Origin of the sequence: Ramlibacter sp. (assembly GCF_050250995.1) — a bacterium.
GTDB lineage: Bacteria > Pseudomonadota > Gammaproteobacteria > Burkholderiales > Burkholderiaceae_C > Ramlibacter.
Map to the genome: position 1 here is coordinate 53,706 of NZ_JBFWNP010000014.1, position 45,382 is coordinate 99,087.

General features: G+C 69.9%; 46 protein-coding genes (1 of these 46 running past the window's edge). 24 read left to right on the plus strand and 22 right to left on the minus strand.

From position 1 onward, the window contains the following. Window positions 1-161, plus strand: partial view of a tripartite tricarboxylate transporter permease gene (locus AB7E83_RS11920; RefSeq protein ID WP_428569537.1) — the end only. Its footprint begins 1,354 nt before the window's first position; the window shows 161 of its 1,515 coding nt (coding positions 1,355-1,515); the start codon falls outside the window, past its left edge; its stop codon occupies window positions 159-161. A 64-nt stretch (window positions 162-225) separates the two neighbouring features. Here the strand turns inward: AB7E83_RS11920 and AB7E83_RS11925 are convergent, their stop codons facing one another. Beyond that, window positions 226-987, minus strand: a complete 762-nt coding sequence (locus AB7E83_RS11925) for an SDR family oxidoreductase (RefSeq protein WP_428569540.1) — start codon at window positions 985-987, stop codon at window positions 226-228. 154 nt (window positions 988-1,141) lie between these two features. On the opposite strand from AB7E83_RS11925, the gene AB7E83_RS11930 reads away from it, so the two are divergent. Beyond that, window positions 1,142-1,936, plus strand: coding sequence for an SDR family oxidoreductase (locus AB7E83_RS11930; RefSeq protein ID WP_428569542.1), 795 nt, complete (start codon window positions 1,142-1,144; stop codon window positions 1,934-1,936). 20 nt (window positions 1,937-1,956) lie between these two features. Here AB7E83_RS11930 and AB7E83_RS11935 read toward each other — a convergent pair whose 3' ends face one another. Next, window positions 1,957-2,862, minus strand: coding sequence for a DMT family transporter (locus AB7E83_RS11935; RefSeq protein ID WP_428569545.1), 906 nt, complete (start codon window positions 2,860-2,862; stop codon window positions 1,957-1,959). Between the two features lie 99 nt (window positions 2,863-2,961). Here AB7E83_RS11935 and AB7E83_RS11940 point away from each other — a divergent pair, with 99 nt between their 5' ends. Both AB7E83_RS11940 and AB7E83_RS11945 read left to right on the plus strand, forming a co-directional pair. Beyond that, window positions 2,962-3,942 carry a quinone oxidoreductase family protein gene (locus AB7E83_RS11940; protein ID WP_428569547.1) on the plus strand — a complete coding sequence of 327 codons (981 nt, stop codon included), beginning with the start codon at window positions 2,962-2,964 and terminating at the stop codon, window positions 3,940-3,942. A gap of 133 nt (window positions 3,943-4,075) precedes the next feature. Next, window positions 4,076-4,489, plus strand: coding sequence for a response regulator (locus AB7E83_RS11945; RefSeq protein ID WP_428569549.1), 414 nt, complete (start codon window positions 4,076-4,078; stop codon window positions 4,487-4,489). Here AB7E83_RS11945 and AB7E83_RS11950 read toward each other — a convergent pair. From AB7E83_RS11950 to AB7E83_RS11965, 4 genes are all read right to left on the minus strand, one after another. After that, entirely contained in the window at window positions 4,437-6,116 is a 1,680-nt protein-coding gene (locus AB7E83_RS11950; protein ID WP_428569552.1) for a Na/Pi cotransporter family protein, read from the minus strand. The two genes, AB7E83_RS11945 and AB7E83_RS11950, sit on opposite strands and share 53 nt — an antisense overlap. 139 nt (window positions 6,117-6,255) lie before the next feature. Continuing rightward, on the minus strand, window positions 6,256-6,759 hold the full coding sequence (gene lspA, locus AB7E83_RS11955; RefSeq protein ID WP_428569555.1) for a signal peptidase II: 504 nt from the start codon (window positions 6,757-6,759) through the stop codon (window positions 6,256-6,258). Beyond that, window positions 6,759-9,611 carry an isoleucine--tRNA ligase gene (gene ileS / locus AB7E83_RS11960; protein ID WP_428569557.1) on the minus strand — a complete coding sequence of 951 codons (2,853 nt, stop codon included), beginning with the start codon at window positions 9,609-9,611 and terminating at the stop codon, window positions 6,759-6,761. Before ileS ends, lspA begins: the two co-directional genes overlap by 1 nt. Before the next feature lie 72 nt (window positions 9,612-9,683). Continuing rightward, the gene (locus AB7E83_RS11965; protein ID WP_428569560.1) at window positions 9,684-10,694 is read right to left on the minus strand and encodes a bifunctional riboflavin kinase/FAD synthetase; all 1,011 of its coding nucleotides are present in this window, start codon (window positions 10,692-10,694) and stop codon (window positions 9,684-9,686) included. A 165-nt stretch (window positions 10,695-10,859) separates the two neighbouring features. On the opposite strand from AB7E83_RS11965, the gene AB7E83_RS11970 reads away from it, so the two are divergent. Further along, window positions 10,860-11,417, plus strand: a complete 558-nt coding sequence (locus tag AB7E83_RS11970) for an HNH endonuclease (protein WP_428569563.1) — start codon at window positions 10,860-10,862, stop codon at window positions 11,415-11,417. Window positions 11,418-11,451: 34 nt separating this feature from the next. On the opposite strand, the gene AB7E83_RS11975 is transcribed toward AB7E83_RS11970, so the two are convergent. The 3 genes from AB7E83_RS11975 to AB7E83_RS11985 form a co-directional block, all read right to left on the minus strand. Beyond that, window positions 11,452-11,871 carry an acyl-CoA thioesterase gene (locus AB7E83_RS11975; RefSeq protein WP_428569566.1) on the minus strand — a complete coding sequence of 140 codons (420 nt, stop codon included), beginning with the start codon at window positions 11,869-11,871 and terminating at the stop codon, window positions 11,452-11,454. Window positions 11,872-11,976: 105 nt separating this feature from the next. After that, a complete protein-coding gene (locus AB7E83_RS11980) occupies window positions 11,977-12,177 on the minus strand; it encodes a hypothetical protein (protein WP_428569568.1) in 201 nt (66 codons plus the stop codon). Window positions 12,178-12,210: 33 nt separating this feature from the next. Continuing rightward, entirely contained in the window at window positions 12,211-12,639 is a 429-nt protein-coding gene (locus AB7E83_RS11985) for a hypothetical protein (RefSeq protein ID WP_428569571.1), read from the minus strand. A 92-nt stretch (window positions 12,640-12,731) separates the two neighbouring features. Between AB7E83_RS11985 and AB7E83_RS11990 the strand changes: the two genes are divergently transcribed. Then, entirely contained in the window at window positions 12,732-13,457 is a 726-nt protein-coding gene (locus AB7E83_RS11990) for an ABC transporter substrate-binding protein (protein WP_428569574.1), read from the plus strand. Here AB7E83_RS11990 and AB7E83_RS11995 read toward each other — a convergent pair. The 6 genes from AB7E83_RS11995 to AB7E83_RS12020 all read right to left on the minus strand — a co-directional run bounded on the left by AB7E83_RS11995 (window position 13,454) and on the right by AB7E83_RS12020 (window position 19,153). Further along, complete coding sequence (locus AB7E83_RS11995; protein WP_428569576.1) at window positions 13,454-13,879, minus strand: DUF7673 family protein; 426 nt, start codon at window positions 13,877-13,879, stop codon at window positions 13,454-13,456. The two genes, AB7E83_RS11990 and AB7E83_RS11995, sit on opposite strands and share 4 nt — an antisense overlap. A 143-nt stretch (window positions 13,880-14,022) precedes the next feature. Continuing rightward, entirely contained in the window at window positions 14,023-15,837 is a 1,815-nt protein-coding gene (locus AB7E83_RS12000) for an ABC transporter ATP-binding protein (RefSeq protein ID WP_428569579.1), read from the minus strand. Beyond that, on the minus strand, window positions 15,827-17,569 hold the full coding sequence (locus tag AB7E83_RS12005; RefSeq protein WP_428569580.1) for an ABC transporter transmembrane domain-containing protein: 1,743 nt from the start codon (window positions 17,567-17,569) through the stop codon (window positions 15,827-15,829). The genes AB7E83_RS12000 and AB7E83_RS12005 overlap by 11 nt, the downstream gene beginning before the upstream one ends. A 220-nt stretch (window positions 17,570-17,789) precedes the next feature. Further along, on the minus strand, window positions 17,790-18,479 hold the full coding sequence (locus AB7E83_RS12010; protein ID WP_428569583.1) for a hypothetical protein: 690 nt from the start codon (window positions 18,477-18,479) through the stop codon (window positions 17,790-17,792). 73 nt (window positions 18,480-18,552) lie between these two features. Further along, the gene (locus AB7E83_RS12015; protein WP_428569585.1) at window positions 18,553-18,882 is read right to left on the minus strand and encodes a hypothetical protein; all 330 of its coding nucleotides are present in this window, start codon (window positions 18,880-18,882) and stop codon (window positions 18,553-18,555) included. Next, on the minus strand, window positions 18,860-19,153 hold the full coding sequence (locus AB7E83_RS12020; protein WP_428569588.1) for a hypothetical protein: 294 nt from the start codon (window positions 19,151-19,153) through the stop codon (window positions 18,860-18,862). Before AB7E83_RS12020 ends, AB7E83_RS12015 begins: the two co-directional genes overlap by 23 nt. 106 nt (window positions 19,154-19,259) lie before the next feature. On the opposite strand from AB7E83_RS12020, the gene AB7E83_RS12025 reads away from it, so the two are divergent. From AB7E83_RS12025 to ccoP, 6 genes are all read left to right on the plus strand, one after another. Next, the gene (locus AB7E83_RS12025; protein ID WP_428569590.1) at window positions 19,260-21,560 is read left to right on the plus strand and encodes a heavy metal translocating P-type ATPase; all 2,301 of its coding nucleotides are present in this window, start codon (window positions 19,260-19,262) and stop codon (window positions 21,558-21,560) included. A 12-nt stretch (window positions 21,561-21,572) separates the two neighbouring features. Beyond that, window positions 21,573-21,710, plus strand: coding sequence for a cbb3-type cytochrome oxidase assembly protein CcoS (gene ccoS / locus AB7E83_RS12030; RefSeq protein ID WP_428569593.1), 138 nt, complete (start codon window positions 21,573-21,575; stop codon window positions 21,708-21,710). A gap of 62 nt (window positions 21,711-21,772) precedes the next feature. Beyond that, on the plus strand, window positions 21,773-23,209 hold the full coding sequence (gene ccoN, locus AB7E83_RS12035; RefSeq protein WP_428569596.1) for a cytochrome-c oxidase, cbb3-type subunit I: 1,437 nt from the start codon (window positions 21,773-21,775) through the stop codon (window positions 23,207-23,209). Window positions 23,210-23,222: 13 nt separating this feature from the next. Then, entirely contained in the window at window positions 23,223-23,855 is a 633-nt protein-coding gene (ccoO, locus tag AB7E83_RS12040; protein ID WP_428569598.1) for a cytochrome-c oxidase, cbb3-type subunit II, read from the plus strand. A gap of 20 nt (window positions 23,856-23,875) precedes the next feature. After that, entirely contained in the window at window positions 23,876-24,025 is a 150-nt protein-coding gene (locus AB7E83_RS12045; protein ID WP_428569601.1) for a cbb3-type cytochrome oxidase subunit 3, read from the plus strand. Between the two features lies 1 nt (window position 24,026). Continuing rightward, window positions 24,027-24,947 (plus strand): cytochrome-c oxidase, cbb3-type subunit III, encoded by a 921-nt coding sequence (ccoP, locus tag AB7E83_RS12050; RefSeq protein ID WP_428569604.1) that lies wholly within the window; start codon window positions 24,027-24,029, stop codon window positions 24,945-24,947. 45 nt (window positions 24,948-24,992) lie between these two features. On the opposite strand, the gene AB7E83_RS12055 is transcribed toward ccoP, so the two are convergent. Continuing rightward, window positions 24,993-27,233 (minus strand): ATP-binding protein, encoded by a 2,241-nt coding sequence (locus AB7E83_RS12055; RefSeq protein WP_428569606.1) that lies wholly within the window; start codon window positions 27,231-27,233, stop codon window positions 24,993-24,995. A gap of 105 nt (window positions 27,234-27,338) precedes the next feature. Between AB7E83_RS12055 and ccoG the strand changes: the two genes are divergently transcribed. Genes ccoG through AB7E83_RS12080 form a run of 5 tightly spaced genes read left to right on the plus strand, consistent with a single transcriptional unit; the run spans window position 27,339 to window position 30,988 of the window. Continuing rightward, window positions 27,339-28,754 (plus strand): cytochrome c oxidase accessory protein CcoG, encoded by a 1,416-nt coding sequence (gene ccoG / locus AB7E83_RS12060; protein WP_428569609.1) that lies wholly within the window; start codon window positions 27,339-27,341, stop codon window positions 28,752-28,754. Window positions 28,755-28,766: 12 nt separating this feature from the next. Next, window positions 28,767-29,024 (plus strand): FixH family protein, encoded by a 258-nt coding sequence (locus tag AB7E83_RS12065; protein WP_428569611.1) that lies wholly within the window; start codon window positions 28,767-28,769, stop codon window positions 29,022-29,024. Window positions 29,025-29,034: 10 nt separating this feature from the next. Beyond that, on the plus strand, window positions 29,035-29,256 hold the full coding sequence (locus tag AB7E83_RS12070; protein ID WP_428569614.1) for a hypothetical protein: 222 nt from the start codon (window positions 29,035-29,037) through the stop codon (window positions 29,254-29,256). A 32-nt stretch (window positions 29,257-29,288) separates the two neighbouring features. Continuing rightward, on the plus strand, window positions 29,289-30,356 hold the full coding sequence (locus tag AB7E83_RS12075) for a PAS domain-containing sensor histidine kinase (RefSeq protein ID WP_428569616.1): 1,068 nt from the start codon (window positions 29,289-29,291) through the stop codon (window positions 30,354-30,356). Then, complete coding sequence (locus AB7E83_RS12080) at window positions 30,353-30,988, plus strand: response regulator (RefSeq protein WP_428569619.1); 636 nt, start codon at window positions 30,353-30,355, stop codon at window positions 30,986-30,988. Before AB7E83_RS12075 ends, AB7E83_RS12080 begins: the two co-directional genes overlap by 4 nt. A 6-nt stretch (window positions 30,989-30,994) precedes the next feature. Here the strand turns inward: AB7E83_RS12080 and AB7E83_RS12085 are convergent, their stop codons facing one another. The 6 genes from AB7E83_RS12085 to AB7E83_RS12110 all read right to left on the minus strand — a co-directional run bounded on the left by AB7E83_RS12085 (window position 30,995) and on the right by AB7E83_RS12110 (window position 36,509). Further along, window positions 30,995-31,759 (minus strand): IclR family transcriptional regulator, encoded by a 765-nt coding sequence (locus AB7E83_RS12085; protein WP_428569622.1) that lies wholly within the window; start codon window positions 31,757-31,759, stop codon window positions 30,995-30,997. Between the two features lie 66 nt (window positions 31,760-31,825). Further along, on the minus strand, window positions 31,826-32,332 hold the full coding sequence (locus AB7E83_RS12090; RefSeq protein ID WP_428569625.1) for a MaoC family dehydratase: 507 nt from the start codon (window positions 32,330-32,332) through the stop codon (window positions 31,826-31,828). A gap of 14 nt (window positions 32,333-32,346) precedes the next feature. Then, on the minus strand, window positions 32,347-33,495 hold the full coding sequence (locus AB7E83_RS12095; RefSeq protein ID WP_428569627.1) for a thiolase family protein: 1,149 nt from the start codon (window positions 33,493-33,495) through the stop codon (window positions 32,347-32,349). Beyond that, complete coding sequence (locus AB7E83_RS12100) at window positions 33,495-33,908, minus strand: Zn-ribbon domain-containing OB-fold protein (RefSeq protein WP_428569630.1); 414 nt, start codon at window positions 33,906-33,908, stop codon at window positions 33,495-33,497. The genes AB7E83_RS12095 and AB7E83_RS12100 overlap by 1 nt, the downstream gene beginning before the upstream one ends. After that, complete coding sequence (locus AB7E83_RS12105) at window positions 33,901-34,818, minus strand: SMP-30/gluconolactonase/LRE family protein (RefSeq protein WP_428569633.1); 918 nt, start codon at window positions 34,816-34,818, stop codon at window positions 33,901-33,903. The genes AB7E83_RS12100 and AB7E83_RS12105 overlap by 8 nt, the downstream gene beginning before the upstream one ends. Further along, window positions 34,815-36,509: a class I adenylate-forming enzyme family protein gene (locus tag AB7E83_RS12110; protein ID WP_428569636.1), complete on the minus strand. Its 1,695-nt coding sequence runs from the start codon at window positions 36,507-36,509 to the stop codon at window positions 34,815-34,817. Before AB7E83_RS12110 ends, AB7E83_RS12105 begins: the two co-directional genes overlap by 4 nt. A gap of 97 nt (window positions 36,510-36,606) precedes the next feature. On the opposite strand from AB7E83_RS12110, the gene AB7E83_RS12115 reads away from it, so the two are divergent. The 7 genes from AB7E83_RS12115 to AB7E83_RS12145 all read left to right on the plus strand — a co-directional run. Beyond that, window positions 36,607-37,566 (plus strand): Bug family tripartite tricarboxylate transporter substrate binding protein, encoded by a 960-nt coding sequence (locus AB7E83_RS12115; protein ID WP_428569639.1) that lies wholly within the window; start codon window positions 36,607-36,609, stop codon window positions 37,564-37,566. 25 nt (window positions 37,567-37,591) lie between these two features. Then, window positions 37,592-38,038, plus strand: a complete 447-nt coding sequence (locus AB7E83_RS12120; protein WP_428569642.1) for a (2Fe-2S)-binding protein — start codon at window positions 37,592-37,594, stop codon at window positions 38,036-38,038. Window positions 38,039-38,049: 11 nt separating this feature from the next. Further along, window positions 38,050-40,224 (plus strand): molybdopterin cofactor-binding domain-containing protein, encoded by a 2,175-nt coding sequence (locus tag AB7E83_RS12125; protein WP_428569645.1) that lies wholly within the window; start codon window positions 38,050-38,052, stop codon window positions 40,222-40,224. A 41-nt stretch (window positions 40,225-40,265) separates the two neighbouring features. Continuing rightward, complete coding sequence (locus AB7E83_RS12130) at window positions 40,266-41,648, plus strand: MmgE/PrpD family protein (protein ID WP_428569648.1); 1,383 nt, start codon at window positions 40,266-40,268, stop codon at window positions 41,646-41,648. Continuing rightward, the gene (locus AB7E83_RS12135) at window positions 41,645-42,595 is read left to right on the plus strand and encodes a tripartite tricarboxylate transporter substrate binding protein (RefSeq protein ID WP_428569650.1); all 951 of its coding nucleotides are present in this window, start codon (window positions 41,645-41,647) and stop codon (window positions 42,593-42,595) included. Before AB7E83_RS12130 ends, AB7E83_RS12135 begins: the two co-directional genes overlap by 4 nt. 49 nt (window positions 42,596-42,644) lie before the next feature. After that, window positions 42,645-44,717 carry an FAD-dependent oxidoreductase gene (locus AB7E83_RS12140; protein WP_428569653.1) on the plus strand — a complete coding sequence of 691 codons (2,073 nt, stop codon included), beginning with the start codon at window positions 42,645-42,647 and terminating at the stop codon, window positions 44,715-44,717. Between the two features lie 46 nt (window positions 44,718-44,763). Next, window positions 44,764-45,382 (plus strand): zinc-binding dehydrogenase (locus AB7E83_RS12145; RefSeq protein WP_428569658.1); only part of this gene is annotated, 619 nt, incomplete at its 3' end.

Genomic DNA, 45,382 nt, shown 5'->3' on the forward strand with positions numbered 1-45,382 from the left:
ACCTGCGGCGTGCGCTGCTGTTGTCGCGCGGCGACTGGAGCGTGCTGGTCACGCGTCCGCTGTCGGCGGGCCTGCTGGCAGCGGCTGCCCTGCTCGTCATCATCGTGGCCCTGCCATCGATCAAGGCGAAGCGGGAGCAGGCTTTCCAGGAAGAGGATTGACGCTCCTGCGTCGCCCTTCACGAAAAAGCCCCGCGATGCGGGGCTTTTTCATGGGCGGATCGCGTCAGGTCTGCTGCTGTGGCGTCGCGCTGCCCGCGATGCTGAAGCCGCCATCCATCAGCAGGCTCTGGCCCGTGATGAACCCCGCATGCGCGCCGCACAGGAAGGCGCACGCCTCGCCGAATTCGAACGGCGTGCCGACGCGCCCCGCCGGGCCGTTGCGGAAGAACTGCAGGCGCTCGGGGAAGCTCGCGAGCCGCGCCGTGTCGAACGGCCCGGGCAGGAGGTTGTTGACGGTCACGTTGTGCCGCGCCACCTGCGGCGCGATCGCGCGGACGAAGGAGGCGAGTCCCGCGCGGCTCGCGCTCGAGAGGGGATTTTCCGGGCTCGGGCGGACCTCGGCCATCGACGTGATGTTCACGACGCGGCCGAATCCGCGCGAGGTCATGCCCTCGACGCACAGCCCGATCATCGCGATGGCCGCCAGCATGTTCGACTGCAGCGCCTGCAGCCACTGCGCTTCGGTCAGCTTGCGGAAATCCGCGCCGGGAGGGCCGCCGGCGTTGTTGATGAGGATGTCGGGCCCTGGGCAGACGGCAAGCGCAGCAGACCGGCCGGCCGCGGTCGAGATGTCGCCCTCGGCGAACAGCACGCGCCGGCCCGTCGTCGAAGCGATCGCCTCGGCGGTCGCTTCGAGCGCGGCGCGGTCGCGCCCGGTGATCGTCACGTCGCAGCCTTCGCGTGCGAGCGCTTCCGCGCACGCACGGCCGAGGCCTCGGCTGGCCGCGCAGACGAGCGCGTTCTTTCCGGTGAGGTTCAGGTCCATGCCCGATTACACGGGCTCGGCGCGACGCGAGCGCGCCGGGCGCCGGCTTGTTCCGGGTCGTGGAATGCGGATCGGACCGCTGCGCCGTCGGCCAGCGTACCGCCGGGCGCAGTGTTCCGTATCATCGGCCATCGCAGAGATGGAAGGCACGGATATGGATCTCGGGATTTCTGGGAAGACTGCGCTCGTATGCGGCGCGAGCAAGGGACTGGGTTTCGGCTGCGCGCAGGCGCTCGCGCGCGAAGGCGTACACGTGCTGCTCGTGGCGCGCGGCGCGGAGGCGCTGGCCGCCGCGGTCGAATCGCTGAAGGGCGACGCGAAGGTGCCCGCGGGCACGCAGGTCGAAGGGCTTGCCGCCGACATCACCACCGAGGCAGGACGCGCCGCCGTCTTCGCGAAGCGCAAGGACTTCGACATCGTCGTCACCAATGCCGGCGGCCCGCCCCCCGGCGACTTCCGCGACTGGGACCGCGATGCGTGGGTCAAGGCGCTCGACGCGAACATGCTCACGCCCATCGCGCTGATGAAGGCGACCGTGGACGGCATGGCCGCGCGCGGCTTCGGCCGCATCGTCAACATCACCTCGGGCGCGGTGAAGGCGCCCATCGACATCCTCGGCCTGTCGAACGGCGCCCGCACCGGGCTCACCGGATTCGCAGCAGGCCTCGCGCGCTCGAAGCTCGCCGCGTCGAACGTGACGATCAACAACCTGCTGCCGGGCCCGTTCGAGACCGACCGCCTGCGCGCCACCATGGAAGGCGCCGCCAAGAAGTCCGGCAAGTCGGTCGACGAGGTGATGGACGCGCGCCGCAAGACCGTGCCGGCGCAGCGCTACGGAACGATCGAGGAGTTCGGCGCGACCTGCGCGTTCCTCTGCAGCACGCACGCCTCGTACATCGTGGGGCAGAACGTCCTGATCGACGGCGGGGTGTATCCGGGGACGATGTAGGCGTCAGGCGCCTCAGCGCCTCAGTGCCTGCGTGACGACACGAGGATGCCGCCCACGATCAGCGCGAACGCCAGCCCGTGATACACGCGCGGCGGCTCGCCGAGGAAGGCCGTCGCGAGCAGCGCCGCGAAGAGCGGCGTGAGGTTGGCGAAGAAGGACACGACGCTCGGTCCCACGCGCTGCACGCCCATGCCGAAGGCGCGGTAGGCGAGGATCGCGGGGAAGATCGCCACGAACGCGAGCGCGATCAGCAGCGTGGCGCTCCATTCGATGTGGCGCGGCGCCACCGCCCACTCGCCGGCCGCGAAGAGGCCGGACCACATCAGCCCCGGAACGATCTGCACCATGAGGAAGGCCGTCCAGTCGTTGCGGACTTCCGGCGCGTCCGCCCCGATGTCCGCGAGCAGCCAGCTGTACCAGGCCCACGACAGGGTGGCGAGCAGCATGTAGACGTCGCCGATGACGAAGCGCACCTGGGCAAGCTGCGCGGGCTCGCCGCGCGCGAGCACCACGAGCACGCCGGCCATCGACAGCGCCGCGCCCAGCATCTGCCGCCCGGTGATGGCTTTGCCGTAGAACAGCGCGCCGAACGCGAGGATGAAGATCGGCGAGCTCGCGCCCACGAGCGTCGTGTTGACCGGGCTCGACGTCGTGAGGGCGAGGTATTGCAGCGCGTTGTAGCAGCCGACGCCCAGCAGGCCGACGAGCCAGTAGCGGCGCCAGCGCGGCCAGAAGGGCCCGCCGCGCCGCAACACCCAGCCCGCGAACGGCAGCAGCAGGGCGAAGGCGAGCATCCAGCGGATGAAGTTCAGCGTGATCGGCGGCACCGTGCCGGCGAGCAGGCGGCCCACGACCGCGTTGGCCGCCCACAGCAGCGGCGGCGTGGCGAGCAGGAGGACGGTGGAAAGCGAGAGGCGCTGTTGCATCGAAGTGGGAACGGTCGCCGCCGACTTTAGCCGCCCTGCGCCGACGCCGATGGCGAAATCGTGGCAGGATGGCGGCGCATTCGAATCGAGGAGCAGAACATGAGCAAGGCAGTTCGCATTCACCAGGCCGGCGGCCCCGAGCAACTCCGCATCGACGACGTCGAGGTCGGCGATCCCGGACCCGGCGAGATCCGCATCCGCCACCATGCGGTGGGCCTCAACTTCATCGATGTCTACCACCGCACGGGCCTGTATCCGCTGCCCCTGCCGGCCGGCATCGGCGGCGAAGGCGCGGGCGTGATCGAAGCCGTGGGGGAAGGCGTCACGCACCTGAAGGCGGGCGACCGCGCGGCCTATGCGAGCAACGTGCCGGGCTCTTACGCCGAATCGCGCGTGATGAAGGCGCAGCAGGTGTGCAGGCTGCCCGACGGCATCGCATTCGACACCGCCGCCGCGATGATGCTCAAGGGCATGACGGCGCAGTACCTGCTCAAGCGCACGCCTTTCGACACCCTGCGACCCGGCGACATGGTGCTGTGGCATGCGGCGGCCGGCGGCGTGGGCCTGATCGCCTGCCAGTGGGCGAAGGCGCTGGGGCTGCAGGTCATCGGCACGGCGGGCAGCGACGAGAAATGCGCGCTGGCGAAGGAGCTGGGCGCGGCGCACACCATCAACTACAACAAGGAAGACTTCCTTGTGCGCGTGAAGGAGCTCACCGGCGGCAAGGGCGTGAAGGTCGTCTACGACTCGGTGGGCAAGGACACGTGGGACAAGTCGCTCGACTGCCTGCGGCCGCTCGGGCTGATGGTGAGCTTCGGCAACGCGTCCGGGCCGGTGCCGCCGTTCGCGCCGGGGGTGCTGGGCGCCAAGGGCTCGATCTACGTGACGCGCCAGACGCTCTTCACCCACATCGCCACGCGCGAGTCGTGCCAGCAGATCGCGGACGATCTGTTCGAAGCGGTCGCCAGCGGCAAGGTCAAGATCCGCATCGACCAGCGCTATCCGCTGGAGCAGGTGCAGCAGGCGCATCGCGACCTCGAGGGGCGCAAGACGACCGGCAGCACGGTGCTGACGCTCTGATCGGGCGGCGAGGGCTGCGGCGCGGCCCCGTCACGGCCCCGCCGCAGCATTCCTACAGCGCGATAGCCTCGCCGCTTGCAGGGCGCGCGGCGGGCCGCCGCTACATTGATCTCGCTACCGGAGATCAATCACCATGACGTTGCGCGCCTACCTTGTCGAAGACAGCCCCACCATCCGGGACAACCTGATCGAAGCCCTGCGGGAAATGGCCGAGGCCCAGCCCGTGGGGACGGCAGAGACCGAGCACGAGGGGCGGCGCTGGCTCACGCAGAATGCCGATGGATGGGACATCGCCATCGTCGACCTGTTCCTGCGCGAAGGCAGCGGCCTGAACGTCATCGAGGCGCTGCAGAACGCGCGGCGGCCGGGGCAGCGCGTGGTCGTGCTCAGCAATCATTCGTCGCGCGACGTGAAGTGGCGTTGCGAGCAGCTGGGCGCCGACGCCGTGTTCGACAAGTCCACCGAGATCGAGGCGCTCGTCGCCTTCTGCACCGCTACAGCGCGTTCGACGCTTCCTCGGACAGCGTCTGCAGCTGTTGCTGCTTGAGCCGGTTGGGCGCGAGCGCGCCCGCCGAGTCGAGGATCGGATAGGCGATCGAGCAGATGTGCGAGTTGATGCGCTTCAGGTCGCTGATCAGGTCGATGTGCAGCGAACTCGTCTCGATGCTCTGCATGGTGTTGTCGGTCAGGCGCGTGAGGTGCGTCGCCGAATAGGCGCGCTCCAGGTCGCGAAAGCGCGCCTTCTCCTCCAGCAGCTTCTGAGCGTCGCGGACCGAGCCGTTGAGGAACACGCTCATGCCCAGCCGCAGGTTGTCGAGCAGGCGCGCGTGCATCTCGCAGATCTCGGCCATGCCGGCGTCCGAGAAACTGCGGCTCTTCTTGATCTTCTTGTCCTCGATGTCGATGAGGATGCGCTCGATGATGTCGCCGATCTGCTCCATGTTGATCGTGAAGCTGATGATGTCGGTCCAGCGCCGGCTTTCCTCCTCGCCCAGCGCCTCGCGCGAGATCTTGGTCAGGTAGTACTTGATGGCCGAGTAGAGCCGGTCGACCGTGTCGTCGAGCTTGCGCAATTCGTCGGCCAGGCGCACGTCGTTGTCCTTGATGACGCGCAGCATGCCCAGCAGCATCGTCTCGACCACGTCCGCCTGGTGCAGCGCCTCGCGCGCCGCGCAGGAAATGGCGAGCGACGGCGTCGCGAGGGCAGAGGGGTCCAGGTGATGCGGCCGGCCGGCGACCATCGTGTTGTCCGGCTTGGGCAGCCAGCGCTCGACCCAGCGCGCGACCACGCGCGTCCAGGAGATCAGCAGGATCGCCAGGATGAAGTTGAAGGCGAGGTGGTAGAGCACCACCAGCAGCGCGGGCTGCGGGAAGTACGGGCTCGCATAGCGGATCCAGAGGGCCACGAAGGGGATGGCGAGCAGCACGCCGATGCATTTGAAGACCAGGTTGCCCAGCGGCACCTGCCGCGCCTCGATGGTCGAGCGGGCGGTGACGAGCACGGCAAGGATGCCGCTGCCCAGGTTGGCGCCGATCACGAGGCCGAGCGCGACGTCGAGCGGGATCGCGCCCGAGCCGGCGAGCGTGGCCGTGAGCAGCACGATAGCGAGGCTCGAGTAGGCCAGCACGGCGAGCATCGCGCCGACGGTGATCTCCAGCAGCGTGTCGGACGAAAGCGAGAGCAGCAGCGCCTTCACGGCCGGCGCCTGCACGATGATCGCCGTGGATTCGGCCACGAGGCGCAGCGCCAGCAGGATCAGCCCCAGCCCGATCAGCACGCGGCCGAAACGGCCCACGGTCGTGGCCTGCCGCGAGATGAACATGACCACGCCGACGAAGATGAAGAGCGGCGAGAGCCACGACAGGTCGAACGAGAACACGACCGTCATCAGGCTCGTGCCGATGTCCGCGCCGAGCATCACCGCGAGCGCGGTCGGCAGGTTCATCAGGCCCTGGCCGACGAAGGACGCGACGATCAGCGCCGTGGCGGTGCTCGATTGCAGCAGGGCGGTCACGCCCAGGCCGGCCATCGCGGCGGCGGGGCGGGTCGAGATGCTGCGCGCCAGCACGTGCCGCAGGTTCGCCCCGAATACCCTCAGGATCCCGGTCCTGACCAGATAGGTGCCCCAGACCAGCAGCGCCACGGCCGCCAGCAGGTTCAGCAGATGCTTCATGTCTAAAGGAATGATACGCCGCGACAGCCCGGGTGCGCACGGGGAAAAACCATGGGAGCCCCGGGCCCCGCCTGCACGGGGACGACGAATGCGTCATTCCCGCGGAGGCGGGAATCCAGGGCTGCCGTGCTCCGTCTCGCTAGCGCGACTTCTTCACGCGGAACAGCTCGTCGATGATCAGGCAGGCCGCCCCGACGCAGATCGCGCTGTCGGCGATGTTGAATGCCGGAAAATAGGCGTTGCGCCAGTGGAACTGGAGAAAGTCCACCACGTACCCGTGCAGCAGGCGGTCGACCAGGTTGCCGACCGCGCCGCCCAGGATGAGGGCGAGCGAGAAGCTGAACAGCTTCTGCGCATGGTGCGAACGCAGCATCCAAAGGATGAAGATCGTCGCGGCGACCGCGATGCCCGTGAAGAGCCAGCGCTGCCAGCCCGAGGCGTCCGCGAGGAACGAGAAGGCCGCGCCCGTGTTGTGCGCCCGCACGATGTTGAAGAAGGGCGCCACGTAGGTGGAATCGCCCAGCTTGTAGTAACCGAGGATCAGGACCTTGGTGAACTGGTCGGCGATCAGGATGATCAGCGCGAGGCCCAGCCAGGGCAGCATCCCCGACGAGGACGACGAGGTGGTGGAGATGCGGGCCATCAGGCGACGCTCCGCGCTTCGCCCGCGCCGAAGAGGTTGCTCACGCAGCGTCCGCAGAGCGCGGGATGCGCGGGGTCGCTGCCGACGTCGGCTCGCCAGTGCCAGCAACGCTCGCACTTGGTGTCGGCGGAGGGACGGGCCTGCACCGCGAGTTCGGCGCCCGCGCGCAACTCGACCGCGGACGCGATGAAGACGAACTTCAGGTCGTCGCCGAGCGCGGCGAGCAGCGCATGGTCGTCCGGCGGCGCCGTGACCACGAGGTTCGCCTGCAGCGAGGAGCCCACCTGGCCTTTCTCGCGCACCGCCTCGATCTCCTTGTTCGCCACGGCGCGGATTTCCTGCAGCCGCTTCCACTTGGCGAGCAGCTCCGTATCCGGCGTGCCGAGCTCCGCGTACTCCTCGAAGAAGATCGAATCGGACGTGCCGAACACCTTCCAGGCTTCTTCCGCCGTGAAGCTGAGGAAGGGCGCCATCCAGCGCAGCATGGCGTGCGTGATGGCGTGGAGCGCCGTCTGCGCGCTGCGGCGCGCGAGCGACTTGGGCGCGGTCGTGTACAGGCGGTCCTTCAGCACGTCGAGGTAGAACGCGCCCAGGTCCTCGGAGCAGTACACCTGCAGCTTGGCCACGACCGGGTGGAACTCGTACACCTCGTAGTGCGCGAGCACCTCGGCCTGGAACTCGGCCGCGCGCGAAAGCGCGTAGCGGTCGATCTCCAGCATGTCGGCCAGCGGCACAGCGTCCTTCGCGGGGTCGAAGTCGCTCACGTTCGCGAGCAGGAAGCGCAGCGTGTTGCGGATGCGGCGGTAGGCATCGACGACGCGCGCGAGGATCTTGTCGTCGCCCGCGATGTCGCCGGAGTAGTCGGAAGCCGCCACCCACAGGCGGATGATCTCCGCGCCGAGCTTCTTGCTCGTCTCCTGCGGATCGACGCCGTTGCCGGCCGACTTGCTCATCTTGTGGCCCTTCGCGTCGACCGTGAAGCCGTGCGTGAGCAGTCCGCGGTACGGCGCGCGGCCGTACATCGCGCAGGCCGTGAGCAGCGAGGAGTGGAACCAGCCGCGATGCTGGTCGTGCCCCTCGAGGTACAGGTCGGCCTCGGGCCCGTTCTCGTGGCCCGCGCCGGGATGCGAGCCTTTGAGCACGGTGGTGTGCGTCGTGCCGGAGTCGAACCACACCTCGAGGATGTCGGTGCTCTTGGTGTACTGCGGGGCATCGGCCGCCGCGCCGACCTTCGAGAAGATCTCTTCGGTCGTCGCCTTGCTCCATGCCTCGATGCCGCCGGCCTGCACCATGTCGGCCGCGAGGTCGAGGATCTCCATCGTCTTCGGATGCAGCTCGCCCGAGTCCTTGTGCAGGAAGAAGGGCAGGGGCACGCCCCAGCTGCGCTGGCGGCTGATGCACCAGTCGGGCCGGCCCGCGATCATGTCGCGCAGGCGCGCCTGGCCGTTCTCGGGGAAGAAGCTCGTCTCCTCGATCGCCTCCAGCGCCATCTGGCGCAGCGTCTTGGGCGCCTTGTCCTTCGTGAAGACGCCAACGCCTTCGTCCATGCGGACGAACCACTGCGCGGCCGCGCGGTAGATCACCGGCGACTTGTGCCGCCAGCAGTGCGGATAGCTGTGCGCGATGCCCTCGGTGGCGAACAGGCGGCCGGCCTCGGCCAGCGTCTCGATGATCTTCGGCACCGCCTTCCAGATGTTCAGCCCGCCGAAGAGCGGGAAGTCGGGGGCGTACGAACCGTTGCCCTGCACCGGGTTGAGGATGTCGTCGTACTTCAGGCCGTGCGCCACGCAGCTGTTGAAGTCGTCCAGGCCATAGGCGGGCGAGGAGTGGACGATGCCGGTGCCGTCCTCGGCCGTCGCGTAGTCGGCGAGGTAGACGGGCGAGAGGCGGCGGTAGCCCGCATCCACGTCGTGCAGCGGATGTCGGAAGTTCAGGTCGCCGAGCTTCTCGCCTTTGACCGTCGCGACCACCGTGCCCTCGAGCTTGTAGCGCGCAAGGCATTTCTCGACGAGCGAGGCGGCGAGGATCAGCTGGCCGCGCGGCGTGTCGACGAGCGCGTAGTCCAGCTCGGGGTTGAGGTTGAGCGCCTGGTTCGCGGGGATCGTCCAGGCGGTGGTCGTCCAGATGACGATGAAGATGGGTTTGCCGGTGGCCGGCGCGCCGAAGGCGGCCAGCACGGCGCCCGGCTCGTCCGCGAGAAAGCCGACGTCGAGCGTCTGCGACTTCTTGTCCGCGTATTCGATCTCGAACTCGGCGAGCGAGGAGCCGCAGTCGAAACACCAGTACACCGGCTTCAGGCCGCGGTACACGAAGCCCCGCTCGACCACGCGCTTGAACGCGCGGATCTCGTCGGCCTCGTTGCTGAAGTCCATCGTGCGATAGGGGCGGTCCCACTCGCCCAGCACGCCCAGGCGCTTGAAGTCGCCCATCTGCAGCGCGATCTGCTCGGTGGCGAAGGCGCGGCTCTTCGCCTGCATCTCGTCGCGCGGCAGGTTGCGCCCGTGCAGCTTCTCGATCGCGTTCTCGATCGGCAGGCCGTGGCAGTCCCAGCCGGGGATGTAGGTCGCGTCCAGCCCCTTGAGCTGGCGCGACTTCACGATCATGTCCTTCAGCACCTTGTTGACGGCGTGCCCCATGTGGATCTGGCCGTTGGCATAGGGCGGGCCGTCGTGCAGCACGAATTTCGGGCGGCCGCTGCGCGCGTCGCGCAGGCGCTTGTAGAGGCCCGTCTCGTCCCATTCCTTGACCCAGCCCGGCTCGCGCTTCGGCAGGTCGCCGCGCATGGGAAAGGGCGTGTCGGGCAGGTTGAGCGTTGCCCGGTAATCGGTCTTGTCGGCGGTCTTGTCGTTCATGGAATTCTCGAAAACAGGAATGTCATGCCGTGGCGGTGGGGCCGGCATCCGTCTGCGCGGGTGACAAGACCGTTAAATTCGGTCGCGCGTGGTCTGCCGCCGCGTCTCGGCGTGCGTGGATGCGAAGAAGGCGCGCGCAGCCTCGCAGTCGCGCGCGATGCCGGCCTTCAGGTCGTCCAGGCTCGCGTAGCGCAGCTCGTCGTGCAGTTTGTGCAGCAGTTCCACGCGGATGATTTTACCGTAGGCCCCCTCGGCCCCGAGGGCGGCGGGCCATTGGAGGCAATGCGTCTCCAGCAGCACCCGCCCGCCATTCACGTCCGTGGGGTCGAGCGAAGGCCGCACCCCGAGGTTCGCCACGCCTTCGAGGGCCTCGTCGCCCAGGCCATGGACCTTGACCGCGAAGATGCCGCTGGCCGCCGGTTTCCAGTGCGAGAAGCGCAGGTTGAGCGTGTGGAAGCCCAGCTCGCGGCCGAGCTTGCGGCCATGCACCACGTGGCCGCTGATGCTGTAGGGCCGGCCCAGCAGCGCGCCGACGCCGGCCATGTCGCCCCGCACCAGCGCCTCCCGTACGGCCGAGCTGGACACGCGCAGGCCGTGGACCTCGTAGCTGTTCATCCGCGCGACGTCGAAGCCGCGGCGGCCGCCCGCCTCGTCGAGCATGCGGTAGTCGCCGGCGCGCCGGGCGCCGAAGCGGAAGTCGTCGCCCACCAGCACGTAGCGCGCGCCGAGCCCCGCGACCAGCACGTCCTCGATGAACGCCTCGGGCTGCTGGCTCGCGAACTTTTCGTTGAACCGGAGCACCACGCACTGCTGGACCCCGCAGGCCGCGAGCTCGGTCAGCTTGTCGCGCAAGGTGGCGATGCGCGCGGGCGCGAGCTCCGGCTTGCGCTGCGACGCCGCGAAGAAATCGCGCGGATGCGGCTCGAAGGTCATCACGCAGCTGGGCACCCCGCGGTGGCGAGCCTCGTTGTTCAGCAGGGCCAGCATCGCCTGGTGGCCGCGATGCACGCCGTCGAAGTTGCCGATGGTCAGCGCGCAGTTCGCGGCGATGCCGGGAGGGTTCAGGCCACGGAAGACATTCATGCGGCGGTATCTTTTTGATAGCAACGCAAGCCCGTGCCGCAAGGGTGCGCACCGGGGCAGTGTGTCGCGGAAACAGGGTATATTGTGCTCGACGCGATGCCTTCGTGCCGTCGCGCCTTTGGATGACTTTTCCCGGTGTTTCCTCGTTCGCAGAAGGAGGCGTGCTTGAAGGTCCTGAAGTTGTCGGCCCAGGGGCTCCCCCAGTCCTGGATTTCGCTGGAGCAGGCGGTGCTGCACTACGCCTGCGGCCAGGTGCGCTGGGAAGCGGGCGCCGAAGTCGCCGTGTTCCGCGGCGGCACCAATGCCATGACGGGCGAGCAGTCGGTCATCACCGTCAACAGCATCATCGGCACCCGGGGCGTGCCGAACATCAACCCCTTCGAGCTCAAGCCCGGCCTCACCAACGGCAAGCTGTTCGCGCGCGACCGCAACGTCTGCGCCTATTGCGGCAGCGCCTGCGAAGAGGAACACCTCACGCGCGAGCACATCATCCCGTTCGCGCAGAACGGCAAGGACCACTGGATGAACGTGGTCACGGCCTGCCGCGCCTGCAACCATCGCAAGGGCAGCCGCACGCCGGAGCAGGCGGGCATGACGCTGCTCTACACGCCCTACGTGCCTTCACTATGGGAAGACTTCATCCTGCGCAATCGCCGAATCCTGGCCGACCAGATGGAGTTCCTGATGGCGCACCTGCCCAAGACGTCGCGGCTGCATTCGTAGCGTCGGGCAATGCTCGACGGGGAGGCCGGACCCCTCACTCGCAGAGCGCCCGGATCTCCGCCGGAATCTCCAGGGCTCGAATCGAATTGGGGTCGCCCTCGCGCCTTCCCGCGAAGATGCGCACCTCGTCGCATTCCATGATCGCGTCGTCGCCGCGCATCACGCGGTAGCGCTGCACGAAGCTCTTGCCGCGCCATTCGGCGATGCGCGTGTGCAACTGCAGCACGTCGCCGTAGCTCGCGGTCTTCATGAACTTCGCATGCGTGTCCACGAGCGGCGTGCCGATGACGCCGAGCGTCTTCTCGGTTTCGTGCCACGGCGGAACGCCGCATTCGACGAAGAAGTGCCGCGAGGCCGCGTCGATCCAGCGGAAGAAGTTGGGGAACCAGACGATGCGCGCGGGGTCGCAGTCGCCGAATTCGACGCGGACGGTGTAGATGATTTCTTTGGACACTCGATCGCCTCTTGTTGCGCGAGATTTTGATCGAGGAACCGTGACGCTCGATCGAGAGAAAGTTCACACCCTGTAGGACAAATTCGCGATTTCGGGCCGGATCGTTCACACCGGGGTGCGCACTCTCCAGAATTCACTCCAGAAAAGCATTTCCGGGAGCGCCGCCATGATCCAGCAGACCACGACTCGTTGCCGCCCTGCGCCGTTGTCCACGCGCGCGTTCACGACCCTGGATCCGGAGCGCCAGGGCATGCCGGCGATCTCGATCAAGCGCAGCCCGCTCGCGTCGGCGCCGGCGTCGAGCACCGGCCGCCCCGCGCCGTGTGCATCGGCGGAAGGCTATTCGCTGCGTGCGCTGGGCGCGCGCGCCGCCTCGCACGCGGCGTCGTAGGCCCAGGCCAGGTCCTCTTCCCGGATCTGCGCCGGTTCGCCCGGCACGCTCGACATGTAGACGGGCCGGCCCGCGGCGTCGTGCGCGCTGGCCGCGAGGGTGCGCAGCACGCGCCGCGCGCAATCGAACTCCACGAGAACGGACGTCCTGTGAATTCGCGGCGAACGCGCTGCGAAGGTCGCCGTTTCCGTCACCAGCGGCGAACGTCCACGCCAGCGCAGCCACACGTCCACGCGGGAGCGGTCGGCCTGCAGCGAGGCGATGTCCATGTCCAGCTCCGGCGCGCCGGGCACGGCGCGCCAGGTGGCGGCCATCGCGGCGTCCATGAGCACGCTCGCGCAGAGGGCCGCGCAGACCGCGAGGGGGCGCAGGGTCATGCCCCATGCTAGCCCGGTTGGCTGCTTCGCGTTTTCGCAGTGCAGCAAGATCGGGGGCCGGGCAGGCCGGCGCACTGAGGTATCGTCCCGGCATGAACGACGACATCCGCCGCGCCTTCACGCCCACCGGCAAGCTCCGGGCCGCCATCAACATGGGCAACCCCGTCCTCACCGGGCGCGATGCCGCAGGCGCGCCGCGCGGCGTGTCGATCGACCTCGCGCGCGAATTCCCGCGCCGGCTCGGCGTCGAGTGCGAACTCGTGGTGCTCGAGACGGCCGGCGAGTCGGTCGAGGCGCTCGCCGGCGAGCGGGCCGACATCGGTTTCTTCGCCATCGACCCCAAGCGCGGCGAGCAGATCGCCTTCACGCCGCCCTATGTGCTGATCGAAGGCGCCTACCTCGTGCGCAACGACTCCCCCTTGCAGGCGAACGAGGAGGTGGACCGTGCGGGCCACCGCGTCGTGGTGGGCAAGGGCAGTGCGTACGACCTCTTCCTCAGCCGCGAGCTGAAGCATGCCGAGATCGTGCGCGTCGCCCTCTCGCAGACCGTCGTGCGGGAATTCATGGCGCAGGGCGCCGAGGTCGCCGCGGGCGTGAAGCAGCAGCTCGAATCCGACCTGTCGCGCACGCCCGGCGTCCGCCTCCTGCCCGGCCGCTTCATGGTGATCCGCCAGGCGATGGGCTGCGCCCGCGCGCGCGGCGATGCCGCCGCGGCGCACCTGTCGGCATTCGTCGAGGAAATGAAGGCGAGCGGGTTCGTGGCCGAAGCTTTGGAGCGCCACGGCGTGGAGGGCGCCGCCGTCGCCCCACCCAACTAAACGGAGCGGACGAGCGCGGCAATGCGGCGCGGGCCGCCCGTGACGTGTTCGATGAGATCGAGGCGCGCCCAGCGATAGGCGTCGAGGACGGCCACCATGTCTTCGGCGATGGCGGCCTCGTGGCCGCGCAGGAGCGCGAGCGGCAGCGCCTTGCCGTTCCACAGGGAATCGGCGAACTGCGCGATGTCGCTGCGCAGCCGGCCGCGGGACTCTTCGGCGGCGCGCAGCAGTCGCTCCAGCGCCTCCAGGCCCCGCTCGGTGGCGTGATGCGAGCCGAGCTCCTCCGACAGCAGCTTGGCGCGCTCGAACAAGGTTTCCTCGTGGTCCGGTCGCACGCGGTCGGCTCGGCCGCAGACGACCAGCACGTCGTTGATCCGTTCCATGCGCGCACGGTGGCGGCTTTCGCGCTCGGTCTTGTTCATGGCTGCTCGCTCCTCACCGTCGGTTCTACACGGCCGAAGCGAAATGCGCGAGCGCGCAAACACCGCAGGCAGGGAATTTGCCGCAGGCGAGCGGCCGTTTCGCGGCGCGGTGTCGCTGCGAATCCACACGGCCGGCGCGCAATCTACCGCTCGTCGGCGGGAATGTCCTCGAGCTGCTGCAGCTCGTACAGGCGCCGGTAGAGGCCGCCCTCGATCGCCATCAGCTCGCCGTGGACGCCGAGTTCGGCGATGCGGCCGTGGTTCATCACGACGATCCGGTCGGCGTCGCGCACGGTCGACAGGCGGTGCGCGATGGCCACCACCGTGACCCGCCCGCGCAACTGCGCGAGCGCGTGCTGCACCACCTGCTCGGTCTCGGAGTCGATGTGCGACGTGGCCTCGTCGAGGAACAGGATGCGCGGCTCGCCCGCCAGCGCGCGCGCGATCGCGAGCAACTGCTTCTGCCCGACCGACAGCCGCGCGCCGCCTTCGCCGAGCTGCGTGTCGTAGCCGTTCTCCAGGCCCGAGATGAAGTCGTGCGCATGCGCGGCGCGCGCCGCGGCCTCGATCTGCGCGTCGGACAGCGCGCGACCCATCGCGATGTTCTCGCGCGCGCTGGCGGCCAACAGGAAGGGGTCCTGCGGCACGAGTCCCACGCTCGTGCGGAACGCCTCCTCGCCGATCGCGTCGAGCGGCGTGCCGTCGATGCGGATGCGGCCCTCCTGCGGGCGATAGAAGCGCAGCAGCAGCGCGAGCAGGGTCGTCTTGCCGCTGCCGGTGTGGCCCACGATGCCGTGGAAGCTGCCCGCGGGAATGGCCAGCGCGATGTCGCTCAGCACCGGCCGGCCCGGCACGTAGGCGAAGGTCACGCGGTCGACCTCGATCTCGCCGCGCGTCACGCGGCCCGCGTCGCTCGCCACCGGCGCCTCGGCCTCGGCCAGCAGCGCCTGCACGCGCGAGGCGCCGACGAGCGCCTGCTGCAATTGCGACGACTGCATCGTGATTTGGATCAGCGGCTCGATCACGCGCGAGATGTAGCTGATGAACGCGTAGAGGATGCCGACTTCCACCGCGCTCAGCGCGCCGCCCGCGGAGCGCAGGCCGAAGACCAGCAGCACGACAGCCAGCAGGCCCACGTTGAGGAAATCGAGCACCGGGCGCAGCAGCCAGGCGTTCGCGCGCAACTCGACGCGCCGCGATGCGTAGTGCGCTTCGTTCAAGGCGCCGAAGCGCGCGCGGAACCGCTCGGTGGCGTTGGCGGCCTGCAGCACCGGCATGCCCGCGATGGACTCCGCCACCTGCGCGTTCAGCTCGCTGCGCAGCTCGCGCGTGCGGGCGACGGCCGGGCCGGACAGGCGCTGGTAGAGCACCACGATGAAGGCGACGGCGGGCACGAGCCCGCAGACGATCAGCATCAGCCGCCAGTCGAGCCAGAGCATCGCGGCCATCGAGCCGGCGAGGATGATGAGGCTGTCGAGCATGACGAAGAGCACCTGCACGTACAGCGTCTTCACCGCCTCGGTGTCGTTGGTCACGCGGCTGACGAGCTGGCCGGTGATCGCATGGTCGAAGAAGGCCATGGGCAGGCGCAGCACGTGCGCGTAGACCTGCTCGCGGATGCGCTGCACCGAGCGCATCGCCACGCCCGCGAGCCGCGCGAGCTGCAGGTAGCGCAGCCCGCTGGAGAACAGCCCCGCGACCAGCGCGCCGCCCAGCAAGCCCGCCATCTCGGGAATCGCCGCGTTGCGCGGCAGCAGGTAGTTGTCGATGAGGTACTTGCCGGCGATGGGGCCGAGCGCCTCGAGCCCCGCGGCCAGCAGCAGCCAGACGACGCCGTGCCACAGGTGTCGGCGCTCCGGCGCGGCGGCGCGCACGAGGAGCGCGGCGGCTTCGCGCCAAGGCTTCGCGCGGGGCTCGGCCGCCCGAGCGCCGTCGAGCATCGCGGATTCACCCGGCATCGAGGCTCGCCTCCAGTTGCTGGTAGCGCCACTGCCGCGCGTACCAGCCGTTGCCGCCCGCCAGCGATGCATGCGTTCCGGCTTCCGCCACGTGGCCGTCGCGCAGCACCACGATGGCGTCGGCATCCGCCACCGCGCTCAGGCGATGGCTCACGATCACCACCGTGCGGCCGACGCGCGCGGCGCGCAGGTGTTCGAGGATGCGCGCCTCGGTCTGCGTATCGACGGCCGACAGCGCGTCGTCGAGCAGCAGCAGCGGCGCATCCGCGAGCAGCGCACGCGCGATCGCGACCCGCTGCCGCTGGCCGCCGGACAGGGTGACGCCGCGCTCGCCGACCGGCGTGTCGTAGCCGTTCGGCAGGCGCAGGATGTCGTCGTGAACGGCCGCGAGTCGCGCCGCGTTCTCGATCTCCTCGCGCGTCGCGTGCGGTCGGGCCAGGGCGATGTTCTGCGCCACCGTCGCGGAAAACAGGAAGGCCTCCTGCGGCACCCAGGCAATGCCCTCGCGCAGCGCCCCGAGCGTGTAGTCGCGCAGGCCGATGCCGCTCCAGCGCAGCGCGCCGCGCTCGGGCGCGTGGTGCCTCAGCAGCAGGTGCAGCAGGGTCGACTTGCCCGCGCCGGTCGGGCCGACGAGGCCGAGCGTGCGCCCGGGCTCCAGCGTGAGCGACACGCCGTCGAGCGCGGGCCGCGCCTGGCCTTCGTAGGTGAAACGCACGTCGTCCACCGCCAGCGGTCCCGGCTGCACGGCCGCGACCGTGCCGTGATCGTCCACCGCCAGCGGCGCATCCAGCACCGGCTGCAGGCGAGACCACGCCGCCTTGCCGCGTTCCAGCAGCGACAGCACCCAGCCGGCCGCGAACATCGGCCAGATGAGCTGGCCCAGGTAGAGGCTGAAACTCGTGAGCTGGCCCACGGTCAGTTCGTCGCGCCAAACGAGCCAGCTGCCCGCGCCGAGCACCAGCACCGTGGCCGTGGCGAAGCTGAAGCCCAAGGCGGGCTCGTAGGCCGCCTCCCAGCGCTGCGCCTTCAGGCTCGCGTCGGCGGCGCCGGCGGCGAGCTCGCGAAACTGCGCCTCGCTGCGCGGCAGCAGGCCCAGCGCGCGCACGGTGCGCACGCCGGTGAGGCTTTCCTGCACGTGGTCGTTGAGCGCCGCGAAGCGATCGAGCGACTGCCGCGACGCTTCATGCACGTGGCGCGAGATCCACCAGAAGCCGAAGGCCATGAAGGGAAAGGGCAGGATCGCGAAGGCCGCGAGCCGCCAGTCGACGCCGATCGACATCATGCCGACGACGAGCACGAGCGTGAGCGAGCCGTCGAAGCCGGCGAGCAGCGCCTCGCCGGCCGCCATCTCGACCGCGTCGACGTCGTTGGTGGCGAGCGCCATCAGGTTGCCGGTGCGGCGCGTGCCGTAGAAGGACGCGCCCTGCAGCGTGAGCCGCCGGTAGAGGCGCTCGCGCAGCTCGACGCCCACGCGGTAGGCGGCCGCGTAGAGTTTCAGCCGCCAGGCGACACGAAGGAAGTACACGGCCGTGCCCGCCGCCAGGAGCCACGCGAGTTCGAGCAGCAGCGCGTCGCGCGACAGGCGGCTGGCGACGAGGCCATCCACCACGTGCCCGATCTGGCGCGGAATCCAGACGAGCAGCAGTGCGATGAGCAGAAGCATCGCGGCGGACGAGGCGTACGCGCCGCGATGGCGCAGCACGAAGCCGCCGACGAGCCGGTAGAGGGACATGGGAAGTTGCGGGCTCGGGCTCCCGCGGGTCGCGGGCCGCGGCTCGGCCTCGGGACGATGGGGCATGCGCGGCATTGTGCGCGGAGCGGGCGCACGGACGTGTCACCAGGCGCGAAGCCCCTGCGGGGCCGCAGCGAATCCGGTTCAGCCCCGCGGCCGTGCCGGCCGCAGCGAATCGGGTTCAGCCCTGCGGCCGTGCCGGCCGCAGGGCGTGCCCGCGTCAGTTGACGGCGAAGCAGTAGAAGCGGCCCGAGCCGCCGGTGCGCACCAGCGCGGGCTGGTCGCAGCCGGCCGACTGGTGCGAGAAGTTCCAGGACTTCGCCCAGTTCTCGGGCATCGGGCCGGTGCGGTCGTGATGGCCGACGATGGCCGAGCCGTCCGGGCCGCCGTGCGTCCAGGCCTTGCAGGTCGTGTCGGTCTGCGGCGCGAAGGCCGTGCCGTCGGCGCGCGAGCCGGTCAGGATGTCGTGCTCGTTCGGCGTGTCGCCACGGCCCTTGATGATGTTGCCGCGCTCGTCGAGCGCCGTCTCCTTGCTGATGTTGTTCCCGTTGTGCAGATGCTCGAGGTCGCGGGCGATGAGCACGCCCTTGGCGTTGTGCCACGGGCCGCGGCCGATGCGGTCGCGCGCGTTCACCGCGGCCACGCCGGGGGTGTTGGCGCCCGGGAACGTGGGCGGCACGCTCAGGTACGCACGCCAGGTGCGATTGCCCGCGCCGGCCGCCGCCGCGAGGCGCTGGCAGTGCGAATCCGCACCCGCGAGGCCGCCGAGGTTGGCGCCTTTGCCGCTGCCCGAGCTCGTGATGAAGAAGCCCATGGGTCCGGTGGACGACATCGGCGTCGCGCAGGCGGCGAGCAGGGCGACGGCGCCGAGGGTGGCGGTGAGGAGGCGGTAGGGGCGGGTGCGTGACATGCGTTTCCTTCAGGCTGTTGTTGGTGTCGCCGAATTACGCCGTGCCGCCCGGGGGAAGGCACGAGGGAGTTCCCTAACCGGCGGTGCGCTTGCGCGAGGTCGAACCCGACCGATCCATGCCCGGGTTTGCCTTTTCGACCAGGCGGCCGCTGACGTACTTGTGCAGGACGCTCGCAATCAGGGTCTGGTAGGGCATTCCTTCCTCGAGCGCCCTGGCCTGGATGTCGGTGAGGTCGATCGACGAGAGCCGGATATTGACTCTGCGATCCTTGACCGAAGTCGCCCGGGCTGCTGCCCTGAATTTCTCGAGCTCGGACTTCGTCGCGACGGACTTGAGCCGGCCCTTCTCGAACGCGGAAAGGATCTCCTGTTCGTCAGCGTCAACGTTCGGCATCGGATTCATCTCCTTGCAGGTAGTCCCGGGTCGCCTTGCGGCTCGGGATGACGGTCTTCAGAAAATAGTGGTCCGCCTGTTCGACGAAGGGCACCAGATAGGCGTACCCATCGTACGAAACGACGAGGACCCTTTGATTCGGGTATCTCGACTTGTTGGGATGCTCGACGATGTCGAGCAGTCCTTCGGACTCGATGGCCACGACGATGTTTTCGAAGGACACGCCGCGGGACTGCTTGAGCGTCTCGTTCTTTTCGACGCCCCAGCGGAACGGTTTCATGGGTGAATTCTACGCAATCTGTGTGCCTTTTGTCACCACGCTTTCCGCGCAAGCGCGGTTGACGCATGTCAAACCCCGCGCCGGCCGCGCTTGCTACGCTGGCCGCATGCAAGCCGCCCTCCTCGACGCGCCCGCGCAGTGGGAGCGCTTCAGCCGCCCCGTCGGCGCGGGGGGCGAGGCTGGCGCCGGGCCGGGCCGCTGGGAGACCTACCTCGGCATCGAAGGCATGCACTGCGCGGCGTGCTCGCTGATCGTCGAGCAGGCGCTCCTGCCGCTGCCCGGCGTGGCGAGCGTGCAGGTGAACGGCGCCAGCGCCACCGCCCGCATCGTGTGGTCGCCGGAAACCGGCCGGCCCTCGCAATGGCTCGAATCCCTGAAGCGCGCCGGGTATGGCGCCGTGCCCGCCGCGGACCTGCTGGAGGCCGGGGGGCAACGCGCCGAGCAGCGCATGCTGCTGTGGCGCTGGCTCGTCGCGGGCTTCTGCATGATGCAGGTGATGATGTACGCGCTGCCGGCCTACGTGGCCGCGCCGGGCGAGATCACGCCCGACGCCGAAGGCCTGCTGCGCTGGGCCTCCTGGATCCTCACGCTGCCGGTGCTGCTGTTCTCCAGCCGGCCCTTCTTCGAATCCGCGTGGCGCGACCTGAAGCGCGGCAGCATCGGCATGGACGTTCCGGTGGCGCTCGGCATCGCCGTCGCGTTCGGGGCGAGCAGCGCGTCGACCTTCGATCCGCAGGGCCCGCTTGGCTCGGACGTCTGGTACGACTCCGTGACGATGTTCGTGTTCTTCCTGCTTTCGGGTCGTCTGCTGGAACGTCGTCTGCGTGATCGCACGGCAGGCGCCCTGAGCGCACTGATGCGCAGCCTGCCGGCGATGGCGGATCGCCTGCTCGCCGACGGCGCCTGCGAAAGCGTGCCGGTGCATGCGCTGGCCATCGGCGATCGCGTGCGCGTTCGCGCGGGCGAGACGATGCCGGCGGACGGCCGGGTGGTCGAAGGAGAAAGCCGGATCGACGAGGCGCTGCTGACCGGCGAATCGAAGGCCGTGGCTCGCCGCGTCGGCGACGAGGTGGTGGCCGGCAGCGGCAATCTCGCCGGCACGCTCGTGATCGAGGTCACCCGCGTCGGCTCGCAGACGCGCTTCGCCCAGATCGTCGCGCTGATGGAACGCGCGGCGGTCGACAAGCCGCGCATCGCGCGGATCGCGGACCGCATTGCGCAGCCCTTCCTCGTGGGCGTCGTGCTGGCGGCCCTTGCCGCCGCGGCAGCGGCCTGGTCGCAGGGGGCGGGGCATGCGATGGGCATCGCCATCGCGGTGCTGATCGTCACCTGCCCCTGCGCGCTGTCGCTCGCGACGCCGGCCGCGACGCTCGCGGCGGCCGGCGCGCTGGCGCGGCGGGGTGTGCTGGTGCGCAGGCTCGATGCGTTCGAGGCCGCGGCCGGCGTCGACACGGTGGTGTTCGACAAGACGGGGACGCTGACGGAGGATCGGCTGGCGGTGTCCGGAATCTCGGTGCGGCAGGGTGTGAGCGAAGCCGAGGCGCTCGAACTCGCGGCCGCACTCGCGCAACACTCCTTGCACCCTGCGTCGCGCGCCGTGCATGACTCCCTCTCCCCTCTGGGGAGAGGGTGGGGTGAGGGGCACGGCGAGGCTGGACCGGGGCGCGCCGTGCCCTCACCCCAACCCTCTCCCAGAGGGAGAGGGAGGAATACCGGCGCTGTGCAGGAGATTGCGGGGCGAGGGCTTCGCGGCACGGTCGACGGGCGCGAGCTGCGTCTCGGCTCTGCGGATTTCTGCGGCGCGACGAAAGCCCGAGGCTCGGCGGTTCATCTCGCCGATGCCGAGGGCTGGCTCGCCACCTTCACCCTCGCCGAACGCATGCGCGATGGAACGCCCGCCGCCGTGCAGGAACTCCGTGGCGACGGGTTGCAGCTGGAACTGCTCTCCGGCGACACCGCGTCGGCGGTGCAGGCGCTCGCCACGCGCGCGGGCATCGCAACGGCACATTCGGCGCAGACGCCGGAAGCCAAACTCGCGCACCTGCAGCGCAAGCAGGCGCAGGGCCGCCGCATCGCCATGGTCGGCGACGGCATGAACGATGCGCCCGTGCTCGCGCGCGCCGACGTCTCCATCGCCATGGGCGAGGGCGTCCCGCTCGCGCAGCAGCAGGCCGACTTCGTGATCCTCGGCGGACACGTCGAACGCGTGCCGCGCATCCTCGCGCTCGCACGGCGAACGCGAACCATCGTCCGCCAGAACCTCGCCTGGGCCGCGGCCTACAACGCCGTGTGCGTGCCGCTCGCGGTGCTTGGCCTCATGCCGCCCTGGCTCGCGGGCCTCGGCATGGCGGCGAGCTCCCTCTTCGTCGTCGCGAACGCGGCGCGCCTGTCGCGTCGAATCGAATAGCAGGTCGAACCCATGGACATCCTCTTTCTCCTCATCCCGCTATCCGTCGCGCTCGCGCTCGCCATCCTCGCCGCGCTCGCGTACGCGGTGTGGCGCGGCCAGTTCGAATCGCTGGAGGGCGAGGGCGAGCGCATCCTGCAGGGCGATTGATTTGAATCAACCCGGCCGTGGCGCGGCGGCCGGACACTGAGGCATCCGAAAAAAGGTGCTTCATGAACGCTCCCACACTTCCTGCCGCGCAATACCACGACACCGTGGTGCGGCAGTTCACGCTGGCGGCGGTGCTCTGGGGCGTGGTGGGCATGCTGGTCGGCGTGCTCATCGCGGCGCAGCTCACCTGGCCCGAGCTGAACTTCAACACCGCATGGCTCTCCTACGGGCGCCTGCGTCCGCTGCACACCAACGCGGTGATCTTCGCCTTCGGCGGCTGCGCGCTCATGGGCACCAGCTACTACATCGCGCAGCGCACCTGCCAGGTGCCGCTGTTCCTGCCGAAGCTCGCCGCCTTCACGTTCTGGGGCTGGCAGGCGGTGATCGTCGCCGCGGCGATCACGCTGCCGCTCGGCTACACGCAGGGCAAGGAATACGCCGAGCTCGAGTGGCCCATCGACATCCTGATCGCCGCCGTGTGGGTCGCCTACGCCGTCGTGTTCTTCGGCACGATCGGCACGCGGCGCGTGCGCCACATCTACGTGGCCAACTGGTTCCTCGGCTCGTTCATCATCGCCGTGGCGCTGCTGCACATCGTCAACAGCGTGGCGATCCCGGCCGGCGCGCTCAAGTCGTACTCGGCCTACGCCGGCGTGCAGGACGCGATGGTGCAGTGGTGGTACGGCCACAACGCGGTCGGCTTCTTCCTCACCGCGGGCTTCCTCGGGATGATGTACTACTTCATCCCCAAGCAGGCCGAGCGGCCGGTGTACAGCTATCGCCTGTCCATCGTCCACTTCTGGGCGCTGATCTTCACGTACATGTGGGCGGGCCCGCACCACCTGCACTACACCGCGCTGCCCGACTGGACGCAGTCGCTCGGCATGGTCTTCTCGCTGATCCTGCTCGCGCCGAGCTGGGGCGGCATGATCAACGGCGCGATGACGCTCTCGGGCGCCTGGCACAAGCTGCGCGACGACCCGGTGCTGCGCTTCCTCATCGTGTCGCTGTCCTTCTACGCCATGGCCACGTTCGAGGGGCCGATGATGTCCATCAAGACGGTCAACGCGCTGTCGCACTACACCGACTGGACCGTGGGCCACGTGCATGCCGGCGCGCTCGGCTGGGTGGGCTTCATCACCATGGGCTCGCTCTACTACCTGATCCCGCGCCTGTACGGCCAGAAGAAGATGTATTCGATCAATGCGATCGAGGTCCACTTCTGGATCGCGACGCTCGGGATCGTGCTGTACATCGCCGCGATGTGGATCGCGGGCGTGATGCAGGGCCTGATGTGGCGCGCGGTGAATGCCGACGGCACGCTCACCTACACCTTCGTGGAATCGGTGAAGGCGACCTATCCCTTCTACTTCGTCCGCGCCCTCGGCGGCGTGCTGTACCTCACCGGGATGCTGGTCATGGCCTGGAACACGTGGATGACGGTCGCCACCGGACGCACCCGCCCGGTGGCCGTGCCGGCCGCGATGGCCCACGCCTGAAGGAAGAACAACCATGAGCGCCAACGCCAACGCCAACGACACCGGCTTCTCCCACGAGAAGATCGAGACCAACAACTTCCTGATGATCGTGCTGATCCTCGTCGTCGTCGCCATCGGCGGCCTGGTCGAGATCGTGCCGCTGTTCTTCCAGAAGTCCACGACCGAGCCCGTGACGGGCGTGAAGCCCTACACCGCGCTGCAACTCGCCGGACGGGACGTGTACCTGCGGGAGGGCTGCTACAACTGCCATTCGCAGATGATCCGGCCCTTCCGCGCCGAGACGATGCGCTACGGGCACTATTCGGTGGCCGGCGAGTACGTCTACGACCATCCCTTCCAGTGGGGCAGCAAGCGCACCGGCCCCGACCTGCACCGCGTGGGCGGCAAGTACAGCGACGAATGGCACCGCATCCATCTCGTCAATCCGCGCGACGTGGTGCCGGAGTCGAACATGCCCGCGTATCCCTGGCTCGAGAAGGCGCAGGTGCCCGCGACCGAAATGGCGGCCCGCATGAAGGCGCTGCGCGTGGCGGGCGTGCCCTACACGGACGCGGAGATCGCCAAGGCGGCGGCCGACGTGCAGGGCAAGACCGAGATGGACGCCCTCGTCGCCTACCTGCAGGGCATGGGCCGTGCGCTCAAGTAAGAACGACAAGGAGTACCGACATGGACATCACCACCATGCGCGTCGCCGCGACACTCGCCTCGCTGGGCGTTTTCCTCGGCATCGCCGTCTGGGCCTACTGGAAACCCAACCGCGAGGGCTTCGACGAGGCCGCCCGGCTGCCCTTCCTCGACGATGGCGAGGGACGTTGAGATGAGCGATTTCACCGGAAATTTCTGGCCCGTCTACGTGGCGGCGCTCACGCTCGCGGGTATCGCGGGCTGCGCCCTCCTGCTGTGGCTCACCTCGCGCAAGAAGGTCGCCGCCACCGCCGACAACACCACGGGCCACGTCTGGGACGAGGACCTGACCGAGATGAACAACCCGCTGCCGATGTGGTGGGTCGGGCTCTTCGTCCTCACCATCGTGTTCTCGCTCGCCTACCTCGTCGCCTATCCCGGGCTCGGCACCTACTCCGGCCAGCTGAAGTGGAGCCAGAAGGGCGAGTATGACGCCGAGGTGGCCGAGGCCGGCAAGGCGCTCGCGCCCCTCTATTCGCAGTTCACCGCGCGCAAGCCGGAAGACCTGGCGGCGGACCCGGCCGCGATGGCCGTGGGCGAGCGCCTCTTCATGAACAACTGCGCGCAGTGCCACGGCTCCGACGCGCGGGGCAGCAAGGGATTCCCCAACCTCGCGGACCGCGACTGGCTGCACGGCGGCAGCGCGGAGAAGATCGCGGAGTCGCTGACCAAGGGCCGCGTCGGCGCCATGCCGCCCATGGCCGCGGCGGTGGGCTCGCCCGACGACGTGAAGAACGTCGCGCACTACGTGCTGTCGCTGTCCAACAGCCCGCACGACTCGCTGCGCGCGCAGCTTGGCAAGAGCAAGTTCAGCGCTTGCGCGGCCTGCCACGGCAACGACGGCAAGGGCAATGCGGCGATGGGCGCGCCCAACCTCACGGACGACATCTGGCTGCACGGCTACGGCGAGCAGGCCATCGTGAACATCGTCGCGAATGGACGCACGAACGAGATGCCCGCGCAGGCCGGCAAGCTCAGCGAGGCGCAGATCCACGTGCTGACGGCGTACGTGTGGGGGCTGTCGAACCGCGCGGCGCCGAACGCGAAACCTTGACGGCCCGACCGGGGCGCCAGCTTCGTGCCCGTCGGGAACGTGGCGTCACAGGGGAGCCGTGCCGGCAGGCGATGCCAGCACGCGCTCCATGGCTTCGGCAAGGCTGCGCGGCGCGAAAGGCTTCGGCAGCACGCCGAAGCCGAGGCGCGAAATCGCATCGATCTGCTCGGCATAGCCGGTCATGACCAGGATGCGGATGCGGGGGTGCTGCGCCGACACCTCCCGCGCGAGCGCAAGGCCGTCGCGCTCCCCCGGCATCACGACGTCGGTGAGCAGCACGTCGACCTCGTCCGCATACTTCGACAGCCAGTCGACGGCGGCATCGGCGCTTTCCCGATGCACGACGTGGCAGCCCAGGCGCTTGAGCACGGGCACGATCACGGCGGCGACCTCGGCGTTGTCCTCGACGAGCAGCACGCGCGCGTCGATCTTCGCGGGCAGCGAATCGGGCGCCGCGGACGGCGCGACCGGACCCGTGGAGGCCGGGAACTTCATCCGCACGGTGGTGCCCGCGCCCGGTCGGCTCTCCAGGCTCGCGTCGCCGCCCGCGCGCTTGCACAGCGCATGCACCTGGCTCAGGCCGAGGCCCGTGCCCTTGCCCAGCGGCTTGGTGGTGAAGAACGGATCGAAGGCCTTCGCGGCGGTCGCGGGGTCCATGCCCTGGCCCGTGTCGATCGCCTCGACCCACACCCAGCCCGCCGCGTCCGGCGCATTGCGGGCCGTGATCGTGAGCTGGCCGCCCGCCTCCATCGCATCGCGCGCATTCACGGCGAGGTTGATGAGCGCGAGTTCGAATTCGGCGGGGTCGACGTGGATGGGCGCGGTGTCCGGCGCGATCGCGATCTCCACCGGGATCTTGCTGCCGAGCGTCGGCGCGAGCAGGTCGCGCATCGGCGGCAGGCGTTCCTGCAGGGAGAAGGTCTCCGGCGCGAGCGCCTGCCGCCGCGAGAAGGCGAGCAGCTGCCGCGTGAGCTTCGTCGCGGACTCGACCGCGCGGCCGATGGCGTCGGTGAACTTCGCCGGCGGCGCGGGCTGCGCGAGGCGCAGCAGGTGCAGGTTGCCACTGATCACCATCAGCGCGTTGTTGAAGTCGTGGACCACGCCGCCGGTGAGGCGGCCGAGCGCCTCCATCTTCTGCGACTGCAGCAGCGCTTCCTCGATCTGGCGGCGCGCCTGCGATTCCTCGTGCAGCCGGTGCGCGGCGTCGAGCGCCTCGCGCGTGCGGCGCAGCGCGAGCCAGGCCGCCCACAGCAGGCCGAGCGCGGGCAGCGCGGCGATGGCGGCGACGCGGCCGAGTTCGCGCAGGAACTCGGTGCGAATCGCGCTCAGCTCGCGGCCGGTGCCGATGTACACGGGATAGTCGCCGAGCTTCCTGAAGAAGATCACGCGCTTCTGCCCGTCGAGCGAGGACACGCTGCGCACCACGCCGCTGGTCTCGCCCGCGATCACCCGCGACAGCACCTCGCCGCGCGGCGACATGCGCTCGGGTGCGCCCGGCAAGGGCGGCCAGCGCGAGTACACCTCGCCGTCGTTGCGGAACACGGTGATGGCGAGGCCGGGCTCGTCCGCCGCCAGTTCCTCGTGGAAGCGCGTGAAGTAACCGGCGTGCAGGCCCACCGACACGACACCCGCGAAGCTGCCGTCGGCGCGGTAGCGGCCGCGGCTCAGGTTGAAGAAGCGGTCGCCGGGCGCGGTCCCCTTCATCGCGGCGGAGACGAACACGCCGCCCTTCTTGTCCCGGTGCCACTGGAAATAGGGCCGGTCGGCCACGTTGCGGCCTTCGGGCGGCTTTGCGAAGCGGTTCGTCGCGACGGTGCCGCCCTGCGCGTCGGTGACCCAGATCGACTCCACCTGCGGCTTGTTGCGCGCCAGCTCCACGAGCTGCAGGTGCAGCGCGTCCTGCCGCTGCAGCAGGCGGGCGTCGTCGTCGTCGCGCACGAGGTCGAGCACATGGCGCGCGAGTATCTCGTTGGTGTCGAGCACGCGCAGGGCGTGTTCGTGCGCGATCGACAGCGAGCGCACGAGCCGCACCTCGGCCTCCTCCAGCATCTGCTGCCAGCGGTACACGGCGAATGCGCCGAAGAGCAGCAGCGCGACGGCCACGCACAGGACGATGAAAAGGCGCAGGGTCCACAGGCCGCGCGCCATGCCGCGCTCGGGCGCGGGCAGGGACGGCGCCGCTGCCGCGGACGCGGACGACCCCGTGGCCTCGGGGGATGGCGCCGGCGCGGCTGGCACCGCGTTCGGCAGTTCGGCGGGGATCGATGCGGTGGCCGCGGGTGGCATGGGGCCTCGGGGTGGGGTCCGCCGAGTATGCACGAGCCATGTTCTTTCGTGGGGCGATGACCTGGATCAAACCGCGCGTGCGCCGCACACCCGACCATCGACGTCATGAAAGTGATTCCCATCGTCCCGGCGCCCGCCGAGGGCGAACCGCAATCCCTCTACGAATCGCAGAAAAAAGTTTACCCGCGAACGGTACAGGGCCTCTTCGCGCGCTGGCGCTGGGGTTTCGTCTTCCTGACGCAGCTCGTCTTCTACGGTCTGCCGTGGCTGCAGTGGGGGGAGCGCCAGGCCGTGCTTTTCGACCTCGGCGCGCGGCGCTTCTACCTGTTCGGCTGGGTGCTCTATCCGCAGGACTTCATCTACCTGACCGGGCTGCTCGTGGTGAGCGCGCTGTCGCTGTTCCTCTTCACCGCGGTCGCGGGGCGCCTCTGGTGCGGCTTCGCCTGCCCGCAGACGGTCTACACCGAGATGTTCCTGTGGATCGAGCGCAAGGTCGAGGGCGAGCGGCACGAACGCATGAAGCTCGACGGCGCGCCGTTCTCGCTCGAGAAGCTGGTCAAGAAGTGGTTCAAGCACCTGCTGTGGATCGGCCTCGCCCTGTGGACCGGCTTCACCTTCGTCGGCTATTTCACGCCCATCGTCGAGCTCGGCATGGAGTTCCTGCAGACGCGGATGAGCTCCTGGGAAGTCTTCTGGGTGTTCTTCTACGGTTTCGCGACCTACGGCAACGCGGGCTTCATGCGCGAGCAGGTGTGCAAGTACATGTGCCCCTATGCGCGCTTCCAGAGCGCGATGCTCGACCGTGACACCCTCATCGTCAGCTACGACGCGAAGCGCGGCGAGCCGCGCGGTTCGCGTCCGCGCTCGCTCGCGGACTTCCGCTCCAAGGGCCTGGGCGCATGCATCGACTGCTCGCTGTGCGTGCAGGTGTGCCCCACGGGAATCGACATCCGCAAGGGCCTGCAGCTCGAGTGCATCGGCTGCGCGGCCTGCGTCGACGTGTGCGACGGCGTGATGGAGAAGATGAAGTACGAGCCGGGCCTCATCCGCTTCACGACGCAGAACGCGCTGGAAAAAGGCTACGGCCGCGACGGCATCCTCGCGCGGGTGCTGCGCCCGCGCGTGATCGTCTATACGCTCATTCTGGGCGCGATCGCCGTGGGCCTGGCGATCAGCCTCGCGATGCGCACGCCGCTGAAGGTGGACGTGGTGCGCGACCGCGCCGCGCTCGCGCGCATCGTGCCCGGCGGACGGCTGGAGAACGTCTACCGCCTGCAGGTCATGAACGCGACGGAGCGCACGCAGCGCTATCGCATCCGCGCGGAGGGGCTGGCCGGCCTGGCCGTCGCTTCGGACACGGAGATCGAGGTGCCCGCCGCGCAATCGCGCTGGGTGCCGGTGCGGCTGCAGATTCCGTACGGATCGGCCGCCGCCGGCTCGCATGCCATCCATTTCGACATCGGCACGGTGGACGGCGACGCGCACGTGCGCGAGAAGTCCGTGTTCCTCGTGCCGCGCTAAGGAGACAAGACGATGACGACCGACCCGCAACCCGCGCCCTCGCCCTGGTGGCGCCACGGCCACGTGTGGCTGCTGATCGCCGGCCCGGCGGCCGTGGTGGTGGCGGGCTTCGCCACGCTCTGGATCGCGATTCGCCAGCCCGACCCGGTGATCGCGCCCGACTACTACCGCCGCGGCATCGAGATCAACAAGACGCTCGCCGCCCGCGACAAGGCGATGGCGCCGGCCCAGCAGGGGCGCAACCATGTCGTCACGCCCGAGCGGCCCTGAGGACGCGGCCATGGGGCGACTCGCGATGTCCGTGCTCTGGCCCGCGTTCCTGTGCGCGTGCGCGCTCGAATTCGTCGTGTTCGCGCAGGTCGACCCGGCCGAGCTGAACTGGGGCCTGCCGGCGCTGCACCTGTCGCGCCAGGCGGTCTACACGGTGGCGTTCTTCGTGTTCTGGGCGATCTCGGCGGTCGGTTGCGCGCTGAGCGCGTCGCTGCAGGCGCGAGGCGAATGAAGGGGGGCCACGCGCTGCGGTAAATTCGCAGCGTGTCCTCCCCTCCCACACCGCCGCTGCCCTTGACGGGCCCGAACGCCGACGCCTGGCTGGGCGGGCTGCTCGATTCCGCGATGGACGCCGTGATCGCGGTCGACGCGTCGCAGCGCATCGTGCTCTACAACCGCGCGGCCGAAGCCATCTTCGGCTTTCCCGCCGCGACGATGCACGGGCAGCCGCTCGAGACGCTCCTGCCGGCACGGTTTCGCGATCGCCATGCGGGGCTGGTGGGCCGTTTCGGCCACACGGGCGTCACTTCGCGCCGCATGGGCGGCAACACGGTGCTGTACGGGCTGCGCGCGAACGGCGAGGAGTTTCCGGTCGAGGCGTCCATCTCGCAGCTCGACACGCCGCAGGGCAAGATCTACACGGCGATCCTGCGCGACATCACCGAGCGCGTGCGGGCCCAGCGCGAGCTCGCCGCGTTCGCCGCGGAGGCAAGCGGCATCCGCGAGCAGGAGCGCTCGCGCATCGCGCGCGAGCTGCACGACGAGCTCGCGCAGACCCTCACCGCGCTGAAGATGGACACGATCTCGCTGCGCGACCAGAAGGGCGGCGGCGCTTCCGAGGCGCGCCTGGCCGGCATGCTCGAGATGCTCGACAGCGCCGTGGCGTCCACGCGCCGCATCTCGGCCGACCTTCGCCCGCTCGTGCTCGACGATCTCGGCCTCATCCCCGCCATCGAGTGGCTCGTGCAGAATTTCATGCAACGCACGGGTGTCGCGTGCGTGCTCGATGCCGACGAGACGATCGAGCTGCCCGAGCCCTATGCGACGGGCGTCTTCCGCATCGTGCAGGAGTCGCTGACGAACGCCGGCAAGCACGCGGGCGCGTCGCGGGTGGACGTCGGCGTGGCGCGCGAGGACGACGTGCTCGTCGTGACCGTGCGCGACGACGGCCGCGGTTTCCGCCCGGACGACCCGCGCAAGCCGCAGTCGCTCGGGCTCGTGGGCCTGCGCGAGCGGGCGCAGCTGCTGCGCGGCGGCGTGGAGGTGCGCAGCGAACCCGGCGCGGGCACCACCGTCGAGGCGCGCATCCCCGTCGGCGAGGCGGACGCATGATCCGCGTCGTGCTGGCCGACGATCATGCGATCGTGCGCGAGGGCCTCAAGCGCATCGTCGGCGAAGTCCGCGACTTCGAGGTCGTGGGCGAGGCGGCCGACGGCACGCAGGCGCTCGAGCGCGTGCGCGAACTCGCGTTCGACGTGCTCGTTCTCGACCTGTCGATGCCGGGGCGCAGCGGCATGGAGTTGATCCGGCTCGTGAAGGCCGAGAAGCCGAAGCTGCGCATCCTCGTGCTGTCCATGCACGAGGAGACGCAGTACGCGGTGCGCGCGATCAAGTCGGGCGCGAGCGGCTATCTCACGAAGGAGAGCGCGCCGGCGCAGCTGGAGCAGGCGATCCGCAAGGTGGCTGCGGGCGGCGCCTACATCAGCGCCGAGGTCGCGGAGCAGTTGGCGCTGGGCGCCATGCCGGGCGGGGATGCCGCGCCGCACGAGGTCCTGTCGGACCGCGAGTTCCAGGTACTTCGAATGCTGGCCGCCGGCACCTCGGTGACCGAGGCGGCGGCGCAGCTGCACCTGTCGGTGAAGACGGTGAGCACGCACAAGGCCAACCTGATGCACAAGCTCGGGATCGGCAATCAGGCGGAGCTGATCAAGTACGCGATGAAGCACGGGCTGGGGGAGCCCTGAACGGGTTCAAGCCGCCCGCACTTCCCCCGACCACCCCAGCTGCTTCGACAGCTTCAACGCCAGCTTGCGCAGCGCCGCCTCGATCTTCGACGCCTCCCCGCGCGCCAGTTCGCTGACCGGCACGCCCACGCCGAGCGCGGCCACCGGCACACCCGCAGCGCCGAACACCGGCGCCGCGAATCCTTCGACGCCCGCGATGGCCTCGCCGCGCGAGCGGCCGATGCCGGTGCGGCGGATCTGCTCGAGTTCCTTCTCGAGCTCCGGCCCGCGCGCCTTCGCCTGGCGCGTCGGCGCTTCGGGCAGCAGGGCGAGCACCTCGTCGACCCACGCCTGCGGCCCGAACGCGAGCATCGCCTTGCCCAGCGCCGAATGCTGCAGCGGCCCGCGCGAGCCGAGCTGCAGGCTGTGGCCGAAGACGGAGGGCACGCTCTCCGTGCAGATGACGACGTACTCGCCCCCGCTCGGAATCGCCAGCACGGAGAATTCGCGCACCTCGCTGTACAGCTCCGCGACGATGGGCTGGCCCACGCGCACGAGGTTGAGGTTGCGCAGGTAGGAGTTCGCGAGCCACAGCACCTGCACGCCGATCGTGAACGCGCCGGTGTCCGGCTGCCGCTGGATGTAACCCTTCGACTGCAGGTCCTGCAGCAGCGCGGTCAGGCTGCTCTTGGGGATGTTCAATCCCTGCGCGATGGCGGTGTGCGTGCATCCCGACGGCTGGCCGGCGATGTACTCCATGATCTCGAGAACGCGGAGCGCTGACTTGGACATTGTTCTGTGGCGCGGGGACTCGGGCGAGGATAGCACCCGCGCCCGGGGCCCCGTCGGGCGGCCGCTTCAGCGCGCCTGCGGCCGGGGCCGCGGCCGGGCCGGCAGGTGCGCGCGCCGGTACATGAGCACCGTGCGGCGGAACTCGATGACCACCGTGCCCGCCTGGTTCCAGCCGCGCGTGTGCAGCTCCACGATGCCGACGGCGGGACGCGACGCGGAGTCGCGCAGGGCCGCCACGGTCGAGTCGCTGTAAATCGTGTCGCCCTCGAAGGCGGGCGCGGGCAGGCGGATCTCCGACCAGCCGAGGTTCGTCATCACGTTGGGCGTGAGGTCGGCGACCGACTGGCCCGTGACGAGCGCGAGCGTGAAGGTGGAGTTCAGCGGCGGCTTGTCGAAGCCCGCCGCCCGCGCGTACTCGTGGTCCAGGTGCAGCGGCGCGGGATTCTGCGTGAGCAGCGTGAAGAGGGTGTTGTCGTAGCCGTTGACGGTGCGCGCGAGCCGGTGCTCGCAGCGGTCGCCGACGCGGAAGTCCTCGAAGCAGCGGTCGCGCCAGGGCATTTCATTCGTGTTCATGGCCAGGACTCCCTTCACGCCGAAACGACGACCGTCGTCACCGAGCCGCCATCCGTCCCGCTCACCGTCCCGCCCTTGCAGTAGGCGAGGCCCAGCCGGGCATCGCGCACCTGGCGCCCGCCCGCGCGGCCGCTCAGCTGCCAGTACAGCTCGCACACCTGCGCCATGCCGGTGGCGCCCACCGGGTGGCCGCGCGAGAGCAGCCCGCCGCTCGCGTTCACGGGCAGCCTGCCGCCCACGCGCGTGTGGCCGTCCTGCGTCCAGCGCGCGCCTTCGCCGCGCGGGATGAGCCCGAGGCCCTCGAGCCGCACGATTTCCGCGATGGTGAAGCAGTCGTGCATCTCGACGAGGTCGATATCTTCGGGGTCCACGCCCGTGAGCGCATACGCCTGCTCGCCCGCGCGGCGCGAAATGTCTTCCTCGTTCAGGTCGTGCAGGCCGGTGCGCAGCGACCCGCTCACGAGGCCAATGCCGCGCACCACCGGCTTCGCCTCCACGATACCGAGTCGCCGCAGCCCTTCGCGGCTGCAGACCACGGCGGCTGCCGCGCCGTCGCTGATCGGGCTGCAATCGAGCACGCCCAGCGGATCGGCGACCGGCCGCGCCGCGAGCACCTGTTCGAGCGACACCGGGTTCTGGTAGTGCGCATACGGGTTGTGCTGCGAATGTTCGTGATTCTTCACGGCCACCATCGCGATCTGCTCGCGCGTCGCGCCGTGGTCGGCCATGTAGCGGCGCGCACTGAGCGCATGGCCGGCCGTCATGATGAAGCCCTGCATCGCGTCGAGGTCGCTCGGGTCGGGCGCCACGCCGCCCTTGATGCGGTCGGTCATCTTCTCCGCGCCGATGACGAGTGCGACTTCGTACAGCCCCGCGGCCACGGCGAGCCAGGCTTCGCGCAGCGCGGTCGCGCCGCTCGCGCAGTAGTTCTCGTGGTTGCTCACCGGCAGGCCGCCGAGGCCGAGTTCGACGGCGACGCGCTGGCCCGCGACCGGGCCGCCGAAGACGTGGCCGACGAACACGGCCTCGATGTCCTTGCGGCTCGCCCCTGCGTCCTGCATCGCGGCGCGCGCGGCGCCGCAGGCGAGCTGCTCGAAGGTGACCGAGGCGGGAAACTTGCCGAAGCGGACCATGCCCGCGCCGGCGATATGAAGCGTGCGCATCAGGCGTTTCCTTCCGCGAGAGGGGTGAAGCGATAACCGAGCCGCGCGCTGCCGTCGTCCATCTCGACCGCGCGCAGCGCGAGTTGCACCGGCATGCCGATGCCGGGCTCCGCACCGGCGTGTTCGAGCTGCGCGAGCAGGCGCACGCCGTCGTCGAGGTCCACGTAGGCGAGTGTGTACGGCGTCTTCCGTCCCGCCGGCGCCTGGCGGACGATGGTCCACGAATGCACGAGCCCGCGCGGGCTCAGCGCCACGGGCGACAGCGCATCGTCCGCGTTGCAGGCGGGGCAGAAGGTCCGCGCCGGAAAATGCCGGCCGCCGCAGGCGCGGCATTCGGCGCCCAGGAGGCGCGGCGGGTCGAGTTGCATCAGGCCTTCGCGCAGCGGCGGCAGGTCGGGCAGGGGATCAGGCATGGGCGGACTCCGGGGGGTGAATGCGCGCCGCCGGCTGGGCCAGCAGCAGGTTGGTGGAAGCGAGTTGCGGCTCGGCGATGCCTTGCACGCCGGCATCGAGCGCGAGCAAGCAGCCGGCGTGCGGTTCGCGCGAGAGCGCATCGGGTGCGAGGCCGTAGCGCGCGGTGGTGACGAAAAGGGTGCGCAGGTCCGCGCCGCCGAAGGTGCAGCTGGTCGGGTTCGTCACCGGCAGTTCGATCGTGCGGTCGAGCGCGCCGTCGGGCCGGCGACGCTCGATCCGGCGGCCGCCGAAGATCGCGCACCAGATGCCGCCTTCGGCGTCCACGGTGAGGCCATCGGTCTTGGCGGGCGGTCCTTCGACACGCATCAGCGGATCGAGCCGGCGAATGCCGCCACTTTCGACGTCGAAGGCGTAGCGATGCACCACGCGGTCCATCGATTCGGAAAAGTACATCGTCGACGCATCCGGCGACCACGCGATGCCATTGGACAGCGCGAAGCCGCTGTCCATCGCGGCCACCGACGCGTCGTCGATGCGATACAGGCGGCCGATGGGGCGCGTGAGCCGCCGGTCGAGGGTGCCGATCCACAGGCGACCGCGTGCATCGACCTTCGCATCGTTGAAACGCTCGTCGCCGAGGTCGAGGCCGGGGAGTTCCAGCGGGCGAATCGCGGCGCCGAATGACTCCGCGATGGCGATCCCCGCGCGAAACGCGATGACGAGCCGGCCGTCGTCGAGCGGCAGCACCGCCGCGGGCGGACGCTGCAGCGGCCACGGCTCGGCCCGCGCCGCGCCCGCGCGCCACCGCCACAGGTGCGGCTTCGAGCCATCGATCCACACGAGTTCCTGCCGCGCGGCATTCCACTGCGGGCCTTCCCCCAGGAGGTTGTCGGCTTCGACGATTTTCACGACGCCGCCTCCGTGCTCGACTCGCGCGCGAAGAACACCTGCGCGAGCCGGTTCTTCTGCACCTTGCCGGTGGTGGTGAGCGGCAGTGCGTCCTCGGTGGTGAAGCAGAAGTAGCTGGGCACCTTGTACGCGGCGAGCTGCCGGCGGCAGAAGCCGCGCAGCGCATCGGCGTCGAGCGCGCGGCCTTCGCGCGCGATCACGACCGCGCCCAGCACTTCGTCGCGCACCGCGTCGGGCACGCCGGTCACGAGCGCCTGCTGGACGTCCGGGTGCGTCATCAGCACCGACTCGATCTCGGCGGGCGACACGTTGATGCCGCCGGTCTTCACCATCTCCTTGAGCCGGCCGCGGAACTGCATGTTGCCCTGCGCGTCCACGACCGCGAGGTCGCCGGTGCGGAAGTAGCCCTGCTCGTCGAACGCGGCGCGCGTCTGCGCCTCGTCCTTGAGGTAGCCGAGCATGACGCGGCCTTTCAGCCGCAGCTCGCCGACTTCGCCGGGCGGAAGGTCAAGACCGGTCTGCGGATCGACGATGCGCTGCGACACGCCGGGCAGCGGCCGTCCCGACCACGCGAGGCGCAGCGCCAGCGGATCGTCGGCCGAGGTGGCGTGCGAGTTGCCGTAGATCTCGGTGAGGCCGTAGACGTTGCAGATCTGCGTGGCGCCCAGCGCGACGACGCGCATCAACTGCTCGGGCGTGCCGAGCGTGGTGCCCGTGCGCAGGCTCGACAGGTCGCGGCGCGCGCGATCCGGGTGCTCGTGCATCGCCTGGAACATGTTGGGCGTGCCGTAGACGACGGTGCAGCGCTCGCGCTCGATCAGCGCCAGCGCCTCGCCGGCGTCGAAGCTCTCCTGGAGCACGAGGCAGCCGCCGTGCGACAGGATCGCCGGCAGCGCATTCGAGCAGCCGAAACCCCAGAAGAGGGACACGGCGAGCCACAGCCGGTCGTCCGGACGCAGGCACTGGCGGCGTCCGATGTGCCAGGGGTTCTCCACGAGGTGGCCGTGCGCGAGCTGCACCGCCTTGGGCCGGCTGGTCGAGCCGGAGGTGTAGAGCAGCAGCGCGACGTCGTCCACGCCAGGCGCCGACGGAGCCGGCGGTGGATCGTCCCGGCACAGGCGCGACCACGGCACCCAGGTCGCCGGCGCGCCGTCGCCCACGGCGACCCGCACCCGCAATGCGGGCACCCGCCCGCGGGCGATCAACGCGTCGACCTCGGCGGGCCACTCTCGCCGAAGGTAGCGCGCGGCCGCGATCAGGCAGGACGCTTCCGAATGCTCGAGCGCATATTCGATTTCCGAGGCGGTCCACCAGGTGTTGAGCGCGACGACGGTTGCGCCGAGCGTCATCGCGGCGAGCGAGCCGATCACCCACTCGACGCGATTGCCCATGAGCACGGCGACGCGTTCGCCGCGCTGCACGCCGAGCGACTGCAGTCCGGCGGCGGCGGCCGCGACCGCACGCTCGAGCTCGCCATAGGTCAGCCGCAACTCGCCGGCCACGAGCGCAACACGTTCCGGCGCGAAGCGCGCGAAATGACGGATGAGACCGGGCAGCGTCGGAGCCGGCGGCGTATCGGGCGCATCGGGTGCCTCCGATGACTCCGATGCAGGGAGCGAGGGGATTTCGTCGGAAATCCGGGTTGCACCGGACTTGCAATCTTCGATTTCGGCGGCTATGCTGTTCGTCATTGGGAAGTGAGTTCGCGTAAGTGAACAAACCGAGTATAGGCAGATCGACAATGGCTTTCAAGCCGGAACCGCAAAACGCAAGCAAAGGAAGACAGAGATGAATCGACGCGAATGCATCGCCGCCGTGGTCGGCATGGCCACGGCCGCCGCCTGGGCCCAGGAATTTCCCGCACGGGAGCTCCGCATCGTGGTGCCCCTCGCGCCCGGCGGCGGCACCGACACGATCACCCGCCAGATCACGGAGAAGCTCGCCCGCCAGCTGGGCAAGCCCGTCATCGTCGAGAACAAGGGCGGCGCGGGCACGACCATCGGCATGGCCGCCGCCGCGGCTGCGGCGCCCGACGGCCACACCGTCGTCGTCAATGGCGACACGGTCGCGATCTTCGAGCAGATCTTCGCCAACCTGAAGTTCGACGTCTTCAAGGACTTCGCGCCCGTCGCCTACTTCGCCTCCGCCCCCATCGTGCTCGCGGCGCATCCCGGCTTCGCGCCGAAGAACGTCGCCGAACTCGTCGCGCTCGCGAAGAAGGAACCCGGCAAGGTGCCCTATGCCACGCCCGGGGTCGGCACGCCGCACGACCTCGCCGGCCTGCTGATGATGCAGAAGGGCGGCATCCGCTTGAACGAGATCCAGTACAAGGGCAACGGCCCCGCGCTGGCGGACCTGCTCGCGGGCCACGTCTCCATCGGCATGTTCACGATCTCCAGCGTGCTGCCGCACATCCGCAGCGGCAAGCTGAAGGCGCTCGCGGTGGTGGGCGACAAGCGCACGCCCGTGGCGCCCGAGTTTCCTTCCATGGGCGAGTCGGGGCTGGCCGGCGTGGACGTGAGTTCGCGCTATGTGATTCTCGCGCCCGCCGCGACGCCGAAGCCGGTGCTCGCGCGCTGGAACAGCGCCATCCGCGAGATCACGAAGCAGCCCGACACGGCCGAGAGTTTCCTGAAGCTCGGCTACGAAACCATGGTCTGCACGCTGGAGGAATCCGCCGCGCTGCTGCGCGCGGAGCGCGACCGCTGGAAGCCGGTGCTGCTGGCCGCCAACGTGAAGCCGCAATAGGCGCGCGGCGCCAGGAGACGACTCGATGATCACCATGAACATCAACGGCGCCGACCGGAAGGTCGCCGCGTCCGGCGACACGCCGCTGCTCTGGGTGCTGCGCGACGAGCTCGGGCTGACCGGCACCAAGTTCGGTTGCGGCGCGGGCCTGTGCGGCGCCTGCACGGTTCACCTGAACGGCCAGCCCGTGCGCTCGTGCAGCGTTCCGGTGTCGGCCGTCGGGCGGAGCAAGGTCCGCACGATCGAAGGCCTGTCGAAGGATCGCTCGCATCCCGTGCAGGTCGCGTGGATCCAGGAGCAGGTGCCGCAATGCGGCTACTGCCAGTCGGGAATGATCATGGCGACGGTGGCGCTGCTGGAGCGCAACCCGAAACCGAGCGACGCCGACATCGAGCAGGCCGTGGCGAACATCTGCCGCTGCGGCACCTATCAGCGCGTGAAGCGCGCGATCCACCGCGTGAGCGGGACGTGAGGGAGCACGCCATGCACAACGCACCGGTGCTCCAGCGCCGCGCCTTCCTGACGGCCTGCATCGCCGCGGGCGGCGGCCTCATGATCTCGGTCCCCGCCGACGCGGTTGCGCAGGGCGCGCCCGCGCAGGCGCAGGCGCAGGGCGTTCGCATGGGCGCCTTCCTCACCGTCCACCCGGACAGCCGCGTCACCATCACCGTGCCGGTGGTGGAAATGGGGCAGGGCGCGCAGTCGTCCCTCGCGGCCATCATCGCCGACGAGCTCGGCGCCGACTGGACGCGCGTGCGGGTCGAGCCGCCACCCGCGGCCGTCGCTTATCAACGTCCCGACGTCACGAAATATCAGCTGACGTCCGGCAGCTGGAGCGTGCGTCTCTGGTATGCGCCGATGCGCAACGCGGGCGCGGCCGCGCGCGAAATGCTCGTCGCCGCGGCGGCGAGCGCGTGGGGCGTCGACCCCGCCGCGTGCGAGGCCGAGCGCGGGCGCATCGTGCATGGGGCGAGCGGGCGTTCCGTCGGCTTCGGCGAAGTGGCCGCGTCCGCCGCGCGCCTGGCCGTGCCTGCGCAGCCGAAGCTCAAGTCGCGCGAGCGGCTGCAACTCATCGGACGCCGCGTGCCGCGCACCGACATTCCCGAGAAGGTCGACGGCAGCGGCGTGTACGGCGTCGACGTCAAGGTGCCGGGCATGCTGTACGCCGCGATGCGCGCGGCGCCGGTGTACGGCGCCGAGGTGGAGAGCGTGCGTGCCGCCGCGATCAAGCGCCGCCCCGGCATCGTCGACGTGGTGACGGTCCCCGGCGCGGTGGTGGTCGTCGCCGACAGCTGGTGGAAGGCGAAGAAGGCCGTCGATGCGCTGGACGTGAAGTTCCGCGCGACGGCCTTCGACCAGGTGGACACCGGGCAACTCTTGCGCGAGGAACGCGAGAAGCTCGCGCAACCGGCGGGCGCGAAGTTCCGCGCGGTGGGCGACTATGCGGCGTCCTCGTCGGCGGCGAGCCGCACGGTCACCGCGGACTACGCCGTGCCTTTCATCCACCACGCGCCCATGGAGCCGATGAACTGCACGGCGCGCGTCACCGCCGATGCGTGCGAGCTGTGGGTGCCGACGCAGTGCCAGACGACGGCGCTCGAAGCGGCGACACGGCTTACCGGACTGCCGGAGGCGAAGGTCACGATCAACAGCACGCTGCTCGGCGGCGGCTTCGGCCGGCGCATCCACACCGACTTCATCGAGCCCGCGATCCTCGCGGCGCGTGCGGTCAAGCGGCCGGTGAAGCTGATCTATTCGCGCGAGGAGGACATGCAGCACGGCTTCCATCGCCCGGCGATGATGGCGCGCATGACGTCGACGCTCGATGCGCAGTCGCGCGTCGACGGTTTCCGCATGCGCATCGTCGGGCCGTCGGTCCACGAGAAGTTCTGGCCGGCGTTCTTCAAGGACGGCCTGGACTACGCGGCGGTGATGGCCATCACGACGAAGAACGCGGCGTCGGGCCTGCACTACACGATCCCGCACCAGAACATCGACTACGTGTACCAGCCGACGCACGTGCCCATCGGCTACTGGCGCGCGGTGGGCGCCTCGCACAACGGCTTCTTCATCGAGGGCTTCGTCGACGAGGTGGCGCAGGCCGTCGGCCAGGACCCGGCGCAGTTGCGTCGCCAGCTGCTGCGCGACAGCCCTCGCGGGCTCGCGGTGCTCGACAAGGCCATCCAGGCTTCGAGCTGGGGCTCGCCGCTGCCGCCGGGCCATGGGCGCGGCATCGCATTCTGCGAGAACGTCGACAGCATCGTGGCGCAGGTCGCCGAGGTGTCGGTGAGCGGCGACAAGCTGCGGGTCCATCGCGTGGTGGCCGTGATCGACTGCGGCCTGGTCATCAACCCCGACACCATCGAGGCGCAGATGGAAGGCGGCATCGTCAATGCGCTGAGCGCCGTGGCGGCCGAGCAGATCACGATCAAGGACGGCCGCGCGCAGCAGAGCAACTTCCACGACTACCCCGTGCTGCGCATGGCGGGCTCGCCGAAGGTCGAGGTCCACATCATCGAAGGCGGCGGCGCGATCGGCGGCGTCGGCGAGGCGATGGTGCCGACGCTGGCGCCGGCGGTCACCAACGCGATCTTCGCGGCGAGCGGCAAGCGGATCCGCTCGCTGCCGTTGTCGGCGCACGGGCTCACGCTGGTGTGACGATGGCCGGGCTTTCGTCCGTCCCGGGCCCGGATTCGGCGATGCCGCATGCGTCCCCCGCCGCGTCCGACCTTCGCAGGCTCACGCGTCGCCTGCTCGCGATCGACGCGGGCGAACTGCCTGCTCCGGTGGTGGATCGCGTGCGCTTGTGCCTGCTCGACATGGTCGCGTGCAGCCTCGAAGCGGCCGACCTGCCGTGGAGCCGGCAGGCGCATGCGGTCGCGGCCGCGCAGGGTGCGCATGGCGTTGCGGGCGTCATCGGCTCCGACCTGCGCACGTCCGCCGCCGAAGCCGCCTTCGTCAACGGCGTGCAGGCGCATGGGCTGGTGCGGGAGGACATGCATCCGCCCAGCACCTCGCACATCGGCGTGGTGGTGCTGCCCGCCGCGCTGGCGATGGCCGAGGCCGAAGACGCGGACGGGGCGGCCTTCGTCGCCGCCGTGGTCGCGGGCTATGAAGCGATGGGACGGCTCGGCCGCGTGGTGGTCGACCGGCAGTCGGCGCGCGTCTTTCGGCCCACGGCCTGGATCGGGCCGTTCGGCGCGGCGATGGCCGCGTCGCGCCTGTTGCGGCTGGACGAGTCCCAGGCGATCCACGCGGCCGCGTTCGCCTGCAACCAGGCCGCGGGACTGAATCAGTGGGCGTACGCAATGTCGACGGAGGTGTTCTTCCACGCCGGCTTCGCCGCGCGCGGCGGCATCACGGCCGCGCTGCTGGCGAGCCAGGGCGCGGTCGGCGCGGAGTCGACGCTCGAGGGCCCCGCCGGTCTCGTCGCGGCGCTCGGCGGAAGAGAGCGCCTGCCGCTGTTCGCGCAGGATGCCGCAGCGCCCTTGGAAATCGAGCACGTCTATTTCAAGCCCGCGCCGGTGTGCCACTTCGCGCAGACGCCGTGCCAGGTGGCGGCGCGAATCGCCGAGACCGCGCCGCTGTCGCCCGAGGCGGTGGAGCGCGTCGAGGTGCGCGTCTCGGCCGCGGCCGCGGGCTACCCCGGATGCGACAACCGCAGCCGCATCGATGCGCTGCTCGCCGCGAAGTCCAGCATCCAGCATGGGGTGGCGCTCGCGCTCCTGCATGGCATTCCCGACGAAGCGCGCGTGCGCGATTTCGCCGATGCGCGCGTGGCGCGCCTTCGCCAGCGCATCGACGTGCGCGTGGACGACGACCTGACGCGCGCCTCGCCGAAGGCGGAGGGCGCCGCGATCGCGGTGCATCGCCGCGACGGCACGCAGCACTTCGAGAGCGCCGACAGCATCGTGCCGCTCGACGACGCGGGCGTCCTCACGCGCTTTCGCGATACCGCCACGCGCCACCTCGGCGCCGAAGCCGCGGCCGCCATCGAAGACCTGACCGCCGACCTGCGCGCGGTGCGCTCGATCCGCGACCTCACGAGACTGTTTCAGACACCGACAAGGAGACTCCCATGAACTTCAACCGACGCGAGATCCTGGCGAGCGCGTTCGCCGCCGCCGCAGCCGCCGCCGCACCCGTGCGAGCGGCGACCTGGGCGCCGACGCGCCCCATCGACCTCCTCATCAGCTTCCCGGCAGGCGGCACCGCGGACACGCTCGCGCGCTACCTCGCGCAACGCCTGCAGGAGCGCCAGCGCTGGAACGTCATCGTGCAGAACCGCCCGGGCGGCGGAGGTGTGGTGATGCACCGCGCGTTGCAGTCCGCGCGGCCCGACGGCCACACCATCGGCCTGTGCGCGAGCTACGAGCTCACCTACACCTCGCAGGAGCGCGGGGCCGCCCCCTTCGACCTCGACGAGTTCAGCTATGTCGGCGGGCTCGCGCGTTCGCCCCACTGCCTCGTGGCGCGGCCCGACTCGCCGCTGGACAGCGTGGAAGCGCTGCGTGCGCATGCGCGCAAGGCGGGGTCGGTGTCCATCGGCGTCGCCGCGCCGTTCGACTGGCTCGCGCCGCGACTCGGCGCGGACCTCGGCTTCGCCTCCGTCGGCGTGCCCTTCAAGGGCGGGGCGGAAATGATGCAGCAGGTCATGGGCAACCAGCTCGACCTCACGTGGTCCGCCGGCAGCCATGCGCCGCTGGTGAAGGGCGGCAAGCTCAAGGTGGTGATGGCGCTCACGCGCGACCGACTCCCCTCGCACCCGAACATTCCGACGGCGCGCGAGCTGGGCAGCCAGGTCGTGCTGGAGAGCCAGTTTCTCGTGCTCGGCGGCCGCAACCTGCCGACGGAGGCCGCGGCGACGCTGAGCCGGGCGATCCGCGATGTGATGGCCGATCCGGGCATGCAGGCCGACGTCGTGCAGCGCGGCCTCATTCCGACCTTCATGGACGGCGCGCAGCTGCGGCGCAGTCTCGACGCCGACCTCGCGCTCGCGCGCGCCATCGAGGCGCAGCAGCGCCGCTGACGATGCGCGCCACAATGCACCGCGATGGCATCATGAGGAGAACGGCAGGATGAGTTCGAACGACACCGACGTCGACGTGCTGGTCGTGGGCGGCAGCCCCGGCGGCTGCTCGGCCGCGATCTCCGCGGCGCGCTCCGGCCGCAGCGTGCTGCTGATCGAGGCGACGCCGACGCTCGGCGGCATGAACGCCAACGGCACCTTCGGCTTCGACTGCGGCGAGAACGAGTCGCTCAGCGGCATCGCCGAGGAAGTGGGCGAGCGCATCCGCGCGTACTACCGGCGCATCGGCCACGCCGATCCGCTGCATGCGAAGCGCGGCGATCTCGTGTGGGAAAGCCGCGTGGCCGCGCAGGTGTGGCGCGAACTCGCGAGCGAGACGAAGGGGCTGGAGGTGCGCACGCGCGCCGTGGCGGTCGGCGCGAGCACGGAAGGCGGCGCGATCCGCGAAGTGCAGTGGCAGGCGGCCAGCGACGCGATGGGCAACGTGGCGCGCGAAGGTCCGACGCATCGCGTGCGCGCGAAGGTCGTCATCGACGCGACCTACGAGGCCGATGTCGTCGAATGGTCGGGCGCACCCTACCGCCTGGGACGCGAGGCGCGCTCGCCGCAGGAGCCGCACGCGGGCCGGATCTTCTTTTCCAACCACAAGAGCGCGCCGGCCGACGGGTACCTGCCGCACTCCATCCTGCGGGGCAGCACGGGCGAAGGCGACGACCGGATCATGGCCTTCGCGTGCCGGCTGCACTGCCGGCTCTACGACGATACGAGCACGACGGCGGCGCACCGCCTGAAGCAGCCGCCGCCCGGCTACGACGCGAGCGTGTACGAGTGGGCGCCAGTGGGCGCGGATGCGTCCGGCAAGCCGATCTATTTCGACACGCTCTATGTTCTGGTGAACGGCAAGTACCTGCTCAATCGCATGGTGAAGGGCAACAACCTCGTCGGGCCGAACCGCGAATACATCCTCGCGCATCCGCGCGACCGCAAGGACTTGCGCCAGCGGTTCGTCGACCGCGCGCTGGGCTACCTGTGGTTCATCCAGAACGAGGGCGGCATGCCCGAACTCGGGCTCGCGCACGACGAGTTCGCGGACAACGGCAATCTTCCCTACCAGATCTTCGTGCGCGAGGGACGGCGCATCGAAGGCCGGGCGACGCTGACGGAGTCCGACGTCAACCCCTACCTCGCGGGCGACGGCGTGCGTCCGCCGTTCAAGCCCGACGCGGTGGCCATTGCCGACTGGACCTACGAATCGCAGGGTTGCGCCGACGCCGCGCCGCCCGGCCTGCCGTATCCCGACGGCTACATCACCGGACGGTTCAGCCGCGCGGCCTATCAGATTCCGTACGGCTGCCTGCTGCCCCGCGAAGGCGCGGACAACCTGCTGGTCGTCGGCGGCATCGGCGCGACGCACATCGCGTTCGGCGCGACGCGGGTCGAAGCCGCGCGCATCCAGATGGGCATCGCGGCGGGCATCGCCGCGGCGCTCGCCGTGCAGCGCGGCGTGCCGCCTGCACTGGTGCCGGTGGGGGACGTGCAGGCGGAGATCGTGCGACGCAAGGGCAAGCTCGTGTTCCTGCGCGACGTGGCGTCTTCGCATCCGCGGTTCGAGGCCATCCAGTGGGCCGCGATCCGCGGCTGGGTCCCGGACGACGACGACCGCTGCTTCCGGCCCGACGACGCCATGCGCTGGTGCGACCTCGTCGAGGCCGTCGTGCGCGTGCTGCAATTGCCGGCGAGCGTGACGAGCGTTCACTTCGACGGCATGACGCCGCGCGATCCGTGGTTTCGCGCGGCGGAAACGCTCTACGACCTCGGCACGCGGGCGGATGTCGACCTGTTCGGCATCCGCCGCCTCGCCGACGAGGACCCGATGCAGGAGTTCCTGCGGCTGTTCCCGAAGTCGAAGCTGCTGCCCTTCCATGCGCAGCGGCCGGTGACGCCGCAGCAGGGCACGCGCTTCATTCGCGACGCCATCGAGGCATGGACCGGCAAGGACGTCGCGGCCGCGCTCGTGCAGCCGGACCGCTTCACGCGCGCCGACGCCTGCACGGTCTTGCGGCAAGGGTGGATGGCGGCCCATGCGGGCGAGGGCGCATCCGCCGCAACAGGAGGGCATTGAATTGGATCGCGCCATCGAAATCTCGCGCTACGGCGGACCGGAAGAGATGAAACTCGTCGCCGCCTCGGCGGGCGAGCCCGGCCCCGGCGAAATCCGCATCCGCCATCACGCGATCGGCGTCAACTTCACCGACGTCTATCACCGCACCGGCGTCCACCCCGTGAAGTACCCGATGCCGATGCGGCTCGGCATGGAAGGCGCGGGCATCGTCGAAGCGGTCGGCGCGGGCGTCGCGCATCTGCGCACGGGCGACCGAGCGGCCTATGCGTCGCATCCGCCGGGCAGCTACAGCGACGTGCGGGTCATGCCGGCGCAGAACGTATGCCGGCTGCCCGACGGCATCGGCTTCGAGGAGGCGGCGGCGGTGATGCTCAAGGGGCTGACGGTGCAGTGCCTCATGCGCCAGTGCCTGCCGATGCGCGGGCTGCACCCCGGCGATCACGTGCTCTTCCACGCGGCTGCCGGCGGTGTCGGCCTCGTCGCCTGCCAGTGGGCGCGCGCGCTCGGCCTGAACCTGATCGCGACGGCGGGCTCCGCGGAGAAATGCGCGCTGGCGCTCGCGCATGGCGCCGCGCACGCGATCGACTACCGCGAAGAGCGCTTCGTCGAACGCTTGATGGAGATCACGCAGGGGCGCGGCGTGAAGGTGGTATACGACTCCGTGG

What these genes read in the sequence shown, in the direction of transcription:
- AB7E83_RS11925 (WP_428569540.1), bottom strand. Translation starts at nt 987, where the DNA reads ATGGACCTGAACCTCACCGGAAAGAACGCGCTCGTCTGCGCGGCCAGC.
- AB7E83_RS11930 (WP_428569542.1), top strand. Translation starts at nt 1,142, where the DNA reads ATGGATCTCGGGATTTCTGGGAAGACTGCGCTCGTATGCGGCGCGAGC.
- AB7E83_RS11935 (WP_428569545.1), bottom strand. Translation starts at nt 2,862, where the DNA reads ATGCAACAGCGCCTCTCGCTTTCCACCGTCCTCCTGCTCGCCACGCCG.
- AB7E83_RS11940 (WP_428569547.1), top strand. Translation starts at nt 2,962, where the DNA reads ATGAGCAAGGCAGTTCGCATTCACCAGGCCGGCGGCCCCGAGCAACTC.
- AB7E83_RS11945 (WP_428569549.1), top strand. Translation starts at nt 4,076, where the DNA reads ATGACGTTGCGCGCCTACCTTGTCGAAGACAGCCCCACCATCCGGGAC.
- AB7E83_RS11950 (WP_428569552.1), bottom strand. Translation starts at nt 6,116, where the DNA reads ATGAAGCATCTGCTGAACCTGCTGGCGGCCGTGGCGCTGCTGGTCTGG.
- lspA (WP_428569555.1), bottom strand. Translation starts at nt 6,759, where the DNA reads ATGGCCCGCATCTCCACCACCTCGTCGTCCTCGTCGGGGATGCTGCCC.
- ileS (WP_428569557.1), bottom strand. Translation starts at nt 9,611, where the DNA reads ATGAACGACAAGACCGCCGACAAGACCGATTACCGGGCAACGCTCAAC.
- AB7E83_RS11965 (WP_428569560.1), bottom strand. Translation starts at nt 10,694, where the DNA reads ATGAATGTCTTCCGTGGCCTGAACCCTCCCGGCATCGCCGCGAACTGC.
- AB7E83_RS11985 (WP_428569571.1), bottom strand. Translation starts at nt 12,639, where the DNA reads ATGACCCTGCGCCCCCTCGCGGTCTGCGCGGCCCTCTGCGCGAGCGTG.
- AB7E83_RS11990 (WP_428569574.1), top strand. Translation starts at nt 12,732, where the DNA reads ATGAACGACGACATCCGCCGCGCCTTCACGCCCACCGGCAAGCTCCGG.
- AB7E83_RS11995 (WP_428569576.1), bottom strand. Translation starts at nt 13,879, where the DNA reads ATGAACAAGACCGAGCGCGAAAGCCGCCACCGTGCGCGCATGGAACGG.
- AB7E83_RS12000 (WP_428569579.1), bottom strand. Translation starts at nt 15,837, where the DNA reads ATGCCGGGTGAATCCGCGATGCTCGACGGCGCTCGGGCGGCCGAGCCC.
- AB7E83_RS12005 (WP_428569580.1), bottom strand. Translation starts at nt 17,569, where the DNA reads ATGTCCCTCTACCGGCTCGTCGGCGGCTTCGTGCTGCGCCATCGCGGC.
- AB7E83_RS12010 (WP_428569583.1), bottom strand. Translation starts at nt 18,479, where the DNA reads ATGTCACGCACCCGCCCCTACCGCCTCCTCACCGCCACCCTCGGCGCC.
- AB7E83_RS12015 (WP_428569585.1), bottom strand. Translation starts at nt 18,882, where the DNA reads ATGAATCCGATGCCGAACGTTGACGCTGACGAACAGGAGATCCTTTCC.
- AB7E83_RS12020 (WP_428569588.1), bottom strand. Translation starts at nt 19,153, where the DNA reads ATGAAACCGTTCCGCTGGGGCGTCGAAAAGAACGAGACGCTCAAGCAG.
- AB7E83_RS12025 (WP_428569590.1), top strand. Translation starts at nt 19,260, where the DNA reads ATGCAAGCCGCCCTCCTCGACGCGCCCGCGCAGTGGGAGCGCTTCAGC.
- ccoS (WP_428569593.1), top strand. Translation starts at nt 21,573, where the DNA reads ATGGACATCCTCTTTCTCCTCATCCCGCTATCCGTCGCGCTCGCGCTC.
- ccoN (WP_428569596.1), top strand. Translation starts at nt 21,773, where the DNA reads ATGAACGCTCCCACACTTCCTGCCGCGCAATACCACGACACCGTGGTG.
- ccoO (WP_428569598.1), top strand. Translation starts at nt 23,223, where the DNA reads ATGAGCGCCAACGCCAACGCCAACGACACCGGCTTCTCCCACGAGAAG.
- AB7E83_RS12045 (WP_428569601.1), top strand. Translation starts at nt 23,876, where the DNA reads ATGGACATCACCACCATGCGCGTCGCCGCGACACTCGCCTCGCTGGGC.
- ccoP (WP_428569604.1), top strand. Translation starts at nt 24,027, where the DNA reads ATGAGCGATTTCACCGGAAATTTCTGGCCCGTCTACGTGGCGGCGCTC.
- AB7E83_RS12055 (WP_428569606.1), bottom strand. Translation starts at nt 27,233, where the DNA reads ATGCCACCCGCGGCCACCGCATCGATCCCCGCCGAACTGCCGAACGCG.
- ccoG (WP_428569609.1), top strand. Translation starts at nt 27,339, where the DNA reads ATGAAAGTGATTCCCATCGTCCCGGCGCCCGCCGAGGGCGAACCGCAA.
- AB7E83_RS12065 (WP_428569611.1), top strand. Translation starts at nt 28,767, where the DNA reads ATGACGACCGACCCGCAACCCGCGCCCTCGCCCTGGTGGCGCCACGGC.
- AB7E83_RS12070 (WP_428569614.1), top strand. Translation starts at nt 29,035, where the DNA reads ATGGGGCGACTCGCGATGTCCGTGCTCTGGCCCGCGTTCCTGTGCGCG.
- AB7E83_RS12080 (WP_428569619.1), top strand. Translation starts at nt 30,353, where the DNA reads ATGATCCGCGTCGTGCTGGCCGACGATCATGCGATCGTGCGCGAGGGC.
- AB7E83_RS12085 (WP_428569622.1), bottom strand. Translation starts at nt 31,759, where the DNA reads ATGTCCAAGTCAGCGCTCCGCGTTCTCGAGATCATGGAGTACATCGCC.
- AB7E83_RS12090 (WP_428569625.1), bottom strand. Translation starts at nt 32,332, where the DNA reads ATGAACACGAATGAAATGCCCTGGCGCGACCGCTGCTTCGAGGACTTC.
- AB7E83_RS12095 (WP_428569627.1), bottom strand. Translation starts at nt 33,495, where the DNA reads ATGCGCACGCTTCATATCGCCGGCGCGGGCATGGTCCGCTTCGGCAAG.
- AB7E83_RS12100 (WP_428569630.1), bottom strand. Translation starts at nt 33,908, where the DNA reads ATGCCTGATCCCCTGCCCGACCTGCCGCCGCTGCGCGAAGGCCTGATG.
- AB7E83_RS12110 (WP_428569636.1), bottom strand. Translation starts at nt 36,509, where the DNA reads ATGACGAACAGCATAGCCGCCGAAATCGAAGATTGCAAGTCCGGTGCA.
- AB7E83_RS12115 (WP_428569639.1), top strand. Translation starts at nt 36,607, where the DNA reads ATGAATCGACGCGAATGCATCGCCGCCGTGGTCGGCATGGCCACGGCC.
- AB7E83_RS12120 (WP_428569642.1), top strand. Translation starts at nt 37,592, where the DNA reads ATGATCACCATGAACATCAACGGCGCCGACCGGAAGGTCGCCGCGTCC.
- AB7E83_RS12125 (WP_428569645.1), top strand. Translation starts at nt 38,050, where the DNA reads ATGCACAACGCACCGGTGCTCCAGCGCCGCGCCTTCCTGACGGCCTGC.
- AB7E83_RS12130 (WP_428569648.1), top strand. Translation starts at nt 40,266, where the DNA reads ATGCCGCATGCGTCCCCCGCCGCGTCCGACCTTCGCAGGCTCACGCGT.
- AB7E83_RS12135 (WP_428569650.1), top strand. Translation starts at nt 41,645, where the DNA reads ATGAACTTCAACCGACGCGAGATCCTGGCGAGCGCGTTCGCCGCCGCC.
- AB7E83_RS12140 (WP_428569653.1), top strand. Translation starts at nt 42,645, where the DNA reads ATGAGTTCGAACGACACCGACGTCGACGTGCTGGTCGTGGGCGGCAGC.